The sequence below is a fragment of the Achromobacter sp. LC458 genome (assembly GCF_001005835.2).
GTDB classification, from domain to species: domain Bacteria; phylum Pseudomonadota; class Gammaproteobacteria; order Burkholderiales; family Burkholderiaceae_B; genus Achromobacter; species Achromobacter spanius_B.
Map to the genome: position 1 here is coordinate 113,248 of NZ_LBHW02000003.1, position 55,919 is coordinate 169,166.

Consider the following 55,919-nt stretch of genomic DNA (forward strand, 5'->3'; position numbering starts at 1 on the left):
CGGGCACGCGGTGGAATTTAGCGGCCAAGCTATCGAGGCGCTGTCCGCCGAGGCCCGCATGACCTTGTGCAACATGACGGTGGAGGCCGGCGCGCGCGCCGCGCTGATCGCCCCGGACGCCACCACCGACGCCTACGTGACCGCGCACGCGCCGCAACTGCATGGCGACCTGCTGATGCAGGCGCGTGCGTACTGGGCCACCTTGCGCAGCGACTCGGATGCGGCTTTTGATGTGGAACACGCGTTCAACGCCGCCGACATCGCGCCGTTTGTCACGTGGGGCACCAGCCCCGACCAGGCGCTGCCGATCACGGGCCACGTGCCTGACCCGCAAGCCGAACCCGATCAGCTGGCACGGCTGGCGCTGGAAAAGGCGATGGACTACATCGGCCTGGCAGCGGGGGCGCCGATTGCGGGCGTGCCGGTGGACCGCGTGTTCATCGGGTCCTGCACCAACGGGCGCATCGAAGACCTGCGTGTCGTGGCCGACCTGGCGCGCGGCAGAAAAGTGGCCGATGGCGTGCGCGCCATGGTCGTGCCGGGCTCGGGCGCGGTGCGCGCGCAGGCCGAGGCCGAAGGACTCGCGGCGGTGCTGATCGAAGCGGGCTTCGAATGGCGGCAACCCGGCTGTTCGATGTGCCTGGCCATGAACGACGACGTGCTGCGGCCCGGCGAGCGCTGCGCGTCCACCACCAACCGTAATTTCGAAGGCCGCCAGGGGCGGGCAGGGCGCACGCACCTGATGAGCCCCGCCATGGCCGCCGCCGCCGCGCTGGCCGGCCGCATTGTCGATGTCCGTGAATGGAGCCTTGCCAAATGAACCCGTTGATCGAAGGCGTGGCCGCGCCGCTGCCGTTTTCCAATCTGGACACCGACCAGATCATGCCCAAGCAGTTTTTGCGCATCATCGACAAGGCGGGGCTGGACCGTGGCCTGCTGTACGACCTGCGCTTTGACGAGCATGGTGCACCGCGCGCGGACTTTGTGCTGAACCAGGACGCCTACGCGGGCACGTCGGTGCTGGTGGCCGGACCCAACTTTGGCTGTGGCTCCAGCCGCGAACACGCGGTGTGGGGCTTGCAGCAATTTGGCATCCGCGCCGTGATCGCGCCCAGCTTTGGCGAGATCTTCTACTTCAACGCGGTCAACAACGGCTTGTTGCTGGTCAGCCTGCCCGCCTTGGAAGTCGACGCCTTGCTCGCGCGGGTGTCCAATACGCAGGAATCGGGCGGCAACCGCGTGACCATCGACGTCATGGCGGGGCAGGTGCGCGCGGCGGATGGCTGGACGGCAGGCTTTGCGCTGCCCGAACGCCATCGCCGCATGTACGCGCAAGGCCAGGACATGGTGGGCGCGTCGCTGCTGCAATTGCCCGATGTTGAACGGTTCGAGGCGGCCCATTGGGCGCGGCATCCGTGGATGAAGGATGTGGCGCGCACCGTGCGCGACCGCCTGGATTGGGCAGCACGATAAATCCACAAGGAGGCAGTATCCATGACCGCATTCTTCGACTTGCCGGTGCGCCGTATCCAGACCAATGGCGTTGACATCGCCGCGCGCATCGACGGGGCGGGCCCGCCGTTGCTGCTGCTGCACGGCCACCCGCAAACGAGCGCCATCTGGCACCGCGTGTGGCCGGCGTTGACGCGGCATCGCACCTGCGTGGCGGCCGATTTGCGGGGTTATGGCGCCAGCACCAAGCCTGCGGCCTCGCCCGGCCACATTGCGCATTCAAAGCGCGAGATGGCGGCCGACATGGTTGGGCTGATGCAAGCGCTGGGCCATGCGCGCTTCGACGTGCTGGCGCACGACCGCGGCGCGCGCGTGGCGCACCGGATGGGCCTGGACCATGCCGAGGCCGTGTCGCGCATGATGCTGCTGGATATCGCGCCGACGCTGGACATGTACGAGGGCACGACGCGCGCGTTCGCCCAGGCGTACTTCCATTGGTTCTGGCTGATTCAGCCCGCGCCCGGGCCGGAGACGATGATCGAGCATGATCCGGTGTTCTATCTGCGGTCGGTGATGGGCGGCCGGCCCGGCGGGCTGGCGCATTTTTCCGCCGAGGCGATGGCCGAATACGAACGCGCGGCGCGCCTGCCGGGCTGGGCCACCGGTCTTTGCGAAGACTATCGCGCATCCGCCACGGTGGACCTGGACCATGACCGCGCCGGCCGCGCCAACGGCGAAAGGCTGCGCATGCCCGTGCGGGCGCTGTGGGGCGAACGCGGCGCGGTGGGCAAGAATTTTGACGTGCTGGCGCTATGGCGTGCCATCGCCGATGACGTGTCGGGCGGCCCCTTGGCGGGGGCGCATTACCTGGCCGAAGAGTGCCCCGACGCGCTGCTGCAAGAGGCCGGCGCCTTCTTCGGATGGCGATAGGTGGCAGGCGTCAACCAAGCCTTGGCGGGCGATAGGGCTATCCAAAAAGGGACACAACCCTGGTGGTAACCTTCGCCCCATGAATCGCCACTTCGCCAACCTTTCCGAACTACCCGACCCCGACGACGCGCAACGCGTCTTCAAGGCAACCGACTCCCCCTGCGTAGCCGTGTGCTCGACGCTGTTCGACGACATCTGCCGGGGTTGCGGCCGCACGGCCATGGAAGTGGCCAACTGGGTCTTCATGACGGAAGAGGAAAAGCGCGACGTCTGGGTGCGCATCAAGGCGCAGGGGTATCCCCGGCGCAATAACTGAAAGGCGCATTGCGGCGCGGGTGACCGCGCCCGGCGGCCGATCATCGCCGCCGTCTTGGTCATGTCACATGAAGCGGGCTAAATCGCGGTATCGCCCACTTCCGGCCTTATCATGCGCATCGTCCTGGTCACGGATGCCTGGCATCCGCAAGTCAACGGCGTCGTCCGCACTTGGACGACCATGCGGCAGATCCTGCAGGAATGGGGTCACGAACTGATCGTGGTCAGCCCGGAAGGCAGCCGCACCGTGCCGGCGCCATCCGAGCCCGATCTGCGGCTTTGCCTGCAACCCGGGCGGCAACTGCGCCGCATCCTGGGCGACACCATCCCCGACGCCCTGCACATCGCCACCGAAGGCCCGCTGGGGCTGGCGGCGCGACGCATGGCCCTGTCGCGCGGCTGGGCGTTCACCACGTCGTTCCACACCATGTTCCCCGACTACCTGCAAGCGCGCATGGGCATACCCGCCGCCTTGCCGTGGCGGTATCTGCGCTGGTTTCACCGGCCGTCGCGGTGCGTGCTGGTGCCCACGCCCACGGTGCGCGATGTGCTGGTGCGGCGCGGCTTGAGCAACTTGCGCATCTGGTCGCGCGGCGTGGACCCGCGCAAATTCCAACCCAGCGCCAGCCAGGCTTTCGCCCATCTGCCCCGCCCTGTTTTTCTGAGCGTGGGCCGCGTCGCGCGGGAAAAGAACCTGGACGCGTTCCTGGCGCTGGACCTGCCGGGCAGCAAGGTCGTGGTGGGCGCCGGCCCGGATGAGGCTCGGCTGAAAAAACGCTTTCCCGGTGCGGTATTCCTGGGGATGCAACAGGACGATGCGCTGCCTTCGTTGTATGGCGCCGCCGACGTGTTCGTCTTTCCCAGTTTGACCGATACGTTTGGCCTGGTGATGCTGGAAGCGATGGCTTGCGGCACGCCCGTGGCGGCCTTTCGCAGCGAGGCGCCGCTGGCGGTGGTGACGCCCGGGGTGACCGGCTGCCTGGACGACGACCTGGCGCATGCTTGCCGCGCCGCCTTGCCGCTGGACCGCCACGCCGTGCGCGCGCACGCGTTGACCCGCAGCTGGGATGCCGTGGCGACCTCGTTGCTGGATGCCCTGGTGCCATTGAAGCCGCTGCCGCCGGAATCGACCTCCCGGCCCACGCCCGCGCAGGCGGGATGACGCGCGTTTTTTTTCAGGGACGGGTTTCCGCACCCCCGGCCAAACCGGTACAATCCCCGGCAATCCTGAGGAGCGTTGCGACGACCCCGTGGTTACCGCCTTGCACGGCACATCGTGCACATCTACGCGGAACCCGGCTCGCCAGGCTCAGGAATCCTTGTTCAAGCGCCGCGCCTTGCGCGTCGCTACAGCAACGGCGCTCACCTTTGTCGCATATGGCGGGAAAGGCGAGCACTCGACTGTCGTGGTGTATTCGCGTTGTCCGGCCATATCGTGCGCCGTTCGAAATTCACGTGGAGCCTACACACCATGAACGCTGTAACTGATAAATCCTTCTCCGATTACCTGGTTGCCGACCTGTCGCTGGCAGGCTGGGGCCGTCGTGAACTGGCCATCGCCGAAACCGAAATGCCCGGCCTGATGGCCATCCGCGAAGAGTTCGCCGCCGCGCAGCCGCTCAAGGGCGCGCGCATCGCGGGCAGCCTGCACATGACCATCCAGACCGGCGTGCTGATCGAAACGCTGGTGGCCCTGGGCGCCGAAGTGCGCTGGGCCTCGTGCAACATCTTCTCCACGCAAGACCACGCCGCCGCCGCCATCGCCGCGTCGGGCACGCCGGTCTTCGCCGTCAAGGGCGAAACGCTGGAAGAGTACTGGCAGTACACCCACAAGATCTTCGAATGGCCCAATGGCCAGCACGCCAACATGATCCTGGACGATGGCGGCGACGCCACGTTGATGCTGCACCTTGGCACCAAGGCCGAGAAAGACCTGTCGGTGCTGGCCAACCCGGGCAGCGACGAAGAACGCATCCTGTTTGCCGCCATCAAGGAAACGCTCAAGCGTGATCCGAAGTGGTATTCCACCCGCCTGGCGCAGATCAAGGGCGTGACTGAGGAAACGACCACGGGCGTGCATCGCCTGTACCAGATGTCGCAAAAGGGCGAGCTGGCCTTTGCCGCCATCAACGTCAACGACTCGGTCACCAAGTCCAAGTTCGACAACCTGTATGGCTGCCGCGAATCGCTGGTTGACGGCATCAAGCGCGCCACCGACGTGATGGTTGCCGGCAAGATCGCCGTCGTGGCCGGCTACGGCGACGTAGGCAAGGGCTGCGCCCAGGCGCTGGTCGCGCTGCGCGCGCAGGTCTGGGTCACCGAAATCGACCCGATCTGCGCCCTGCAAGCCGCGATGGAAGGCTTCAAGGTCGTGACGATGGACGAGGCCGCCGCGCATGGCGACATCTTTGTCACCGCCACCGGCAACTACCACGTCATCACGCGTGAGCACATGAACGCCATGAAGGACCAGGCGATCGTCTGCAACATCGGCCACTTCGATAACGAAATCGACGTTGCCGGCCTGGCCGATTGCCAGTGGGAAGAGATCAAGCCGCAAGTCGATCACGTGATCTTCCCGGACGGCAAGCGCATCATCCTGCTGGCCCAGGGCCGCCTGGTGAACCTGGGTTGCGCCACCGGCCACCCGTCGTTCGTGATGTCGTCTTCGTTCGCAAACCAGACCATCGCCCAGATCGAACTGTTCACGCGCAACGAAGCCTACAAGTCGGGCGAAGTCTATGTACTGCCCAAGCACCTGGACGAAAAGGTTGCCCGCCTGCACCTGAAGAAGCTGGGTGTGAAGCTGACGACGCTGCGCAAGGATCAGGCCGACTACATCAACGTGCCGGTCGAAGGCCCCTTCAAGCCCGAGCACTACCGTTATTGATGGGTTGAAAGCACAATAGGAAAGACCCGCGCCATGTTGGCGCGGGTTTTCCGAACCGCGGATTTCCCTGTTTTTGTCTGTCGAAGCCAGGGCCGCGGAGCGTCAATACAGGAGTTCGAACATGGTGACATTGATACTCGTCTGGATTCTGAACGCGGTGGCCCTGCTGGCTGTTGCTTACCTCTTGCCCGGCATTGCCGTGGCCAGTTTCGGGTCTGCGCTGATCGCCGCGCTGGTGCTGGGTCTGGTGAACATGCTGGTCAAGCCGGTGCTGGTGCTGCTGACGCTGCCCATCACGATCGTCACCCTTGGGCTCTTCCTTATCGTCATCAACGCCTTGTTGTTCTGGTTCGTCGGCTCCGTGCTGAAGGGCTTCCAGGTCAACGGGTTCTGGTGGGCCGTGGGCGGTGCCATTCTGTACAGCATCATCTCTGGCCTGCTTACCAAACTGATCCCCTAATGTCTGACTCGACTTCCCCTGCTTTCAGCCTGGAGTTCTTTCCGCCGCGTGACCTGGCTGGTCAGGAACGGCTGGTTCGCGCGGCCAAGCAGATGCTGGCCATCCAGCCCAAGTACGTCAGCGTGACCTTCGGCGCGGGTGGTTCCACGCGCGCCGGCACGGCCGACGCCGTGCGCACGCTGCGTAACCTGGGCTGCGATGCCGCGCCCCACCTGTCTTGCGTGGGCGCCACGCGGCAGGATCTGCGCGACATTCTGCAAACCTACAAGAACGAAGGCGTGCGGCGCGTGGTGGCGCTGCGTGGCGACCTGCCTTCGGGCATGGGCGGCGATGCGGGTGAACTGCGCTACGCCAACGAACTGGTGTCGTTCATCCGCGAGGAAACGGGCGACTGGTTCCACATTGAAGTCGCGGCCTATCCCGAAATGCACCCGCAGGCCGCCAACCCGTCGCTTGACCTGGACCATTTCGTGGCCAAGGTAAACGCGGGCGCGGATGCGGCCATCACGCAGTACTTCTTCAACGCCGACGCCTATTTCGACTTTGTCGACCGGGCCCAGGCCAAGGGCGTGAAGGTGCCGATCGTGCCGGGCATCATGCCCATCACGAACCACACCCAGCTGCTGCGTTTCTCTGAAATGTGCGGCGCCGAAGTGCCGCGCTGGATCCGCCTGCGCCTGGCCGAGTTTGGCGACGACAAGGCATCCATCCGCGCTTTTGGCGTGGATGTGGTGACCGAGTTGTGCCAGACCCTGCTGGACAACGGCGCGCCCGGACTGCACTTCTACACCTTGAACCACGCGGAAGCCCCGCTGGCGGTGTGGAAGGAACTGGCGCTGTAAGCGGTAAACGGTAAAACGGTAAACGCTAAGCGCTAAGCGGTATCCGGCAAGCAGAAGGGGGGCAGAAATGCCCCCCTTTTTTTAATCCGCGTACACCCCTACCTTGCGGATGACGGTGCCCCACTTGTCCACCTCGGCTTGCAGCCAGGTTTGCAGGCCTTCGGGTGTCTGCTTGGATTCCGGCACGATCTCGGCGCCCAGCTCTGCCATCTTTTGCGAGAACGCCGGGTCCTTCAGCGCCGCGCGCAACGCCGCGTTGAACTTGTCGATGGCTTCTGGCGGCGTGCCCTTGGGCGCATAGACGCCATGCCACACCTTCACCTCAAAGCCCTTCAAACCGCCTTCCTGTAGCGTCGGCGCGTCCGGCAGCGTCTTGATGCGGTCCAGTGTGGTGACACCGAACAGCTTGACGCGGTCGGCCTTGATCTGCGGGATGGTCTGTGTGGTCTGGTCGCACAGCACGTCTACCTGGCCGCCCAGCAGCGCCGTCATCGCGGGCGCCGTGCCGGCATAGGGCACGGTGGTGAACTGCACGCCCAGCGATTCCTGCAACAGCATGCCGCACAGCTGCGACACCGCACCCAGGCCCGCGTTGGCCAGGTTGATCTTGTTGCCGTTTTCACGCGCGTACTTGATAAAGCCCGCCATGCCGTCGGCCGGCAAGTCCTTGCGGCCCAGCAGCGTCATGGGCACGTCCGCCACCTGGCCGACGTAAGCGAAGTCGGTCAGCGGGTTGAACGGCAGCTTGCGATACAGGGCCGGGGCAGTCGCCATGCCGTTGTGGTGGATCAGGAACGTGTAGCCGTCCGGCGCCGCGCGCGCCACATGCTGCGAGGCCAGCGTGCCGCCCGCGCCGGTGCGGTTTTCGATGATGACGCTTTGCCCAAGCGTCTTGGCCATGGACGCGCCCAGGCTGCGCGCCACGACGTCCGTCGGCCCGCCGGCGGCGAACGGCACGACCAGCGAAATGGGGTGGTTGGGGTAAGCGCCTTGCGCACTGGCGGAGCCCCAGGCAAGGCTGGACAGGGCCAGTGCCGGCCAGGCGGCGCGAATAGAGGCGCGAATAGAGGCGCGAATGGTCGCGCGAAGGGAGGCGCGAAGGGAGGCGCGAACGGCCACGCGCGCGAAATGATGGGGCATGTCTCGCTCCTTGTGGTTTTTTGATGGACCCCAGTGTGGCCCGTCGGAACAAGGATGAGAATTCGCCGTTTTTCAAGCCAGGTTTCAGCGGGCGGAAAGGCGGGTTAACGCGGATTGCCGCTCGGCTGGCGCGGATTGCGGGTGATGTAACGGGGATTGCCGCTTGCCGCTTGCCGCCTAACTGGCCTGATCCTTGCCCGGGTCCTCGGCCAGCACTTGCGGCGCGGGATAGCTGCTGGCCGGGGGCGCATTGACGGGTTCAACACGCAGCGGCTGGTGCACGCGGCTGGGTGGCACCAGCGAACCGGGGTCGTTGGGGTTGGTCCACAGCGGGTCCGGGATTTCGGCAAAGACCTGGCGCAGGCGCTCGCCCCAGGTGCCCCGGATCATGCGGAAATACTCGTTGCGTTCGTCGATGCTGGCAAAGTGGGTCACGCGCAGCGTGTCGGTGTCGTAGACCAGCAGGTCCAGCGGCAGGCCCACCGAGATGTTTGACCGCAAGGTCGAGTCCATGGAGATCAGCGCACACTTGGCGGCCTCGTCCAGCGACGTGTCCGGGCGCAGCACGCGGTCCAGGATGGGCTTGCCGTACTTGGCTTCGCCGATCTGGAAGTACGGGCATTCCTGGCTGGCTTCGATGAAGTTGCCGGCCGCGTAGACCTGGAACAGCCGGCAGCCTTCCGTGCCGATCTGTCCCCCGAAAATCAGGCTGACGTTGAACTCCACGCCCTGTTCCTGCAACGCGGGCGCCTCGCGGCGGTAGACCTCGCGTACCGCCGCGCCCACGCAGCGGGTGGCCTCGAACAGGTCGGGCGCGTTCCAGATGGTGTCGCCGCCTTCGTCGTGCTGGCGCGCCAGCGCATGCAGCACCGCCTGGCTGACGGCCAGGTTGCCCGAGCTCATCAGCACCATGACGCGCTCGCCCGGGCGCTCGAAGACGGTCATTTTTCGGAAGACGCTGATCTGGTCGACGCCGGCGTTCGTGCGGGAGTCAGAAAGGAAAACCAGGCCGGCATCAAGGCGGGCGGCTACGCAATAGGTCATGATCGATCATTCAAAGAAACCACGCCGCATTGTATTGCGGCGTGGGCGCGGCAGTTATTGCTGGCCGGACGTCTGCACCTGCACGCTGATCTCCATGGATTCTTCACCCCCGCCGCTGCGCACGCCGCGCACGGGCGAGGCGGAATCGTAATCCCTCGCCACGGCCAGGCGGCAATGGCTGTCGGACGCGAATTGGCGGTTGGTGACGTCGATACTGGTCCAGCCGATGTCGGGCAAAAACACGTCGGCCCAGGCGTGGCTGGCCGAGTGTTCGGTGGTGGTGTGCACGTAGCCGCTGACGTAGCGCGCGGGCACGCCCAACCCGCGCACGCAGGCCAGGAACAGGTGGGCGTGGTCCTGGCAGACGCCGTGGCCCATCGCCAGCACCTGGTTGGCGGCCGTGGTCACGTCGGTGGTGCCGGGTTCGTACGCCACGCGGTCGCTGATGGCGTTGGCCAGCGCCAGGATGTCGTCCTGGGTGCCCAGGCCATTGGGCAGCACGCCGCGCACAAAGGCCAGAATGGTGTCGTCCGCCTGGGTCAACGGCGTCTGCACGCAATAGGCGTGCACGGGCAGGCGGCTGTCTTCGCTACCTAAAAGGCCACGCGTCAGCGGCGCCACCTGCACCTGCCCGACCACACGCAGTTCGATATCGGTGTGCGGGCGGTTCAAGGTCAGCGTGTGGGTGATGTTGCCGTACGCGTCCACCTGCTTTTCCAACGCGCCGGGCGCTTCAATGTGCCACCGCAGCACGCGCTGGTGTTCGTCGTCGCGCGGGGTCATGCGCAGCGTCTGGATGCTGTAGGTAACCGGCGCCGTGTAGCGGTAGTGCGTGACGTGCGTGATGAACTGTTTCATGGGGCTGTCTCCGTGTTATGCCGACAGCGGGACCAGGAAGTCCTGGCTGATCCGGTTGCCCAAATCGTTGATGCGGTCCAGGAAATGGTCCAGGTATTGGTGCAGGCCGCTATCCAGAATGTCCTCGACGCGGCCAAATTGCAGCTCGGCGCACAGCATGCCCGCGCGGCGCTGGGTCTCGGTTGAGCGTTGGTTCGAAACGCGCGCCAGGTCTTCGGACACGGCACGCATCGACGACAGCAGCGAGCGCGGCATGTCGGGGTGCAGGATCAGCAGCTCGGCCACGCGGTCCGGCGTGATGACGTCGCGGTACACCTTGCGGTAGATCTCCAGCCCGGACACTGAACTGAGTAGTGCCGACCAACGATAGAACTCGCTTTGCAGCGCCGCGGTGCCTGAGCCTTCGCCACGCGCTTCCGTCGTGGCCTGGCTGCCGCGTTCGTGGAATTTCACGTCCAGCATCCGGGCGGTATTGTCCGCGCGTTCCAGGTGCATGCCGATGCGCAGGAAATACAGCGCCTCGTCTTCCAGCATCGTGCCGATCGTGACGCCCCGCGCCAGATGCGAGCGGAACTTCACCCATTCAAAAAACTCACCGGGATTGCGTTCCAGCAGGCCGGTATGCAGATGCTTAAGCAATTCCAGCCAGGTGGTGTTGTAGGTTTCCCAGACCTCGGTGGTCAGGCTGCCGCGCACGGCGCGGGCGTTTTCTCGGGCCGCGCGCATGCAGGAATAGATCGACGATGCGTTCTCCGGATCACGCACCATGTACTGCAACACGTCGTTGGGCGAGATGGACGCGTACTTGGTTTGATACAGCCCTTGCAGCTCGGAGATGCGCAGCACGCCCAGCCACGACCCTTCGCGCGTTTGCGGGTCTTGCGGCAGCAGCGACATTTGCAGGTTCACGTCCAGCATGCGCGCCGTGTTTTCGGCGCGTTCAATGTAGCGGCACATCCAGAACAGGTTGTCGGCGGTTCGGCTCAGCATGTTCAGTCCTCCAGAACCCAGGTGTCTTTGGTGCCGCCGCCCTGGCTGCTGTTGACCACCAGCGAGCCTTCGGTCAGCGCCACGCGGCACAGGCCGCCGGGCACCGTGCGGATGTCCTTGCCGCACAGCACGTACGGGCGCAGGTCGATGTGGCGCGGCGCGACGCCGGATTCCACATAGGTTGGCACGGTGGACAGCGCCAGCGTGGGCTGCGCGATGTAGTTGGCCGGGTTGGCGCGCACGCGTTCCTTGAAGGCCTCGACCTCGGCGCGGCTGGCGGACGGGCCCACCAGCATGCCGTAGCCCCCGGCGCCATGCACTTCCTTGACCACCAGGTCGTGCATGTTGGCCAGCACGTGTGACAGTTCATCAGGCCGCCCGCAACGCCAGGTTGGCACGTTGGACAGGATGGGCTCTTCGCTGAGATAGAACCGGATCATGTCCGGCACGTAGAGATAGGTGGATTTGTCGTCGGCGATGCCGGTGCCGATGGCGTTGGCCAGCGTGACGCGGCCCGCGCGGTAAACGGACAGCAGGCCGGGCACGCCCAGCGCCGAATCGGCCCGGAACGACAGCGGGTCCAGAAAATCGTCGTCCAGCCGGCGGTAGATAACGTCCACCTTGCGCGGGCCTTGCGTGGTGCGCATGTAGACGGTGTTCTGTTCCACGAACAGGTCTTGCCCTTCGACCAGTTCCACGCCCATCTGCTGGGCCAGGAACGCGTGTTCGAAGTAGGCCGAGTTGTACATCCCGGGCGTCAACACCACCACGGTGGGATCGTCGCCGCCATGCGGGGCCACTTCGCGCAGGTTGTCCAGCAGCAGGTCGGGATAGTGCGCCACCGGTTCGACCTTGATGCGGCTGAACGCGTCGGGCATCAGCCGCATCGACATCTTGCGGTTTTCAAGCATGTACGACACGCCCGAGGGCACGCGCAGGTTGTCTTCCAGCACATAGAATTCACCCGCGCCGGCCCGCACGATATCCACGCCGGCGATGTGGCAGTAGATGTCCTCGGCCACGTCCACGTCCTGCATTTCGGGGCGGTACTGGGCGTTCAGGAATACCTGTTCGGCCGGCACGATGCCCGCGCGCACGATGTCGTGGCCGTGGTAGATGTCGTGGATGAACATGTTCAGCGCGCGCACGCGCTGCTTCAGGCCGGCTTCCAGGTGGCGCCATTCGTCGGCGGGAATGATGCGCGGGATCAGGTCGAACGGGATCAGGCGTTCGGTGCCGGCGGCGTCGCCGGCGACGGAAAACGTGATGCCGACCCGGCGAAAGCTAAGGTCGGCTTCCAGCCGGCGCACGGCCATGGCCTCGGCCGACTGCTCTTGGTGCCAGCGTTCGAACGCCTGGTATTGGGAGCGTATGCCGCCTGCGCTGTCGCGCATTTCGTCATAAGCGGCGGGACGGGATGGTCTGTCCTTCATGGCTCCTCCGATGCTGTGCCTGCTGCCGGCTTGTGGTGGCCGGCTTGCACGCGGTCAACCCGGCCGATGATTGGCCGGTCACAAACAATAAGCAACCTGCATGCCAGCTTTCGGGGACACAGGGCCCGTGGGCACAATATCCTCTGAAGGACGCAAAAACGCCATCCCCGCTGCGACCGATGGCACCGCTTTGGTGCGCGCCGCCGGGCGCATCTGGTGCGTCAGTTCATGCGGAACGTATGCAAGGTGGTGCCGCCGGGGCCGCCTTGGGACAGCGGCGCCTCGGGCACCCAGCCGTCTTGCGTCAGCACGGCGTCCAGCGGGAAGTCGTGGGGAGCGGCCTGGTAGTCGGCATCCAGCTCGCCGCAGCTCCAGGCGATGCCGATGGTGATGAAAGGATGTCCGCGCTCGCGCAGCGAGGCCAGGGTGCGGTCGTAGTAGCCGCCGCCGTAGCCCAGGCGGTCGCCGTGTTCCGTGTAACCCAGGGTGGGCACCAGCACCACGTCGGGCAGCACGTCCGGGCCGGCAACGGGTTCCTGGATGCCGTAGGGGCCGGCGCGCAGCTCGGCGTCGGGCGTCCAGGACAGGAAGGAAAGCGGCGCATTGCGCTCGCGCACCACGGGCAGCGCCACGCCGACGCCGTTTTCGACCCACTGCGTCAGCAGGGGGCGCAGGTCGGGCTCGTCGTCCATGGGCCAGAACGCGGCGACCGTGGCGGGGGCGGGGCGGCCGGCGCGCACAGCTTCGTCGCGGGCCACATTCAGCCAGGTGAACAGGCGCGCGCGCATCAACAAACCGCCGCGGCTGCGCTGGTCTTCAGGCATTTCGGCACGCAGTTTCCGCAATCGCGTGCGGTGCTGGACTGCGGTATCCTTTGGAGTATTTTGCGTAGTCATGCAGTGGCTGTAATGGGGGTGGACAATGAAGGCGAACGTGCTGGAATCGGGCATGCGGAATAGAGGCATGTGTACGGATATGTACACGAACATGCACGTGGACATGCACGTGGACATGCACGTGGACATGCCATCGGCCATGCTGCCGTCGGGCAATGTCGTGCAGCTGTGCGGCAAGGCCTTCGTATGACGGCAAATCAGGGACGCGGCATGACACGTGCGCAGCAATCTGGACGGTATCAGAAAATCCATCGGAAATCCCCGCAAGCCAGGGACAAGCCTGACACGCCCGACACCCGCCTGGCCCTGCGCCGCTGGCTGCCGTTGCTGGCGCTGTTCACCGCCGCCTGTGCGCCGGTGGATGCGCAACAGCGCAGCGCCGCCATCAACACGCAGCCCCAGCCGCCCGTGCAGTCGGCGCAATCGGCGGCACAACCGCTGATTGCCGTACCGCCCGCCGTGCTGGCCGGCCTGCCCCCAACCGCCGACACGCCCGCCCTGGCCGCCGTCGTGGCCGCGCGCGAAGCCATGAACCGCAAGCAGTGGTCCATCCTGGGCGCGTTGGTGCCGCAAGCCAAGTCCGACACGCTGGGCATGTACCCCGAATACTGGCTGCTGCGCTATCAGCTCTGGACGCCGCCGGCCACCGGCCGCCCCACGGCCGACCTGCAACGCTTCATCAGCAGCAATGGCGACGCCTACCTGGCCGACCGGCTGCGGGGCGACTGGCTGCTGGCCGCCGCCCGCAGTGGCGATTTCGAAACCGTGCGCAAGCTGGCGCCAGTCAAGAACAGCAACGCCCAGATCGAATGCGCCATTCTTGACGCCAAGCACATGACCGGCCAGCGCGCGACCGCCGCGCAAGCCATGTCCGCCTTCGCGCCCGGCAGCGCCTGCTGGGCCTTGTACGACCAATTGGTGGCCGACGGCATCCTGGGCTGGGAACAGCTGGAACCGCAGCTGCGCGACGCCATCGAGTCCGACAAGACGACGGACGCGCGCAAGCTGGTGCAGTACATGTTCGAGCCGCGCGACCTGAAAACGTACGACGTCCTGATGAAGGACCCGATGAAATGGCTGACCCGTCAAGACCGCATGCCGGTGGGCCGCAACGAAAAAGAACTGGTCACCATCGCCTTGGCGCGCCTGGCGCGATCGGATGTCAGCGTGGCCGATTCCTACCTGCGCCGCGAATGGGCCAAGTCCATGTCCAAGCCCAACCTGGCCTGGGTGCGCGGGCAATACGCCCTGATGGCCGCGCTGAAGCTCGATAGCCGCGCCGACGACTGGTATCACGAAGCCGGCCACATCCGCATGACGGAATACAACGCCGGCTGGAAGGTGCGCGCCGCATTGCGCCAACCCAAGATCGACTGGAAGTGGGTGATCGAATCCATCGACGAGATGCCGCCCGCGCAGCGCAACGACACGTCTTGGGTGTACTGGAAGGCGCGCGGCCTGGCGGCCACTGGCCGCAAGGATCAGGCCAACGCCTTGTACGCCAGCATCGCCGACCGCTTCGATTTCTACGGCCAGCTGTCGGCCGAAGAGTTGGGCCGCCGCATCAATGTGCCGCCGCGCCCGGCGCCCATCAACGACCGCGAAATCGCCGAGGCCCGCGCCAACCCCGGCTTGCAGCGCGCCGTGCAGTTGTTCCGCCTGGGCTGGCGTGCCGAAGCGGTGCCGGAATGGAACTTCACGCTGCGCGGCATGAGCGACCGCCAATTGATGGCGGCCGCCGAATTGGCCCGTGCCGAAAACATCTACGACCGCGTGGTCAACACGTCGGATCGCACCGAAAAAGAGTTCGACTTCAGCCAGCGTTTCATCGCGCCGTTTGAAGGCCGTGTCACCGCCAAGGCCAACGCCATCGCGCTGGACCCGGCATGGGTCTACGGTTTGATCCGCCAGGAATCGCGCTTCATCATGGATGCGCGTTCGCACGTGGGCGCCTCGGGTCTGATGCAACTGATGCCGGCCACGGCCAAGTGGGTGGCGGGCAAGATCGGCATGACCGATTTCACGCCCGCCAGCGTGAATGATTTCGACACCAATACCGAACTGGGCACCAACTACCTGAACATGGTGCTGCGCGACCTGGACGGGTCGCAGATGCTGGCCAGCGCGGGCTATAACGCCGGGCCGCGGCGTCCGCACAATTGGCGCTCGACGTTCTCGCATCCCGTCGAAGGCGCAATCTTTGCCGAGACCATCCCGTTCAACGAAACGCGCAATTACGTGAAGAACGTGATGTCCAACTCGGTGTATTACGCGGCAATGTTCACCGGCCAGCCGCAGTCCTTGAAAGAGCGCCTGGGCAACATCGTGCCGCTGGGCGCCGAAAGTACCTCGGTGCGATGACGCTGGACCCCGCCATCAACGGCTTGCAGGTGTATATCGTGGGCGGCGCGGTGCGTGACGCGCTGCTGGGCTTGAAGCCGGGTGACCACGATTGGGTGGTGGTGGGCGCAACGCCCGAAGACATGGTGCGCCGGGGTTTCATCCCCGTCGGCGGGGATTTCCCCGTGTTCCTGCACCCGCGCACCAAAGAGGAATACGCCCTGGCGCGCACCGAGCGCAAGTCGGGCCGTGGCTACAAGGGCTTTACTTTCTACACCGGCGCCGACGTGACGCTGGAAGAAGACTTGCGGCGTCGCGACCTGACGGTCAACGCCATCGCCCAGACCCAGGACGGCACGCTTGTAGACCCGTTGGGCGGCGTGGCCGACGTGCACGCGCGCGTGTTTCGCCACGTGGGCGAAGCCTTCCAGGAAGACCCGGTTCGCATCCTGCGGCTGGGCCGCTTCGCCGCCCGCTTTGATGATTTTTCCGTGGCGCCCGAGACGATGGCGCTTTGCCGCGCGATGGTTGACGCGGGCGAGGCCGACGCGTTGGTCGCCGAACGGGTGTGGAAGGAATTGTCGCGCGGGCTGATGGCTAAAAAGCCGTCGCGCATGCTGGATGTGCTGCAAGATTCTGGCGCATTGGCGCGTGTGATGCCCGAATTGCAAGGCGTTGCCGACGTGGGCGCCGACGTGGATCGCGCGGCCGGGCTGGGGGTGTCGATGGCCGGCCGATACGCGTTGCTGTGCCGCCTGACGCCCGAGCGCGAGGCGCTGGGCCGACGCATGCGCGTGCCCACCGAATGCAACGACTATGCGCGCTTGTTGCCCGAGGTATTGCTGGGCCTGGACGCGGCTGAACAAGCCGCCAACAGCAGCGACGCCACCGAGGCGCAGCTGGCGCTGATGGAACGCGCCGACGCGCTGCGCAAGCCCGAGCGCTTTTTCGACCTGCTGAAAACCGCCGCCATCCTGCGCCCGGTGGACATGGGCGCCTGGCAGGCAAGAGTGGATGCGGTGCGCGGTGTGGACGCAGGCGCCATTGCGAAAGCGTGCGCGGGCGACCCGGCGCGCATCAAGGACAGTGTCCGGCAAGCAAGGCTGGACCGGCTGCGAGCCGGATAGGCCGGCGTGCCAGCGGGACGGCTTGGCCCGCCGCCACAACTTTGCCCGCCGCTATAGCATGGCCCGCCGCTACAGCTTGCCCAAACGGTCGCCGCGTGAAAAACCTGTCAGCGGTTCCGTGATGCCACGGCCCACGGCCAGCACCTTGAACAGTTCGCCCATTTCGGCCTCGGACAGCAGCTTTTGCACCGGCGCCACAGCCTGCGCGTATTGCTGCACATCCGACGGGTCCAACTGGCCCAGCAAATCCATCAACCCGGCGTTCATCAAGAAGCGCGCCTGCGACGTGTAGCCCAGCACTTGCAGGCCGGCTTCGAGCGCCGCATCGGCCATGGCGGTGAAATCCACGTGCGCGGTAATGTCCTGCAAGCCCGGCGCGGTGAAGGGATCGCCGTGCGCGTGATGACGCAAATGGCACATCAGCGTGCCGCCCGCGCGTTGCGGGTGGTAGAACTCGCTGCGCGGAAATCCGTAGTCCACCAGCAGCGCCGCGCCGCGCTCCAGCCAACTGCCCATCGCGGCAATCCAGGCTTCGCCTTGCAGATTGATTTCGGACACGTAGCCGGGCAACGCCGGCATGCGCGCGGCGACGGCTTCGGCCAAGGCAGGCGATGCGGGGCGGTCGCTCCAGACGAAGTGCTGCTGCGCATCCAGCGCCACGCCGCGCTCCATCACGGCGCCGTCCTGGCTCCAGCAAAACAGCGATACGGGCATCGCGTCCAGCACCTCGTTGGCCAGCACGCAGCCGGCGAAGGCGTTGGGCAAGGCGTCCAACCATTGCACGCGGTCCCCGAAAGCGGCCAGGCGTTCGGCTTGGCGCGCGCGCAAGTCGGCAGACACTTCCAGGATCAGGTATTGCGTCTGGTCCAGGCCCTGCGCATCCAGCTCGCGCAGCACGCCTTCGGCCAGCGCGCCCGTGCCCGCGCCAAATTCCAGTACGGCGTGTGTCTGCGTCTGCCGCAGCACCTGCGCAACCTGACGGGCAACGGTGCGGGCAAACAGCGGGGTCAGTTGCGGCGCGGTGACGAAGTCGCCCGCTGGCGCCTTGGCGTCGTCGTTGCCATCGGCCAACTTGACGTTGCCGGCCGCGTAATAGCCCAACCCCGGCGCATACAACGCCTGCGCCATCCAGTGGTCAAACGGCAACCAGCCGCCATTGGCCGTAATGGCGGCGCGCAGCTGTGCGGCGGCGGCGTCGCTGTGCGCCTGGGCGGCGGGTGACAACGGGGGCAGGTTGGCGGGGGCAGGGCGTTGCATGGCGGGTTCGGGCGTAGGCATGACGGCATTTTCCCAAAAAAAGGCGTAGCCGTCCGGCTGCGGGCGGGTGTTGGCGACGGTAATGCACAATGAACAAAAAAAAACCCCGCGACGAACGCGGGGTTTTTTACTGCGGGCTTAGCGGGGCGATTTAGCCGCGACGGTCAGCCGGCTTGGCAAAGCGCTTGGCGGGGCCGCCGGGGCGCTTGTCGAACGCGGGCTTGGCGCGGAAGCCGCCTTCCGGACGGTCGCCGCCACGGAAACCGCCTTCACGGGCAGGACGATCGCCAAAGCTGGGGCGGGCGTCACGGTCAGCGCCGCGGAAGCCGCCTTCGCGGGGAGCACGCTCGCTGAACGGGCGGGCATCGCGCTGGGGGCGGTCACCAAAGCTGGGACGGTCGCCGCCGAAGCTGGGGCGGGCGTCGCGGTCACCACCACGGAAGCCGCCTTCACGCGGGGGGCGGTCGCCGAACGGGCGATTGCCCTGGTAGCCGCCTTCGCGCTGGGGACGATCACCGAAGCTGGGACGATCGCTGAACGAACGGGCCGGGCGGTCGCCGAAGGGGCGATTGCCTTGGTAGCCGCCTTCGCGCGGGGCGCTGTCGCGGTTGCCTTGGTAACCACCTTCACGCGGCTTGAATTCGCCACGGGGTGCGCCGCCTTCACGCGGGCCGCCAAACGAACGGCCTTCGCGGTTGCCTTGGTAGCCGCCGCCTTCATGGCGCGAACCACCAAAACCGCCAGGACGCTTGCCGAACGGCTTGCCGCCACGCGGGGCGCCGCTGCCGCCGGCCGACGGACGCGGCGTGCGCTTGGGTTCCAGACCGGCGATGGTTTCCGGCGTAATCGTTTGGCCGATGTAGTGCTCGATACGGCGAACCTTGTGGCGCTCGGAGTGCGTAGCCAGCGTGAACGCCAGGCCGCTGCGACCGGCGCGGCCGGTACGGCCGATACGGTGCACGTAGTCTTCGGCTTGCATCGGCAGGTCGAAGTTAACGGCGTGGCTGATGCCTTGCACGTCGATGCCGCGGGCGGCAACGTCGGTGGCAACCAGAATACGCAGCTGGCCGCGTTGCAGTTGCGACAGCGTACGGGTGCGCTGGCGCTGGTTCATGTCGCCGTGCAGGGCAGCGGCGGCAAAGCCTTGGTCGGCCAGGCGATCGGCCAGATCGTCAGCGCCACGCTTGGTGGACGTGAAGACGATGGCTTGATCCAGCTTGGCGTCGCGCAGCACGTGATCCAGCAATTGCATCTTGTGGCTGGCGTCGTCCGCGTACAGCAGGCTTTGCGTGATGTTGGTGTGCTTTTCCTTGGCGCCGGCCATCTCGATACGCTGCGGGTCGCGCATCATCTTCGCAGCCAGCTTGGCGATCGTGCCGTCCAGCGTGGCCGAGAACAGCAGCGTCTGACGATCTTCCGGCAGGCGGCTGACGATGGTTTCGATGTCTTCGATGAAGCCCATGTCCAGCATGCGGTCGGCTTCGTCCAGCACCAGCGTGTGCACGGTGTTCAGCTTGACGCGACCCGATTGCAGGTGATCGATCAGGCGGCCCGGCGTGGCGACCAGCACGTCAACGCGACGCGACAGGGCCTTCAGTTGGGCGCCGTAGGGCATGCCGCCCACGACGGTGGCGGTGCGCAGGTCAGCCAGCTTGCGGCCGTAGGTGGCCGTGGCTTCGGTGACTTGCAGAGCCAGTTCGCGGGTGGGGGTCAGCACCAGCACTTGCACGCCGACGCCCTTGTTGGCGGGCATCTGGGCAATACGGTGCAGGGCCGGCAGCATGAAGGCGGCGGTCTTGCCGCTGCCCGTCTGCGAGGAAACCATCAGGTCGTGACCGGCCAGCGCTTGCGGAATGGCAGCGGCTTGGACGGAGGTGGGGGTATTGAAGCCAGCTTCTTGAACGGCCGACAACAGAGCGGGTGCAAGACCCAGAGTTTCGAAAGACATTACTTTCCCTTGCCGCAGACAATGCGACGCAGTGCTTGGTCGGGCCAGGGGAGTAGGCGGCCGGATCCAGGCGACGGTTGATGGAGCATCGTGCCGACCGAATCAACCGTGCGCGTGGCGCGTTCTCTTATACAGATTGGAACGCAGGGCGAAAGGAAAGGAGGTCAGGAATCGATGATAGTTCGGCATGGGGGCCAGGCTAGCTTGCCTGGCAGACTGCAAAAAATTCCGCTAAATCAAAGCGGTAAATGCCGAACTCGTTTTGTGCAGTGCGGCGATCATAACCCGATTTCGCCTTGCAAGGGAATTATTTTTTTGTCCAGTCCCCAATCAATAGGGTTTTTCCCTTGGTTCACCAGCCACGCGTTGGTCATCTGAAAGTGCCCACAACCCAGGAACGGGACGGGCGGCCTGCGGGCGGACAGCGGGGAGGGGTGGTTCGCCATCAGCACCAGATGGCCGTTGTTGTCCGGCAGCAACAAGCGCTTGGCCTGCGCATGGGCGCCCCACAGCATGAACACCTTGGGCGAGGGGTCTTGCGCGACCAGTGCGATCAGCGCATCCGTCACCGTTTCCCAGCCGCGCTTGGCGTGGGAGGCGGGCTGGCCGTCCTCCACCGTCAGGCAGGTGTTCAGCAGCAATACACCCTGTTCCGCCCACGGGCTCAGGTCATTGCCGGCGGGGATAGGGGTACCTGGGTATTCCTGGGCGATTTCGTTGAAGATGTTGCGCAGGCTGGGTGGGCGCTTGCAGTCGTCGGGCACCGAAAACGCCAGGCCTTGAGCCTGGCCGGGGCCGTGGTACGGGTCTTGCCCCAGGATCACGACGCGCACATCCGAGGGCGCCATGCCGTGCAGCGCGCGCAGCGGCGTGGCGGGATAGACGACGGCGCCTTCGACCAGGCGCTTTTCAACATGGGCGGTGGCCCGCGCCAGGGCACCGGCCACGGCGGGGTCTTTGAAGGCCGCCGCCCAGGCGGCGGGCAGCGCGGCCGTGTGGGCGGCGAGGGCGTTGGGAGTCAGGCGGTTATCAATCGGCATGGGCGCGATTTTGGCATAGGGCCGGCCGCCGCGCCGCGCGTTTCCCTACTGCATCACCCAGCCATGGCTGACCAGGAACGACTGGCCGGTCAGGGCCGCGCTGGGGAAGGTGCACAGGAACAGCGCCGTCTGGGCGACGTCTTCGACCGTGGTGAAAACGCCATCCACCGTGTTGCCCAGCATGACTTTCTTGACCACGTCTTCTTCGCTGATGCCCAGTTCCTTGGCCTGCTCGGGGATCTGCTTTTCGACCAGCGGCGTGCGCACGAACCCCGGGCAGATGACATGCGAGCGCACGTTGTGCGCGGCGCCTTCCTTGGCCAGCACGCGCGCCAGACCCAGCAGCGCATGCTTGGCGGCGACATAGGCCGATTTCAGCGGCGAGGCCTCGTGCGAGTGCACCGACCCCATGTAGATCACCACCCCGCCGCGATCGTCCTTGTACATGTGCTTGAGCGCCGCCTTGGTGGTCAGGAAGGCGCCGTCCACGTGAATGGCCTGCATCTTTTTCCAGTCGGAAAAAGCGAAGTTCTCGATGGGATTGACGATCTGGATGCCGGCGTTCGAGATCAGGATGTCGATGCTGCCGTAGGCGGCCGCCACCTTGTCGATGCCCTGGTTCACGGCGTCTTCGCTGGTGACGTCCATGGCGACACCCATCGCCTTGCCGCCGGCCTGCTCGATTTCTTTCGCGACCGCGTCCGCGCCGGCCTGGTTCAAATCGGCAATGGCGATGGTGGCGCCCGCGCGCGCCAGGGTCAGCGCAATTTCTTTGCCGATGCCGCTGGCCGCGCCTGTGACGACGGCCACTTTTCCATTCAACTGGGACATGCTGCTACCTCCGGACAAGGATTGCCGGCCGGTGTATGCGCCCAGGGCGCGACGGCCGGCGACAGACGGCCTTGCGAATCGCCGGCCGGTGCCGCGCTGGTGATCCGCAAGGAATTGATCCGATGGTAGTCCTTCAGCTTGAGCGCCGGCTGAACGCCCGGCGCCCGCGGACTCATCCCTGGCGCACCGGGGCGGGAGCGCCCTCGGTAGCCGGGGCGCCGCCCGAGCGCAGCAGCAGGAAACCGACCACGGCGGAAGCCAGCGATCCGGTCAGCACTCCAATCTTGGTGGCGTCGACCGTGGCCGCGTCGGTGAAAGCCAGCGCGCCGATGAACAAGCTCATGGTGAAGCCAATGCCGCACAACATTGCCACGCCGTACAGCTGCTTGAACGTGGCATGGCGCGGCAGGCTGGCCATGCCGGTCTTGATCGCCAGCCAGGCAAAGCCGAACACGCCCAGCTGTTTACCCAGGAACAGGCCCAGCGCCACCCCCAGCGGCACGGGTTGTGCCAGGCTGGCCAGACCCATGCCCGCGAAGGACACGCCCGCATTGGCAAAGCCGAAGATCGGAACGATCAGCAGCGCGACGGGCTTATGCAGCGCATGTTCCAGGTCGTGCAGGGGCGAATGGGCTTCGGGCTTGCCCTGGTTGCGCGGACGCAGCGGGATGGTCAGCGCCAGGGCGACACCGGCCAGCGTGGCGTGCACGCCGGACTTCAGCACGAAGTACCACAGCAGGGCGCCCAGCAGCAGATAGGGCGTCAGGCGCAGCACGCCGGCGCGGTTCAGCAGGAACAGGCAGACCAGCAGCGCGCCCGCCATGGCCAGCGCAAACACCTGCAATTGGGACGTATAGAACAGCGCGATGATGACAATGGCGCCCAGGTCGTCAAGGATGGCCAGCGCAGTCAGGAAGATCTTCAGCGACGTCGGCACGCGGCTGCCCAGCAGCGCCAGGATGCCCAGCGCGAAGGCGATGTCGGTGGCGGCGGGAATGGCCCAGCCGCGCAAGGTCTCAGGCGTGCCCAGGTTAAGCGCCACGTAGATCAGGGCCGGCATCACCATGCCGCCCACCGCCGCCACGCCCGGCAGCACGATGCGGGATACCCCGCGCAACTGGCCGTCCAGGACCTCGCGCTTGATTTCCAGGCCGACCAGCAGGAAGAACACGGCCATCAGCCCGTCGTTGATCCAGTGCAGCACCGTTTCCTTGAGCACGACGGGCCCCGCCGTGAAGCCCAGCTTGGTGCCCAGCACGTCGAAGTAGACCGGTGCGGCGGGGCTGTTGGCGATGATCAAGGCGACCAGCGCGGCGGCCATCAGCACATAGCCACCCAGCGCTTCCGAGCGCAGGAATGCCTGGAGAAAAGAGGCGGGGCGATGGGGCGTGGCCGGCTGAGTCAAAGAGCGTCCTTGAGTGAGGGTGGGTCGAAATAATTGCTGAATTTTACCTGAACAGGCGAGGCGATGCCGTGCGGTGAAGTCGATGCTGCACCGGCAAAGTGAGGCAACTGTAGTTCAACGTCGGCCAAATTCCACGCATTCTCAGTAATTCTTGAAAAGTGCCTGGGCAGGCATTCGGTCGGATTCGTCCTATATATCGGCCCTGCAAGAGGGGCACCCGGAAAGTAAGAATTTTCTGGGGTATTTCGCGTGCGTTCCTGGCTAGCATCGCCGGGCTTAATCCTTGCCTGTGCCCTATGCGTCTTATGCCATTTCAGCCCCCCCAGCCCCCGCAGCCTCTCCATCAGCTTTCCGTGCTGACCTACCAGCCCGCCCGCCCCGGCGCGGCTCCCCGGTTGGTCGATATCGGCAGCGCCGTCAGCGCACCCCCGTCGTCAGATGCCCATGGTCGATATCAGGTAATGCACCTGGCCCCCAGCATGCGCCTGTTGGCGTGGCACGGTGAGGGCGCCCGCTTTGACATGTCTTGCCACGGCAGCATCCAGGTGTGGGCGGGCTCCCGTCTGGCTGCCTCTGAATGCCCGCATGAATGCCGCGAGCCCGGCGTCCTGGCGCTGGCTCCGGAAGACGTGGCGTACCTGGAAGCCTATCTGCTGGTTCTAGGTCAAGCCTGGCACCGCGCCGAGTCCAAGGCCGGGTCGAACGCCGGGTCGAACGGCGATACGAACGCCGATACCCACGACGCCCGCCTGCCTCAATGACTTCCGCACCCGTTGCTACCCCGGCCGCGGATGCCGGTGGCCGACTGCGCATCTTGCATACCGAAGCCGCCACCTCATTTGGCGGGCAGGAATTCTGCGTTTACAAGGAAATGGTTGCGATGCGCGACCGGGGCCATCACCTGGAACTGCTGTGCCAGCCCGGTGCGGAACTGGGCGACCGGGCAAGCGAGGCCGGGTTCACGGTGCACCGCATCGTCATGGACGGCCCGGGCAATTTTCTGCGCGGCGTGTTCTTTGTGCGCCGGCTGCTGCGGGGCGGGCGCTTTGACGTGGTCAACACGCACAGCCGCCGCGACACCGTATTGGCCGCGTGGGGCGCCAGGCTTGCCGGCGCGCCGCTGATCGTGCGCACGCGGCATCTGGCCAAGCCCATCGGTTCGCTCTATGCCTACACCTGGCTGGCGCATCGCGTCATTGCCGTCAGCCGGTATGTGCAGCAGCAGTTGCTGGATGGCGGCGCGCGGCCCGGCTCGGTTGCCACCATCCATTCGCCCATCGTGCTGCCGCAAGCCGCGCAACATGCCTGCGTACGGCGCGAGCTTGGCCTGCCAGCCGACGCGTTGGTGGTTGGGTGCGTGGCGGTGATGCGCGTTGAAAAAGGCCATGCCGACCTGATCGACGCCTTCGGGCGTATTGCTTCCCGCTTTCCCGACGCGCATCTGGTGCTGGTTGGCGACGGCATGCCGCTGATGCCGCAGTTGCAAGACAAGGTGGCGGCGATGGGGTTGGACGCGCGCGTGCATTTCACGGGCAGGCGCCACGATATCGGCAACGTGTTGATGGCTTTGGACGTTTTCGCGTTGGCCACGCACCGCGAAGCGCTGGGCACCGTCTTCATCGAGGCCGCCGCCATGGGCGTGCCGGTGATCGGTACGAACGTGGGGGGCGTACCTGAAACCATGCAGGCAGGCGTGACCGGCCTGCTGGTGCCGCCTCGTGACCCGGCCGCGTTGGCCGCGGCGTTGGCCACGTTATTGGCCGACCCCGCCTTGCGCCGCCGCATGGGCCGGGCGGGCCAGACGCGGATCCGGGACCAAGGTTTGTTCTGCGCCGATCGCGCCGCCCAGCAGGTGGAAACCGTGTATGGGTCCTGGCTGGCGGAACGGGGGCGCGGCGCCCGAGCGGGGTAGCCCGGTGCCGCGTGCATCAACGGCGCATCAATCCATCAACGGCGCATCAATCCATCAACGGCGCATCAATCCATCAACGGCGCATCAATCCATCAACGCCGCATCAATGCATCAACAGCGCATTCATGGCTTCGACGACGCGGTTCCGATAGCGCGGCAGCAGCGCCTGCGTGCGCGCCTGGCGGTCCGCCCATTGCGCCGGTTCCGCGCCGGCGGCAATGCGCGGCGCGGCCCAGATCGGGTCCGGAAAATGGCGGTCGCCGCGCCACCGGGGGATCACGTGCCAATGCAGGTGGGGCACCATGTTGCCCAGCGACGCCAGGTTGATCTTGTCAGGCGCCAGCACGGCCTGCTGTGCTTCTTCCACGGCGTACACGGCGCGCATCAACAGGTCGCGCCCGTGCGTGGACAGGCTGGTCATCTCGGCCAGATGGCCGTTCCAGACCACCCGGGTGAAGCCGGGGTAGTCGGCATCGTCAACCTCGATCACGCGCAGATGCGGCCCGCGCCACAGCACCGTGCCGCCATCTTCCTGGCACAAGGGGCAGTTCGGGTCGCGCGCGCTCATGTCAGCACCTTGCGGTACTGAATGAAGCCCGAGCGGTCCGCGATGCGGTCGTACAGCTGCATGGCGGGGGCGTTGGTTTCGTGCGTCAGCCAGTACACCCGGGCGGCGTTGGCGGCGGTGGCTTCGGCGTAGACGTGTTCGATCAGCTTGCGGCCCGCGCCGGTGCCGCGCACGTCCGCGTCCACGTACAGGTCTTGCAGGTAGCAGTAGTCGCCCGCCGTCCAGGTGGAGCGATGGAAGATCCAGTGCACCATGCCGATGGCGCGGCCGCCGTCGAACGCCAGCGCGGCGTGCATCGGTTCGGCGGGGTCCAGCAGGCGCGCCCAGGTGTTGCGCGTCACGGCGTCATCGATACTGACGCGGTAAAACGCCTGATAGCCCTTCCACAGAGGCAGCCAGATGTCGAAGTCGGCGGCGCCGATGGGGCGGATTTCAGCGGTACTCATGGCGCGGGGCCTCCTACACAGATTGAATTCAGAGTTGCTCTTCCAGGGCCTGGACGATGTGTCGCAGCACCTGCACGCGAGCGTAACGCTTGTCGTTGGCCGACACCAGATGCCACGGCGCATGGGCCACGTCCGTGCGGGCCAGCATTTCGTTGGCGGCCGCCGCGTAGTCTTTCCATTTTTCCCGGTTGCGCCAGTCGTCCGGCGTAATCTTGAAATTCTTGAAGGGCGATTTCTCGCGTTCCTTGAAGCGTTCCAGCTGCACGTCTTCCGTCACCGCCAACCAGAACTTCAGCACCAGCGCGCCGCTGGCCACCAGTTGCTCTTCGAAGTCATTGATTTCGCCGTAGGCACGCCGCCATTGCGCGGGGGCGGTCAGTTTTTCCACGCGCTCGACCAGCACGCGGCCGTACCAGGAGCGGTCAAAGATGGCCACGCGGCCGTGCCGGGGCAGGTGCCGCCAGAAGCGCCACAGGTACGGGCGCGACATCTCGTAGCTGGATGGCGCGGCAACCGGTGTGATGTCGAACTGACGGGCGTCCAGTGCGTGCGTGACGCGTCGGATGGCGCCGCCCTTGCCGGCGGCATCCTGGCCTTCAAAGACCAGGATCAGCGAACGATCCAGGAATTTCCGGGAACGCGCCGCGCGTGCCAGCCGGCCCTGCAACAAGCCCAGTTCGGACTCGTAATCGTCTTTGTCGATCTTGGCGTCGTAGTCCAGTTCGCCCAGGCGGTCGACAACGCGGGTCGGGCGCGCATGCGCGTGAAACGATGCCGGTATGCGCGGCACGCCGCGTTGGCGCATCGCGGCCAGCACGGCCTCGGCTGTGCGCGCCGCGCGCATGTTTTCGTCGGCGCTGGGAATGACGATCCACGGCGCGTGCCCGCTGTCGGTATGGTTCAGCACGATCTGCGCGCCATGGCGAATGCGGTCGAACCGCTTGGCGACTTTCAAGTCCACCGGGCTGACCTGCCAGGAGGTCTCGGGGCTGGCCAGCAAGCGCTGGGCGCGGTCCGTCTGCGCCTTGGCCGACAGGTGGAACCACAGCTTGACGATTTGCACGCCCTCGGCGGCCAGCATGGCTTCAAAGCGCAGGATGGCGGCCGAGTGCGCCGCGATGTATTCCTGGTTGGGCTTCTTGCTGGCGGCCTCGATGATCAGGGGCGCGTACCAAGAGCCGAACACGATGCCTGTCTTGCCCTTGGGCGGCAGGTCTTTCCAATACCGCCAGAACGGCGGGCGATCCAGCTCTTCGCCTTCAGGGGGGCCATACGCCAGCGTCTTGATGTGGCGCGGGTCCATCCATTCGTTCAACTGGTTGATGGTGGCGCCCTTGCCCGCGCCGTCAATGCCGGCCACCACCACCAGCAAGGTTTTTTCGGCCTGTTCCAGGCGCCGGTACTGGGCGTTGAGCAGGGCGACGCGCAAGCGGGCTTCCAGCGGTTTGAACTCGTCCTTGGACAGGCTGGGGTCGGCTTCGGCTTCTGCGAACATGGGGTTCCGTCTGGTCGGCTATCGGTAAGTCCGCCGATCTTGCGGGATTCGCCCGTGCCGCGCAAGTACGGCAGGCGCGATTGAAGTCGCCACCTACAGCCCGTTGACCGGAATCTTCAGGTAGCGCACGCCGTTGTCTTCGGGCGGCGGGAAGTGCCCCGCGCGGATGTTGACCTGGATGGCGGGCAGGATCAGCGTCGGCATGCCCAGCGTGGCGTCGCGCCGGGTGCGCATGGCGACGAATTCATCCTCGCTGATGCCGTCGCGCACGTGGATGTTGGACGCCCGTTGTTCGGCCACCGACGTTTGCCAGTGGGCGTCGCGGCCGGCGGGCGGGTAGTCATGGCACATGAACAGGCGCGTGCCCCCGGGCAATGCCAGCAGGCGCTGGATGGACCGGTACAGCTCGTGCGCGTCGCCACCCGGGAAATCGCAACGTGCCGTGCCCACGTCCGGCATGAACATCGTATCGCCCACGAACGCCGCGTCGCCGATCAAATAGGCCATGTCGGCCGGCGTGTGGCCCGGCACGTGGATGGCGGTGGCCGTCAGTTTGCCGATCGAAAAGGTCTCGCCATCGGCGAACAGGCGGCCGAATTGCGAGCCGTCCAGCTGGAATTCGGGTTCCAGGTTGAACACCTGCTTGAAGACGCCTTGCACGGTACGGATGCTTTGCCCGATGGCGATCACGCCGCCCAGCTGCCGCTGCAAATAGGGGGCGGCGGACAGGTGGTCGGCGTGTGCGTGGGTTTCCAGCAGCCATTGCGTTTGCAAGCCTTGCTGGCGCACGTACTCCACGACGCGGTCCGCGCCGGCCGTGCTGGTGCGTCCCGATTTTGGGTCGTAGTCCAGCACCGAATCGATGATGGCGCAGGCGCTGCCATCGTGCACGACGTACGTGACGGTGGCGGTGACGGAGTCGAAGAACGCTTGGATGTGTGGATTCATGGCCGGCCGTGGAGACAACGCATAGACAACGTAGAACAATCTATATTTTCAAATAATATTGTTCGATAGTTTATACATAAATATAATGACTGCCTGCCTCCTTTGTCACCCCCTAGCCCATGAACTCCCCTTTGACCGACTGCGAACTCGCCGCCTTGCGCGCCTCTGCCGCCAAGGCCTGCACGCTGCTCAAGGCATTGGCCAATGAAGACCGGCTACTGTTGCTGTGCCAGCTGGTGCAAGGTGAACGCAACGTGGGCGAACTGGAATCGCTGACGGGCATCCGCCAGCCGACGCTGTCGCAGCAGCTGGGCGTGCTGCGCGACGAAGGCCTGGTGGCGACGCGCCGCGATGGCAAGTACGTCTACTACCAGATGGCCAGCCCCGAGGTCAGCCAAGTCATGAAAACGCTATCCAGTTTGTACTGCGGCCGCGCGATGGAGTCACTCACATGAACCCGGACTGGTCTGTCTTTACTCCCGTGCCGGCCACGCTGGGCGGCCTGCTGATCGGCGCCGCTGCCATCCTGTTGATGGCGGGTGCCGGCCGAATCGCCGGCATCAGCGGCATCGTGGGCGGCTTGCTAGGGCCGCAACGCGACCGAAGCTGGCGGCTGGCGTTCCTGCTCGGCCTGTGCGCGGCGCCGTGGTTGTACCGGCTGGGCGGCGCCTTGCCGGAAATTGTGGTCCAAGCCGGGACAACGCGCTTGATCGTGGCGGGCCTGCTGGTGGGCATCGGCACGCGCTACGCGTCGGGATGCACCAGCGGCCACGGCGTGTGCGGCCTGTCGCGCGGGTCTGTGCGGTCGCTGGTGGCCACCGCGTTGTTCATGGCGGCCGGGTTTGCGGTCGTCTATGTCGTGCGGCATGGGGTGGGGGGCTGACATGGTCGCGCTGATCGCTTTCGCGTCGGGGCTGGTCTTTGGATTGGGCTTGATCGTGTCCGGCATGGCCAACCCGGCCAAGGTGCTGGGCTTTCTGGATATTGCCGGTGACTGGGATCCGTCGCTGGCGTTCGTGATGGGCGGCGCGGTGTTGGTGACGGCGGCGGGGTTCGCGCTGCTGCGCCGGAAAAGCGCCAGCTTGTCGGGCGAGCCGCTGCGTTGGCCGACGGCCACGCGGGTGGACGCGCGGCTGGCGCTAGGCAGCCTGGCTTTTGGCGCGGGCTGGGGCCTGGCGGGTTTTTGTCCCGGCCCCGCGTTGGTGGCCGCCGCCGCGGGCGTGCCGGACGCGCTGATCTTCGTGGCCGCGATGATCGCGGGCATGGCGATCTTCTCGGTGATCGAAAAGATCCGACAGCGCTAGGCCGGCACGGCCCCGTGTCACTCGTACGTACGCACGTCGTCGATGACCTTGCCGTCGTTGGGCAGGCTGTCGGCATCCGCCCATTCCACGTCGGCACGTAGCTTGGTCACATCGCGCACGGATTCCGCGATGCGCTTGGACAGGTCTTCGCCGCGCACGCGCGATTCCACTTTCAACACCATCCGGTCCGACCCCGTGCTGCCGCTGATGACCAGCCGCGCGCGCAGGATCTCGGGATGGCGACGCGCCACGTCCGCCACTTGTGAAGGGTGTACGAACATGCCGCGCACCTTGGTCGTCTGATCGGCCCGGCCCATCCAGCCCTTGATGCGCGTGTTGGTGCGCCCGCAAGGCGAAATGCCCGGCATGACCGCCGACAGGTCGCCGGTGCCGAAGCGCACCAGCGGATAGTCCGGGTTCAAGGTGGTGACGACGACTTCGCCCACTTCGCCGTCCGGCACCGGTTCGCCGGTGCCCGGGCGCACGATTTCCACGATGATGTCTTCGCCCAGCACCAGCCCCTGGCGCGCGGGCGTTTCAAACGCAATCATGCCCAGGTCGGCGCTGCCGTACGCCTGATAACCGTCAATGCCGCGCGCCGCCAGCCAATCTCGCAGCGACGGCGGAAACGCTTCGCCTGACACCAGCGCACGCCGCAGCGAGCCCAGCTTCACCCCCAGCTCGTCCGACTTTTCCAAGATGATTTTCAGAAAGCTGGGCGTGCCCGTGTAGCCGCTGGGCGCCAGGTCCTGAATGGCGCGCACCTGTTGTTCGGTCTGGCCGGTGCCGCCCGGAAACACGGTGCAGCCCACGGCGTGCGCCGCCGTTTCCATCATGGAGCCGGCCGGCGTGAAGTGATAGGAAAAACAGTTGTAGGCCAGTTCGCCGGCGCGAAAGCCCGCTGCGTACAGCGCCCGGGCAAAACGCCAGTAGTCGGCGCGCGCGCTTTCCGGTTCGTAGATAGGGCCGGGCGACGCAAACACGCGCATCGCCTCGCCCCAGCCAATGGCCGAGAAGCCGCCGAACGCCTTGCCGGGGCTGGCGGGCGTGGCGTCGTCGTCGCGGCTGTGCTGCTGGCGTTCCAGCAGTTCGTGCTTGCGCAGCACCGGCAGCCGGGCAAGCGCCGCGCGCGACGTGATGGTGGCCGGGTCAACGCCGCGCAGCTGCTCGGCGATTGCCGGCGCGCGCGCAATGGCTCGCGAAATCGCGTCGGGCAAGGCGGCCATCAGCTCGCGCTCGCGTTGCTCGGGCGCACGGGTTTCCAATACATCGAAAAACTCGGACATGGGATCGCACCCTCTCTTCAGGCCAGCCAGCGTTTGCGGCGGCGATAGAACTTGTTGTCGCGAAAGCTCTTGCGTTCTCCGCTGGAGATGCCCAGGTAGAACTCCTTCACGTCCTCGTTCTGGGCCAGATCCAGCGCGGCCCCGTCCATCATTACGCGCCCGTTCTCCAGGATGTAGCCGTAGTCGGCATAACGCAGCGCGATGTTGGTGTTCTGTTCCGCCAGCAGGAAGCTCACGCGTTCACGCTGGTTCAGATCGCGCACGATTTCAAAGATCTCTTCCACGATTTGCGGCGCCAGCCCCATCGAGGGCTCGTCCAGCAGGATCATGTTGGGGTTGGCCATCAGCGCGCGGCCAATGGCGGTCATCTGCTGTTCGCCGCCCGACGTGTAGCCCGACTGGCTGGCGCGGCGTTGCTTCAAGCGCGGGAAATACTGGTAGACGCGTTCCAGCGCGGCGGCGGTATCGGCACGGCTCATGCTGCGGGTGTAGGCGCCCGTCAGCAGGTTTTCCTCGATGGTCAGGTGCGCGAAGCAGTGGCGGCCTTCCATCACCTGCACGACGCCGCGCTTGACCAGCTCGGCCGGCGACAGGCGTTCGATACGCTGGCCCCGGTATTGGATATGGCCCTTGGTGACGTCGCCGCGTTCGCCCTTGAGCAGGTTCGAAATCGCGCGCAGCGTCGTGGTCTTGCCCGCGCCGTTGGCGCCCAGCAAGGCCACGATCTTGCCTTCCGGCACTTGCAGGGACACGCCCTTGAGCACCAGGATCACGTGGTTGTAGATCACCTCGATGCCGTTGACGTCCAGCAGCACGGAGGGCGCGGCAGCGGGGGCGGCAACCGGGGTTGCAGCGGAAGGTGCAGCAGTAGATGCAATGGAAGATGCAGCGGTCATGACGATTCCTGCGGCGTGGTGGCGGCCGGCATCCACAAGGACGCCGGCCGCCGGTTCACATCAGTTCTCGCAAGTGCGGGGCGTGATGTTCTTTTCCTTGGCGTACTTGGCCGCGGCGTCCTTGACCATCGGGTCCAGAATGGTCTTGTCGGCCTGGTACCAGTCGGACACCACCTTGAACTTGGCGCCGTCCCACTGCACGATGCGGGCCCAGTCGTCACCCTTGTGGTTGCTGCACGAGGTCTTGACGGGGCGCATGATCTGGCCGAAGCCCAGCTTGTCCAGCTTGTCCTGCGTCAGGTTCAGGTTTTCAAAACCCCAGCGCACCTGCTCGGGCGTCAACGCCTTGCCCTTGCCGTACTTTTCCTGCGCCGTGCGGATCGCTTCCACTTGCAGCATCGAAATCATCATGCCGCGCGTGTGGGCGATGGTGCCCAGCGTGGTCTTGCCGGTCTTGTCCGCGCCCTGGCCCTTGTCGTAGACGAACTTTTTCAGGTCGTCGTAGACCTTGTCGTGCTCGGCGCCGCTGTTGTGCACGGTGATGGCGTTGTAGCCCTTGGCCACATCGCCCAGGTCTTTGACGTCGCCTTCAGAGCCGGCCCACCAGATGGCGTACATCTTGTCGCGCGGATAGCCGCTGGCCTGCGCTTCGCGGATGGCGGTGGGCGTCATGATGCCCGCGCTCCACAGCAGCACGTAGTTCGGGCGGGCCTGGCGGATCTGCAACCAGGTGGATTTCTGCTCCACGCCGGGGGCAGTCACGGGGTACAGCACCAGCTCGAAGCCTTCCTTGGCCGCGCGCTTTTGCAGCAGCGGGATCGGTTCCTTGCCGTAGGGCGAGTCGTGATAGACCAGGGCAATCTTCTTGCCCTTGAGCTTGTCCATGCCGCCTTCTTTCTTGGCGATGTCCTGGATCATCACGTCGGCGGCGGTCCAGTAGGTGCCCAGCAGCGGGAAGTTCCACTCGAACACGCTGCCGTCCACCGACTGCGACAGGCCGTAGCCCATCGTTTCAACCGGCACCTTGTCGACCATGGCCTTGTCGCTGACGGCAAACGTGATGCCGGTGGACTGGGTGTCAAAGCCCGACGCGCCGGTGCCCTTGCCCTTCAGGCGTTCATAGCATTCCACGCCGCGGTCGGTGGCATAGGCGGTTTCACATTCTTCGTACGTGATCTTGACGCCGTTGACGCCGCCATCACGTTCGTTGACCAGCTTCAGGTAGTCCAGCTTGCCATCGGCCCAGGGAATGCCAAGCGGCGCGAACGACCCGGTGCGATACACCAGCAACGGAACGAACTGCTCTTCGGCCGCCATTGCCGGCGTGGCCACGGCGCCGATGGCGCCGGCTGCGGCCACCAGGGCTGCCGCCAACTTCAGGTTAAGACGCTTCATCTCCATTTACCTCCTGCGTGGTGCTTGGGTCAGTAAACCCTGGGACACCGGGATTGGCCCGGTCTTGAGCCGGGTATTCAGGATGTGGATCACGGCACTTTTGCCGCCGCAGTCCGCAGAAATCAATGCGAAATCAAATTGTCGTCAATGCGGGAACGGCCAGATGCGCAGCTTTTCCTTGCCGATGCTCCACAAGCGCGCCAGCCCGTGCGGTTCGGCAATCAGGAAGAACACGATCAGCGCGCCGAACACCATGTGTTCGATGTGCGCGGCGGTGTCCACCGACAGCGGGATGCCCAGCGCATGCGGGATGTTCGACAGCGCCACCGGCACCAGCACGATGAACGCCGCGCCGAAGAAGCTGCCGATGATCGAGCCCAGCCCGCCGATGATGACCATGAACAGCAGCTGGAACGAACGCGTCAGATCAAAGGCCAGCGGTTCCCAGGAACCCAGGTGGATGTAGCCCCACAGCGCGCCCGCCACGCCCACGATGAACGAGCTGACCGCGAACGCCGTCAGCTTGGCGTACATGGGGCGGATGCCGATGACCGACGCCGCCACGTCCATGTCGCGTATCGCCATCCATTGGCGGCCGATCGCGCCGCGCACCAGGTTCTTGGCCAGCAGGCTGAAGACCACTACCAGGATCAGCACGAACAGGTACTTTTCCATGGCCGATTGCACCGGCAGGCCGAACGCGGTCAGCGGCGGCACCGACACGTTGCCCGACGATGAATAGTTGGTGAAGAACGGGATGCGCAGGAACGCCCAGTCCACGAAGAACTGCGCGGCCAGGGTCGCCACCGCCAGGTACAGCCCGCGAATCCGCAAGCTGGGGATGCCGAAGATCACGCCCACCAGCGTGGCGAAGCAGCCGCCCAGCAGAATCTGGATGATCAGCGGCATGCCCGGAAAGCGCACGCCGAAGTTCCAGGCGGCATAGGCGCCCACCGCCATGAACGCGCCCGTGCCCAGCGATATCTGCCCGCAATAGCCGACCAGAATATTCAGCCCGACCGCCGCCAGGGACAGGATCAGAAACGGAATCAGGATGGCGCGCAGCAGGTAGTCGGACGACAGCGCCGGCACGGCGATGAACGCCACCGCCAGCAGCAGCCAGATGAAGATGCGGTCCTGACGGATCGGGAAGATCTGCTGATCCGCCCGGTACGTGGTCTTGAACTGGCCGTTTTCGCGATAGAACATGTTTTTATCCCAGTGGCCTGTGGTTTACACGCGGTCGATGATCTTCTCGCCGAACAGCCCTTGCGGACGGAACAGCAGGAACACCAGCGCCAGCACATAGGCGAACCAGATTTCGATACCGCCGCCCACGAGCGACCCCAGGTAAACCTCGGACAGCTTTTCCCCCACGCCGATGATCAGGCCGCCCAGAATGGCGCCAGGCACCGACGTCAAGCCGCCCAGGATCACCACCGGCAATGCGCGCAGCGCCGCGGTGGACAGCGTGAACTGCACGCCGAACTTCGACCCCCAGATAATCCCCGCCACCAGCGCCACCAGGCCCGCCACGCACCACACGATCACCCAGATGCGATTCAACGGAATGCCGATGGACTGCGCGGCCTGGTGGTCGTCGGCCACCGCGCGCAGGGCGCGGCCGGTGGACGTGTACTGAAAGAACAGCGCCAGCGTGGCCACCAGCAGCGCCGCGATGACGGCTGCGGTCAAATCTTCAAGGTTGATCAGCAACCCGCCTTCAAAGACCGTGTCCAAGATCATCAGCGGATCTTTCGGCATGCCCACATTGATGGAATACACCGAGCTGCCAAACGTGATCTGGCCCAGCCCGTCCAGGAAGTAGCTGATGCCCAGCGTTGCCATCAACAGCGTGGTGGCTTCCTGGTTGACCAGGTGGCGCAGCACAAAGCGCTCAATCGCAACGGCCAGCAGGAACATCACCATGGCACTGACGATGAAAGCCAGCACGTTGGCCAGGATCATGTTGTCAAAGCCCAGCCAGCGCGGTATCCATTCCGAGAAGCGCGCCATCGACAAGGCGGCCACCAGCACCATCGCGCCTTGCGCGAAGTTGAAGACGCCGGACGCCTTGAAGATCAGCACGAAGCCCAGGCCGATCAGCGCATACATCATGCCGCTCATCAAGCCGCCGAATAAGGTCTCTAGAAAAAATCCCATGTCTGTCCGCCTTAGTGCGACACGCCGAGATAGGCGCGGATGACGTCTTCATTCGCACGGACTTCGTCCGGGCGGCCATCGCCGATCTTCTTGCCGTAGTCCAGCACCACCACGCGGTCGGAAATGTCCATGACCACGCCCATGTCGTGCTCGATCAGCACGATGGTGGTGCCGAATTCATCATTCACATCCAGGATGAAGCGGCTCATGTCCTGCTTTTCCTCGATGTTCATGCCGGCCATGGGTTCGTCCAGCAACAACAGGCGCGGCTCCATCGCCAGCGCGCGACCCAGGTCCACGCGCTTTTGCAGGCCGTAGGGCAGGCGGCCCACCGGCGTCTTGCGATACGCCTGGATCTCCAGGAAGTCGACGATGTTCTCGACGAATTCACGGTGCTGGGTTTCTTCGCGTTCGGCCGGGCCCAGGCGGAAGGCTTGCGACAGCAGCCCGCATTTCATGCGCAGGTTGCGACCCGTCATGATGTTGTCCAGCACGCTCATGCCCTTGAACAGCGCCAGGTTCTGGAATGTGCGCGCGATGCCCATTTCAGCGGCGCGGCGCGGGTTCATCTTCGAGAAACTCTCGCCACGGAATGCAATGCCGCCTTTCTGCGGCGTGTAGACGCCGTTGATGACGTTCAGCATCGAACTCTTGCCCGCGCCGTTGGGGCCGATGATGGCGCGGATCTCGTGCTCGCGCACGTTGAAGGAAATGTCCGTCAGCGCTTTCACGCCGCCGAAGGACAAGGAGATGTTCTGCATGTCCAGCATGACGTCGCCGATACGCTGGTCGCGGTCGTTGTTGCTCATGATCTCTACGCGGCTCGGGCTGTGATGGCGGGAAACGTCTTGACGGGCCAGATCTTCAGGTCGGCTGAGATCTTGCCGGTGCGTCCGTCTTCGAACTTCACTTCGGTTTCAATGAACTGCGATGGCTTGCCGCCGAACAGGGCATCGATCAGCACGCCGTATTTCTGCGCGATGAACGCGCGGCGCACCTTGCGCGTGCGGGTCAGCTCGTCGTCGTCCGGGTCCAGTTCCTTGTGCAGGATCAAAAAGCGGCTGACTTGCGACGCGCACAGTTTCGGGTCGGTGGCCAGATCGGCGTTCACTTGCTCAACGCATTCGGCGATCAGCTGGTAGACCTCTTCCTTGGCGGCCAGGTCGGTGTAGCCCGCATACGGCAGGCCCCGGCGCTCGGCCCAGTTGCCCACGGCTTCCAGATCGATGTTGATGAAGGCGCAAACGTCGTCGCGGTTGGCGCCAAAGGCCACGGCTTCCTTGATGTGCTGGAAGAACTTGAGCTTGTTCTCGATGTATTTGGGCGCGAACAGGCTGCCGTTGGCCAGCTTGCCCACGTCCTTGGCGCGGTCGATGATCTTCAACTGGCCGTCGGTGTCCAGGTAGCCCGCGTCGCCCGTGTGGAACCAGCCGTCGGCGCTGCGCGCTTCCGCCGTGGCGTCCGGGTTGCGGTAGTACTCCTTGAACAGGCCCGGGCTCTTGACCAGGATTTCGCCGTTGTCCGCCACGCGGATTTCAACGCCGGCCACCGGCGGGCCGACGGTGTCGTCGCGCACCTTGCCGTCGGGCTGCACGCAAACGAACACGGACGTTTCCGTCGAGCCGTACAACTGCTTCAGGTTGATGCCGATGGACCGGTAGAACACGAACAGGTCCGGGCCGATGGCCTCGCCCGCCGTGTAGGCCACGCGCACGCGGCTCATGCCCAGCGCGTTGCGCAAGGGGCCGTAGATCAGCGCATTGCCCAGCGCATAGCGCAGGCGATCCCAGGCGTTGACGGATTCGCCATCCAGGATCTTGGTGCCCACCCGGCGCGCCAGCTTCATGCAGGCGCCGAACAGCTGGCGCTTGATATAGCCCGCGTCTTCCATGCGGATCATGACGTGCGTCAGCAGGCCCTCCAGCACGCGCGGCGGCGCGAAGTAATAGGTGGGGCCGATGTCGCGCATGTCGATCGACACGGTGTCCGGCGATTCGGGGTGGTTGACCGTGAAGCCCGTGACCAGCAACTGCGTATACGAAAACATGTTCTGCCCGATCCAGGCGGGCGGTAGATACGCCAGCACGTCTTCCTGATCGGTCAGGTTTTCCATGTCGGACACGGCGCGCGCGCGGTCGATCAGCGCATGGTGCGTCAGCACCACGCCCTTGGGCTTGCCGGTGGTGCCCGACGTATAGAACATGGCGGCCGGGTCGTGCGGTTGCACGGCGGCGATGGCGCGGTCAAGAAAGTCGGGATGCTGCGCCGCGTAGTCCTGGCCCAGCTTCTCCAGCTGTTCATACGACTGCAACATGGAATCGGAGTAATGGCGCAGGCCGCGCGGGTCATCAAACACCACGTGCTGCAAGGCCGGACATTGCTCGCGCACTTCCAGCATCTTGTCGACCTGTTCCTGGTCTTCCACCACCGCCACGCTGATCTCGGCGTCTTGCAGCACGTAGACCATTTCCTGCGCGACAGCGTCTTGATAAAGCGGCACCGGAATGGCGCCCAGCGATTGCGCGGCCATCATCGCCATGTACAGGCGCGGCCGGTTCTCGCCGATGACGGCCACATGCATGCCGGGCCGGATGCCCAGCGCCGCCAGGCCGTTGGCCACATGGCGTACATGCTCGGCCACCTGGGACCACGTCAGGGTTTGCCAGATGCCCAGGTCTTTCTCTCGGATCGCGGGCCGCGACCCACGAACATTGGCATGCGCGAACAGCAGCGCTGGAAAGGTGTCCAGCGCCGCCGGCACCTGTGCGGATGCGGGCGATGAATGTGCCACGTTGTCTCCTCCGGTTTGGGCACACCGCGCCAGCGCGCCGCAGATGCGGCATTGGCGAGTAGGGGCTTGACCAGTTGGTTTTAGATTTACGGCAGGACTTAAGGTATAAGGTTGGGTTGCTACCAACTGTCACCATCGCGACATTCAAGGAACTTTTAGGGTATTCCCGATGCAGCTATCCGACTCCCTTCAACTTGCCGCGGCGTGGTTTCGCGTGCTCAACGCCGAGCAGCAATCGCGCGTCGAGCGGGACCTGTCCGTGCAGCAAGTCGTTGCCGGATCGATCATAGAGCGCAAAGGGGAACTCGCACAGGCTTGGATCGGTGTCTTGGCCGGCTTGGTGAAAGTGTCGGTGGGCAACGCGGAAGGCAAGGTCGCCTCGTTAACGGGCGTGCCCGCCGGCGGCTGGATCGGCGAAGGCTCGCTCTTGAAGCGCGAAGTCCGCAAATATGACATCGTCGCGCTGCGCGATTCCGTCGTGGCGCGGCTGCCGGCGGCAACGTTCGACTGGCTGCTGGACACCAGCATTCCGTTCAACCGTTATCTGCTGCATCAGCTGAACGAGCGCGTGGCGCAGTTCATCGGCAAGGCCGAATACGACCGGCTGCTGGACCCCGATGCGCGTGTGGCCCGCTGTCTGGCTGAACTGTTCAACCCTTTGCTGTATCCCGGCATGGGGATGCGGCTGACGATTACGCAAGAAGAAGTCGGCTATCTGGCCAGGGTGTCGCGCCAGCGTGCGAATCAGGCGCTGCGCAAGCTGGAAGAGGCGGGTCTGTTGAACGTGGAATACGGCGCGGTGCGTGTGCTGGATCTGGACGGCCTGAAACAATACGGGTCGGACCGCAGCACGGTGGAAGGCGAACACGCGACCTGAAGGCAAGGGCGGTGCGATGCTCCGAAGCCCCGCAGTCCCGCAGCCCGGCAGCACAGCAAAAAAATATTCCAAAAAATCCTTGACGTTAAATAGTGCGCTATTTAATATTGCGCAATGAAATCCAAAGCGAAAGCGCCCACCAAACCCAAAAGCGCGTTCAACCCGCTGCTGCTGGACAGCCAACTGTGCTTCGCCTTGTACTCGACCTCGCTGGCGATGAACAAGGTGTACCGCAAGCTGCTGCGCGGGCTGGACCTGACGTATCCGCAGTACCTGGTGATGCTGGTGCTGTGGGAAGGTGAGGACATCACGGTGACCGATATCGGCGCCCGGCTGTTCCTGGATTCGGCCACGCTGACGCCGCTGCTCAAGCGTCTGGAAGCCGCCGGTCTGGTAACCCGCAAGCGCGCGGTGGACGACGAGCGCCAGGTGATCGTGGGGCTGACCAAGCAAGGCCGCGATCTGCGCGAGCAGGCCGAAGCCGTGCCGCATGCCGTGGCCGCCGCTGCCCAGTGCACGCTGGACGAAGCGCAAGGCATGATGAAGGCGCTGCACGCATTGCGGGAAAAGCTGGTCGACAGTATTTGAAGTGTGGGGTGATGCCTGTCATTATCCGGTCAAATAAGTAGTGCGCTATATAGTTGTGTGCGATTTAAATGAATGTGAAGCATAGGTTTGCAGCACGTTTGCAGCAGGTTTGCAGTGGGATAGCAGTCCTTCAGTTTCAGTAAGCGCCGACGCGGGAAGGCCCGTCCGGCCCAGGCAGTTCAACTTTCATCCTACAAAGGAAACGCATCATGTCTATCGAAAAAGTCCTCTACCGCGCCAATGCAACCGCCACCGGTGGCCGTGAAGGCCGTGGCGTCAGCGATGACGGCAACCTGGACGTCAAGCTGACCACGCCGCGTGAACTGGGCGGGGCGGGCGCGGCCGGCACCAACCCCGAGCAATTGTTTGCCGTGGGCTATTCCGCCTGCTTCCTGGGCGCGATGAAGTTCGTTGGCGGCCGCGACAAGATCGCCATTCCCGCCGACGTGTCGGTGAACGGCATTGTGGGTATCGGCGCCATCCCGACCGGCTTCGGCATAGAAGTCGAATTGAAGATTTCCCTGCCGGGCATGGACCGCGAACAGGCCGAAAAGCTGATGGCGGCAGCGCACATCGTTTGCCCGTACTCGAACGCCACGCGCGGCAACATCGACGTGACGTTGACCATCGTCTAAGCGTCATTGCACGCACCCCGGCGCGCCTGGGCGCCAGCCGCCCGAACGCCGCCGGGCGGTAACAAGCGCGACGGTTCCGTGTTGAACACACGGCCCGTCGCGCTTTGCGTTGCCGGGACTAGTGCCCGCCGCCCAGGTATGCCGCCACCACCGCCGGGTCGTCCCGCAATTTGTCCGCGCTGCCGTGCACCGAGATCCTGCCGTTCTCCAGCACGTAGCCGTAGTCGGCCACCTGCAACGCGGCTGCGGCAAATTGCTCAACCAGCAGCATCGTCACGCCTTCATCCTTCAAGCGCGCGATGATGCGGAACACCTCTTCCACCAGGATCGGCGCCAGCCCCATCGAGGGTTCGTCCAGCAGCACGAGCTCCGGATTCAGCATCACGGCGCGCGCCATGGCCAGCATCTGCTGTTCGCCGCCCGACAAGGTGCCGGCCAGTTGATCGCGCCGTTCCTTCAGGCGCGGAAACAGATCCATGGCGCGGCCCAGGTCGGCTTGCACATCGCCCTTGGGACGGCTGCCCGTCAGGCGCGGAAACGCGCCCAACAGCAGGTTGTCGGTAACCGACAGCGTGGGAAACACGCGCCTGCCTTCCGGCGAATGCGCCAGGCCCAGCCGCGCGATGCGGTGCGATTCCAGGCCATCGATGCGCTTGCCGCTCAGCGTGACCTCGCCCGCCGTGGGTCGGATCATGCCCGACAGCGCCCGCATCGTCGTGGTCTTGCCGGCGCCGTTTGAGCCGATCAGCGTCACCACCTTGGCCTTGGGCACCTCCATGCTGATGCCGTGCAGCACCTTGACCTTGCCGTAACCCGCTTCCAGATTCTTGATCGATAGCATCTTGTTGTCCTCTTGGCGTCAGGCGGGCGCACCGCCCAGATACGCCTCGATAACCTTGGCGTTGCTTTGCACTTCGTTCGGCAGGCCTTCGGCAATTTTCTGGCCGAAGTCCAGCACCGATACGGTGTCGCACACCCCCATCACCACATCCATATGGTGTTCGATGAGGATCAACGTGATGCCGTGGTCGCGCACCTTGCGGATGATGGCCAGCAGTTCGATGATGTCGGGCGCGGTAAGCCCGGCGGCGGGTTCGTCCAGCAGCAGCAGCTGCGGGTCCAGCGCCAGCGCGCGCGCGATTTCCAGCAGGCGCTGCTTGCCGTAGGGCAGGTTGCGCGCCTCTTCGCTTGCCAGGGATTCCAGCCCCACGAATTCCAGCAGCGCCATGGCGCGGGCGCGGGCGCCTTGCTCTTCGCCCTTCCATTTCGGCGTGCGCAGCGCAATGCCGGCCAGGCCGGTGGTGAAGGTGTGGTGCAAGCCGACCAGCACGTTTTCCAGGGCCGTCATTTCGCCGAACAGCTGCACGTTCTGGAATGTGCGCGCGATGCCGGTGGCGGCGATATCGGCCGGTGGCAGACCCACCAGCGACTTGCCCGAGAATTCCACCGCGCCGGCGGTCGGCACATAGATGCCGGTCAGCACGTTCATCATCGTGCTCTTGCCCGACCCGTTCGGGCCGATCAGGCCGTGGATGGTGCCGCGCTTGATCGTCAGGTCCACTTCGTTCAGCGCCTTCAGGCCGCCAAACTGCATCAGCACGCGCTTGGCGGACAGCAGTGTCTCGCCCTTGCCCGCCACCACGGCGTCCGGCACCGCGTCCTGTTCATTGACCAGGTCTTTTTTCACCGACAGCGCGGCGCGGCGGTTCGAGAAGAACAGGTTGCGCACAAAGCCCACGATGCCGTCGGGCAGGTAATACACCACGAACAGGATCATGGCGCCGAAGATGGTCAGGCGCCAATCGGTCACGGCTTCCAGCCAGTACGAGAAAATGGCCAGCACGAGGGTGCCCACCACCGGCACGACCACGCGGCGCGGCTCGGCCCGGCCCTTGGACACGGCCACGATGCTGCCCACCGTGACCAACACGGCCACGGCCAGCGCGATCAGGCGGAAGGTGCTGATGTCGTCCAGCATCTTGGGCAGCAGGACGATGATGGATGCGCCGAGCAGCGCGCCCGTGCGGCTTTTGCGCCCGCCCATGATGATGGCCAGGAGGAACAGGATGGTGAGCTCGAAGTTGTACGTGTTGGGCGAGATGTACTGTTCGGAATACGAGTACAGCGCGCCCGCCAGCCCGGCAAAGCCGGCGCTGATCACAAACGCGAACACCTTGTGCCGGTAGACCGAAACGCCCATGCAGTCGGATGCAATCGGGCTGTCGCGCAGCGCTTCGAACGAGCGGCCCAGGTGCGACTTCAGGATGCGGTGCACCACGATCAGCGACAGCACCAGCAGCGCGCCCACCAGCCAGAAGTATTCGCTTTTGGTCAGGATGTGCCCGCCGATGGACGGCTTGGGGATCTTGATGCCCAACGGGCCTTCAGTCATGAAGGTCATCTCGTTGATCAGGATCTGGATGATGGTGCCGAATGCCAGCGTGACCATCGCCAGGTAAGGTCCCGTCACGCGTAGCGCCGGCAGCGCCAGCACCGCGCCGAAGGCCGCCGCGATGAGGATGGCGGCGGGCAAAATCACCCAGATGGGCATTTGCAGATGAAAGAACAGTACGCCGGCGACATACGAGCCAATGCCGAACAGGCCGGCATGGCCCAGCGACACCTGGCCGGTGTAGCCCACCACGATATCGAGCCCGAACAGCAGGATCGAATAGATCATGATCGTTTCGATCAGGTGCAGGTAGTACGTATTGGTCACGCCCAGGGGCACGGCGGCCAGGCAGGCCACGGCCACGACGGACAGCAAGAGGTGCAGGGGTTTCATCGCTTACACCTTCTTGATCGCGGTCTTGCCGAACAGGCCGGCGGGCTTGAAGGTCAGCACTAGCAGCAGCAATACCAATCCCGGCACGTCCTTGTACCCCGTCGACAGATAAAAACCGGTGGTCGTCTCCGCAATGCCCAGGATCAGCCCGCCCACGACCACGCCCATGCCGCTGGACAGTCCGCCGATGATCGCCACGGCAAACGCCTTCAAGCCCAGCACCGCGCCCATCGTGGCGCCGGTCAGCGTCAACGGGGCCACCAGCACGCCGGCAAACGCGGCGGTCAGCGACGACAGCGCATACGAAAACGTGATCACCATGCCGGTATTGATACCCATCAGACCAGCGGCGTCGCGGTCATTCGAGGTGGCCACGAAGGCTTTGCCGTAGATGGATTTACGGTTGAAGATTTCCACCAGGATCATCATGCCCAGCGCGCCGAACACCACCAGCAGTTCCATCGGCAGCACGTTGGCGCCCAGCACCTGGATGGGCGCTTCGGGCAGCGGTGACGGAAAGCGCAGGTCGTCGCGGCCCCAGATGTTCTCGGCCACGTTCTTGAAGATGATGCCCAGCGCGATGGTGGCCATGATCCAGCCAAATTCCGATCGCGTCTTGATGGCCGGCCGCACGCCGACCCGCTCAACCAGCGCGCCCTGCGCGAAGCCGAAAATGCAGACGATGGGAATCATGACCCAGTAGTTCACGCCCAGGCCGACCAGCGTCAGCCCGACCAGCGCGCCCAGCATCAGGGCTTCACCCTGGCCGAAGTTCAGCGTGCCGGATGTGGCGAAGGTGAGCTGGTATCCGAACGCAATCACGGCATAGATCATGCCTAGCGCGATACCGCTGTAGATAAGCTGTAGAAGAATCATGGTGTGTGTCTTGATGCGCTGTGTTCCGTCCCAACCCCCTTGGGCAGAACGCTGTTTTCAGGCGGCTGCATGCCCCGCGCCCGATGCGCCGGGCGCGGGCGGCGGCGGCCGGTCAGCCGCCGCCTTCCTGCTTGTTTCACACTTAGTTGGCCTTGACGACGCGGCCGCCCTTGACCTCGCCGATAACCACTTCCTTGGCCGTGATGGCGTCGTGGTTGTCGTGGGTGAACGGCTTGTTGTAGGTCATCACCACGCCTTCTACCGGCGTTTGCAGGTTTTCCAGCGCTTCGCGCACCTTGGCGCCGTCGGTGGAATTGGCCTGCTTGATGGCGGCCGCCAACAGGAAGACCGAGTCATAGCCCTGCGCCGCCGACACCGGGGAATCGATGCGGTTGTTCTTGGGCTTGAACTTGGCCAGGTAGGCGTCGATGAACGCCTTGCGCTTGGGCGAGTCGGGGTCCTGGATGAAGGTTTGCGGCATGCGCGCGCCTTCGCCATTGGCGCCGGAGTTGTCGATGTAGTTGGCCATGGACAAGGTCCAGCTGCCGATGATCGGCACCTTCCAGCCCAGCTTGGTCATGCCGTTGGCGATCTGGGCCAGTTCGGGCCCGATGCCATAGGTCAGCACGGCTTCGGCGCCGGCGGCCTTGGCTTTCAACAGCTGGGCCGTCATGTCGACGTCCTTGATGTTGAACTTCTCAACCGCCACGGCCTTGATGCCCTTGGCGTTCAGGGCCTTTTCCAGATCCTCGCGACCCAGCTGCCCGTAGTTGGTGGAATCCGCCAGGATGGCGACTTTCTTGAAGCCACGGCGGGTGATCGCTTCTTCAACGATCATCGGGGCCTGGATGCTGTCATGCGCCGCATTGCGGAACACGTAGTTGTCGGGGTATTCCGGCGCCTTGAACTGGTGCGTGATCACGCTGCCCGTGGCCACGTTGTTGAAGACGGGGATCTTGGCGTCCTGGTAGAAGCGCTGCGAGGCCAGGGCCACGCCGGTGTTGATGTAGCCGACGGTGGCGGCCACTTGTTCCTTGTTGATCAATTCCTGGGCGATCTGCACGCCGCGCTCGTTCTTGGCTTCGTCGTCGCGTTCGACGGCAACCAGCTGGCGCCCCAGCACACCGCCGTTCTTGTTGATCTCTTCAATGGCCAGGCGCACGCCATCGCGCATGCTGACGCCCATGGAGGACGAACCCCCGGTGTACGGGCCGGCCACTCCGATCTTGATGGGGTCGGCGGCGTACGACGCGGCCGATGCAGCAAATGCAAGGGTTCCTGCTAGCAGCTTCAAACGAAAATCCATGGATGTCTCCGTTGTAGTAATTAGTGAACTGCGTGGAAAACCGTGTGCCGGCGCTGATCGGCGTGTTGCGTGATGCGGCGCTCTCCTGTGTTGCGTGTTGTGACTGTCTGCTTAATCGCTTACGCGAATCTGACCGCGCGGGGCTTTTCCGCGTAAATACCTAGTACGTATCTAGTGCGGCCGCACGGGGGCGGCGGGCTGCCGGGGCGCTGCGGCGCGCGCGGCTTGTCGTGGGTGGGCAGGCAGACAGCGGTGCTGGCGGCATCCTAGCCAGCGGGGAATGAAGGCGTGCGGAAATTCATTCCGCTCGGGGCTGGAAATTTATTCCTGTCCGGGCGGCACGCCGCGTGGTTCCTGGGCTGCCAGTTTGCAGACCTCTTGCAGCCATAGGGAAAACGCTTGCACCACGCTGCGCGGTGCACGCGAGGCCTCGGTGCAAAGGTAGTACTGCGATTCGCCGGGGATATCGATGTGGGTGACGCGCACGAGTTTGCCTTCGTCCAGCCATTCGGCTGCCAGGCTGCGGCGCGTCAGCGCCACGCCCTGGCCCGCGCGAGCAGCGGCCAGCATCATGCCCAGGTCCACCAGCCAGACGCCCCGCGACGGCTCGGGCCAGTCCAGGCCGGCTGCATCCAGCCACGGCCGCCAGGGCTCCATCGGGCAGCGCAACAGCTCGGCACGAGCCAGGTCTTCAGGGCGGTTGAACGGCCCGCGCGAGGCCAGGTAGGCGGGGGAGCACACGGCGAAGACCGGGTCGTCGGTGAGTTGGCGCGCGTGCAGCCCGGGGTACTTGCCGCTGCCGAACCGCACCCAGGCGTCCGCGTTGGGCGGCATGATGTCCAGGTACGGGATGGACAGCAGGATTTCCAATTCCACATCGGGATGCGCAGCGGTAAAGCCGGGCAGATAGGGAATCAGTACCTGACGGGCAAACGTGGGCGTGGACACGACGCGCAGCGGTTCGGGCTTGGGTTCGCCGCGCTGATGCAGCGACGCGTCGGACAGCAGGTCCAAAGCGGTGCGGACCTGGCTGAGGTAGTCGCGCCCGGCTGCGCTGAGGGTGGCGCCCCGGCTGCTGCGGATGAACAGCGACACGTCCAGCATGGCTTCCAGGGCAGCGATGCGCTTGCCGATGGCGCTGGCGGTGACAAAAAGTTCTTCGCTGGCGCGTTCAAAAGAGCCCAGCCGCGCTGCGGCTTCAAACGCCTGGATGGCGGCCAAGGGGGGCAGCCGCACATCTTTGGAAGGGGAAGGTCCGCGCATGATCGTCTGGCGGGCCGGCCGTGCGCCCGACGAAAGAGTGGCAACGGCGCATTATAAAAGTGAAGCGCGATCGCCGCCCTTGAAGTGAAGCGCGGTCGCGGTCCCTGAAGCGAAGCGGAGTCGTCGCCTCCGCGACCCCGCTCCGTTCAGATGCCCTTGATCGCCAGGCTTGCCGCCAGACCCGCCATGACCACGGCGATGACGCCATCCAGCACGCGCCAGGCCGATGCGTTGGCGAAGAAGCGCGCGAACACGCGCGAGCCGATGCCCAGCACGGCCAGCCACAGCAGGCTGGCGGTGAAGGCGCCTGCCGCGAATGCCATGCGCGCGTCGTCAAAGCCATGCGCCAGCGAACCCACCACCACCATGTCCAGCCAGAAATGCGGGTTCAACAGCGAAAACCCCAGCGCGCCCAGCATCGCGGCGCGGCGCGACGGCACCACGTCGCGCGCGGCGGCAAGGCCACCTGTGGCGGTCCATGCGCGGCGTGCGGACTGCACCGCGTACCAAGACAGGAAGGCCACCCCGAACCAGAGCACGGCGGTGGTCAGCCAGGGGAACCAGGCGGTCAGCGCTTGTAGCCCGGAGACGCTGGCAAAGATGAACACCGCGTCGATCAACGCGCAAATGGCGACCACGCTGAGCAGGTGCGCGCGCATCAGCCCCTGTCGCAGGATGAACGCGCTTTGCGCGCCCACAACGGCGAACAGACCCAGCCCGGTGGCCGTTCCGCTGGCCCAGGCAGTAAGAAAGAGGGGGGATGACAACGTGGCGAACATGATGCAAATACCTGTGACTGCTACGCCTGTGGCGGCGCTTTATTAAGGGTGCTAACTGAAGAATGCCGAACGCATTGCGCAGTTTGGCAATCACGTATTTTCCCTTGTCATACCGATGAAATACAGCTAATTTTCCTTCACTAAATTAAGGATAGCTAATCCATGAAAATCGACCATGGCAACCTGCGGGCGCTGGCCGCGGTGGTGCGCGAAGGCAGTTTCGAGCGGGCCGCGCTGTCGCTTAGCGTGACGCCCTCGGCAGTCTCGCAGCGCATCAAGGCACTGGAAGACCGCATGGGCCGCCTGCTGGTCCAGCGCACCGTGCCGGCCGCCGCTACCGCCGACGGCCAGGTGCTGGTGCAACTGGCCGAGCAGACGGCGCTGCTGGAACACGATGCGCTGAACCGGCTGGGCGTGTCGGACGACGACGTGCCGCACGCCAGCATCCCCATCGCCGTCAACCACGACAGCCTGGAAACCTGGTTTGTCGACGCTGCCTTGCAGTTCTCGCAGCGCACGCGGGCCACGCTGGACATGCTGTCTGAAGACCAGGACCACACCGCCGCGTTATTGCGTAACGGTTCGGTGCTGGGCGCCGTGACGACGCTGGCCGATCCCGTGCAAGGTTGCCGCATCCATTCGCTGGGCAGCATGCGGTATGTGGCGACCTGCACGCCGGACTTCCACAAGCGCTATTTTGGCCAGGGCGTCAACGCGCAGACGCTGGCGCAGGCGCCGGTGCTGGTCTTTAACCGCAAGGACGCGTTGCAGGCGCGCTTTGCGCACAAGATATCGGACCCGGCGCCGTGGCAGCCGCCGGTGTGGTGGGTGCCGTCCACCCGCGCGTTCGTGCAGGCCACGCTGGGCGGACTGGGGTGGACGATGAATCCACTGCCGCTTGTGCAGGAACACCTTGATGCCGGTCATCTGATGATGCTTCGCAGCCGCGCCTGGGAGGATGTGCCGCTGTATTGGCAACATTGGCGGGTAAACTCCGAGGCGATGCAAGCCTTGACCGATTCGGTTCTGTCAGCCGCCCGCAGCTTGGTCCGGCGGCGTTAACCCACCAGGAGGACACCTCTATGAACATCCGCAAGTTCGCACTCATTGCCGCCATTGGCCTGTGCACGGCCGGCTCGGCGTGGGCCAAGGACTACAAGGTTGGCCAGATCGAGGTCGACGACCTTTGGGTGCGCGCCTCGGCGCCGGGCCAGTCGAATGGGGCGGGCTATATGGACATCGACAACGATGCCAAGTCCGAGGACCGCCTGCTGTCGGTGACGTCCGACGCCGCCGAACGGGTCGAGCTGCATACCGTGCAGACCGAGAACGGCGTGTCGAAGATGCGTCAGGTGGAAGGCGGTATCGCGCTGCCCGCCGATACCGAGGTCAAACTCAGCCCGGGGGGTTATCACGTCATGTTCATCAAGCTGCGCGCGCCCTTCAAGGACGGCGCCACCGTGCCCGCCACGCTGAAGTTTGAAAAGGCCGGGGAAGTCGCCGTGCAATTCAAGGTCAAGCCGGCGTCGCATAACCCCGGCATGAGCCACGATCACGGTGCGATGAAGCACTAAGCACGACGCCGGCCCCGCGCCCAGGTCAGTACAGGCCTTGCTGGCGCATGGCGTCGGCAACCTTGACGAAGCCGGCAATGTTGGCGCCGTCCAGGTAGTTGACGTATTCGCGTTCGCTATGGCCGTGGCGCACGCAGTTCTCGTGGATGTCGCGCATGATGGCGTGCAAGCGCGCATCCACTTCTTCGCGCGTCCATGCCAGCCGCGCGGAGTTCTGCGCCATTTCCAGGCCCGACACCGCGACGCCGCCCGCATTGGTGGCCTTGCCCGGCGCGTACAGCACGCGCGCGGCGATGAAGGCCTTGGCGGCATCCAGCGTGGCCGGCATGTTGGCGCCTTCCGCCACGCACAGCACGCCATTCTTGATCAGCGTTTGCGCATCGGCCAGTTCCAGCTCGTTCTGGGTGGCGCAGGGCAGCGCCACGTCGACGGGGACGTGCCACGGGCGCTTGCCGGCTTCGTATTTCAGCCCGAATTGCTGGGCATAGGTGTCCAGGCGGCCGCGCAGGTCGTTCTTGATGTGCATCAGCGCGACCAGCTTTTCGTGCGTGAAACCGGCGTCATCGACCACGGTGCCGTTCGAATCCGACACGGTCACGACCTTGGCGCCCAGCGACATGGCTTTTTCGATGGCGTATTGCGCCACGTTGCCCGAGCCCGAGACCGACACGCGCAGGCCGTCGAACGACTTGCCGACGCGCTTGAGCATTTCCTCGGCGAAGTACACGGTGCCGTAGCCGGTGGCTTCCGGGCGGATCAGGCTGCCGCCAAAGGTCAGGCCCTTGCCGGTGAAGACGCTGGCGGTCGAGTTCGACAGCTTTTTCATCATGCCGGCCATGAAGCCGACTTCGCGTGCGCCCACGCCGATATCGCCGGCCGGCACGTCGGTGTCAGGACCCAGGTGGCGATACAGCTCAATCATCAGCGCCTGGCAGAAACGCATGACTTCGGCGTCGGACTTGCCCTTGGGGTCGAAGTCCGAGCCGCCCTTGCCGCCGCCCATGGGCAGGGTGGTCAGCGAATTCTTCAGCGTTTGCTCAAACGCCAGGAACTTCAGGATGGACAGGTTCACCGACGGGTGAAAGCGCATACCGCCCTTGAAGGGGCCGATGGCCGAGCTGTGCTGGATGCGGAAAGCGCGGTTGACCTGGGCCTGGCCACGGTCATCGGTCCAGCACACGCGGAACTGGATCACGCGTTCCGGCTCGACCAGGCGCTCAAGCAGGGCGTGCTCGGCGTAGTGAGGGTGCTTTTCGATGAAAGGCCACAGGCTCAGCATCACCTCTTGGACGGCTTGCATGAACTCGGGCTGCTGCGGGTCGCGCGCGGCGACGCCACGCAGGAAGTCGTCCAGACTCTGCACTTTCAACTTGATCTCCTCGGGGGTGCTACGAATGGGTGCGTCTTGCGCCATTGTGGGGCGCGGTTTGCTTGTTCTGGTGCATCGACTGCACCGTCATGGTGCGCAAGTGTATGGGAAATTTGTTGCCCTGCGCAAAGGGCCGGGGCCGCGGTAGGGCGTTGAAAAGAAAGCGCTTTTTTCTGTGTATAAACAGGGACGCATAGGCGGGCGATATCGCGTTTTCGCGGCGAAATACGCGTTAAGGATCGCCCAAGTGTTGATTTCGTAGGGGATTTATATATGTCCCCGTTTTATATCGTGGTGTTGGCCGGGGCAGAAACATCGCCAAGCCCTGCAAACAAAGGGGTTTGGGGCGCGGCGGTGGGATACCGACCGCCGTCCGGCGGGACTATGCGCCCCTAATTAATTTTTTCGTAAGGGACGCCGAAAGACCGCGGGTAGGGTCAAGCCGGCAGGGCGGGCACGCTTGGCACGGCCCGCCCCAACGTATTACAGCGTGGCGTCGTAATCGATCGTCAGCGGTGCGTGGTCCGAGAAACGCTCGTCCTTGTAGATCGCCACGTTGCGCGCGCGGGCGGCAATGCCCGGGGTGGCGATCTGATAGTCGATGCGCCACCCGACGTTCTTGGCCCAGGCCTGGCCGCGGTTGCTCCACCAGGTGTACTGGTCGGGCCGGTCGTCGATGGTGCGGAACACGTCCACGAAACCGCGCTTGTCGAACACGTCGGTCAGCCAGGCGCGCTCTTCGGGCAGGAAGCCCGAGTTCTTCATATTGCCCTTCCAGTTCTTCAGGTCGATTTCCTTGTGCGCGATGTTCCAGTCGCCACAGATGACGAACTCGCGGCCCGTGGCCTTGTGTTCGTGCATCAGGGCGTCGATCCAGGGGCCGAAGCGATCCAGGAACCGGTATTTGGCCTGCTGGCGTTCGTCGCCGCTGGAGCCCGAGGGCAGGTAGGCGCTGATGACGGACAGGTTCTTCCAGTCGGCGCGGATGATGCGGCCTTCGGGGTCGAATTCTTCGCAGCCCAGGCCGATGTTCACGCGTTCGGCGGCATCGCGCAGGTAGATGCCCACGCCGCTGTAGCCTTTCTTGACGGCATGGTGGAAGTGGCCGGTGTAGCCGGGCGGGTGACGCAGATCTTCGGTCAGGTCCGCGTCGGCGATCTTGATTTCCTGAAGGCAAAGCACGTCAGCGGCGTGCTTTTCCATCCACGGTTGCAGGCCCTTGCGAAAGGCGGACCGGATGCCGTTGAGATTGATCGACGTGATGCGAAGCAAAGCAAAACTCCTGTAGAGCGGCCGCCAGGGCCCGGAACAATGCCAGGAATTTAACCGACTGCGCGGCAGGGGCAGGGAATAGCCCCGACAACGGATAAAATGCCGGGGTTTGCCATCCACCGGACTCACTCGCATGCCCGCCGCCGCTTCCTCCTCCCCGTCTCGCCCCACTTCCCTGGAATTTGTTCGCTTCGCGCTCGACGAAGGCGTGCTGCGCTTTGGCAGCTTCAAGGTCAAGTCGGGCCGGATCAGCCCCTATTTCTTCAATGCCGGCCTGTTCAACAGTGGCCGCGCGGTGGGCAAGCTGGCGCAGTTCTATGCGCAGGCGCTGCTGGATTCCGGCGTGCAGTTCGACATGCTGTTCGGCCCCGCGTACAAGGGCATTCCGTTGGCCACCGCAACGGCGGTGGCGCTGGCGGGCCACCCGGCGATGGGCGGGCGTAACGACGTACCGTTCGCCTACAACCGCAAGGAAGCCAAGGACCACGGCGAAGGCGGCACGCTGGTCGGCGCGCCGCTTCAGGGCAAGGTCGTCATCATTGACGATGTGATCACGGCCGGCACTTCGGTGCGCGAATCGGTGGAGATCATCCGCAACGCGGGCGCCGAGCCGGCCGCCGTGCTGATTGCCATGGACCGCATGGAACGCGCGGGCCCCGACGACGCGCTGTCCCCGCATTCCGCCGTGCAGGACGTGGCCAAGACCTACGGCATTCCGGTGGTGGCGATTGCATCGCTGTCGGACATCATGGCCTTGCTGCAAGACGATGCCGCCTTCGCGGAAAACCGCGATGCCGTGCAGGCATATCGCACGAAGTACGGGGTGAAGTAACGCTGCTGGGATGGATGGCCGGCCGCGGCAATGCGCCGCGGCCTTTGGTAGGACTGATCCCCGTATGGGCTATCAGATCAGCCGCCCAGCTTTTCCTTGAGCAGGTCGTTCACTTGCTGGGGGTTGGCCTTGCCGCGCGCGGCCTTCATGATCTGGCCCACCAGCGAGTTGAACGCCTTTTGCTTGCCCGCCCGGTACTCTTCCACGATGGCCGGGTTGGCGGCCAGCACCTCGTCGATCATGGCGCCGATGGCGCCCGTGTCGCTGATCTGCTTCAGGCCGCGCGCGTCGATGATGGCATCCGCGTCGCCGCCGTTCTCGCCGGCCCACATGGCGCCGAATACTTCGCGGGCGATCTTGTTGGAGATCGTGCCGTCGATGATGCGGCTGATCAACGCAGCCAGCGCGGGCGCTTGCACCGGCGATTCGGCGATGGTCTTTTCGTCCTTGTTCAAGGCGGCGGACACTTCACCCATGACCCAGTTCGCGGCCAGCTTGGCCTGGCCGGCCGGCAGGGCGTTGGCCACTGCCTGGAAGTAGGCGGCCAGATCGCGGCTGACGGTCAGTTGGGCGGCGTCGTAGGCGGGCAGGCCGTATTCCGATTCGAAGCGGGCGCGCTGGGCTGCCGGCAGTTCGGGCATGGCGGCGCGCACCTCGTCGACCCAGGCGCTGGAGATCACCAGCGTGGGCAGGTCGGGGTCGGGGAAGTAGCGGTAGTCGTGCGCGTCTTCCTTGCTGCGCATGCTGCGCGTTTCGTCGCGGTCGGCGTCGTACAGGCGCGTTTCCTGCACCACCGTGCCACCGTCCTCGATCAGTTCGATCTGGCGGCGCGCTTCGTAGACGATGGCGCGTTCCAGGAAGCGGAACGAGTTGACGTTCTTGATCTCGGTGCGGGTGCCGAATTCTTTTTGGCCGACGGGGCGCACGGACACGTTGGCGTCGCAGCGGAACGAGCCTTCCTGCATGTTGCCGTCGCAAATGCCCAGCCACACAACCAGGCTGTGCAGCGCGCGCGCGTAGGCCACGGCCTCGGCCGCCGAGCGCATTTCGGGCTCGGTCACGATTTCCAGCAGCGGGGTGCCGGCACGGTTCAGGTCGATGCCGCTGGCGGGCGACCCATTGGCCAGCGTGAAGTCGTCGTGCAGCGATTTGCCGGCGTCTTCTTCCAGGTGGGCACGCGTCAGGTTGATAGTTTTTTCTTCTTCGCCGACGAAGAACGACAGCGAGCCACCCACCACGACGGGCAGTTCGTACTGGCTGATCTGATAGCCCTTGGGCAAGTCGGGGTAGAAGTAGTTCTTGCGCGCAAAGACCGAGCGCGGCGCGATGGTCGCGCCCACCGCCAGGCCGAAGCGGATGGCGCGTTCAGCCGCGCCCCGGTTCATGACCGGCAGGCTGCCCGGCAACGCCAGGTCGACCTCGTTGGCATGCGTGTTGGGCGCCGCGCCGAATTGCGTGCTGCTGCCCGAAAAAATCTTGGAGTCGGTGGAAAGCTGGGTGTGCGTTTCCAGGCCGATGACGATTTCCCAGTTCATTATCTGTAGTTCCAATCAGTAGAGCCGCGGCTGCGATGCCAGCGGCGCCGGGCCGCCCGAAACGCCGGCGGTCCCCTGGGGGGAGCGCGAACGTTGGGGGCGTGTGGGCATCATCACAGCGGGGACCGCTTGTGCCAGTCCGTCACTTGTTGGTAGCGGTCGGCGATGGCCAGCAGCCTGCCTTCGTCGAAGTAATTGCCGATGATCTGCAAGCCGACGGGCCGCTTGCCGTTGTCGCCGCCAAAGCCGCACGGGATCGACATGGCGGGCAAGCCGGCCAGGCTCACGCCCAGCGTGTAGACGTCGGCCAGCCAGTCGGCGGTGGGGTCGTCGCGGTTGTCGCCGATGTTCTTGGCGACCGACGGCGTGACGGGGCCCATGATGACGTCGCACTGGCCGGCGTAGGCGCGCTGGAAATCCTGCGCGATCAGGCGGCGCAGGCGTTGCGCTTGCAGGTAGTAGGCGTCGTAGTAACCGTGGGACAGCACGTACGTGCCGATCAGGATGCGGCGCTTGACCTCGTCGCCGAAGCCTTCGGCGCGCGAGCGGCTGATCATCTCGTTCAGGTCGCCGTACTGCTCGGTGCGGTGGCCGTAACGCACGCCGTCGTAGCGCGCCAGGTTGCTGGACGCTTCCGCCGGGGCGATGACGTAGTAGGCGGGGATGGCCAGTTCCGTGCGCGGCAGCGACACGGGCACGCGCACGGCGCCCAGCGCTTCGAACTGCGCCAGCGCGGCTTCCACCGCGGCGGCCACGTCGGCCGCGAGGCCCGCGCCGAAATACTCTTCGGGCACGCCGATGCGCAAGCCCTTCAGGGGCTGGCTGCCGGCGCCGTCGAACGTGGCTTGCGCGGCGTCGAAGTCGCGGCGCACGCGGCCGGGTTCGTTGACGGCGCCATCGCATTTTTCAAGGCTGGTGGCATCGCGCGGATCGAAGCCGCTGATGACGTCCAGCAGCTCAAGCAGGTCGCGGCTGCTTTGCGCCAGCGGGCCGGCCTGATCCAGGCTGGAGCCGAACGCCACCATGCCGTAGCGCGACACGGTGCCATACGTGGGCTTGATGCCGCTGACGCCGCACAGCGCGGCGGGCTGGCGCACCGAACCGCCGGTGTCGGTGCCGGTGGTGGCCGCCACCAGTCGGGCGGCGACCGCGGCGGCCGAACCGCCGGACGAACCGCCCGGCACGGCCGCGTGGTCCCAGGGGTTTTTCACCACGCCGTAGGCCGAGTTCTCGTTGCCGGAACCCATCGCGAATTCGTCGCAGTTGAGCTTGCCGATGGACACGGCGCCCGCCGTACCCAGGCGTTCGACCACGGTGGCGTCAAACGGGCTGACGTAGCCGTCCAGCATCTTGCTGCCGGCGGTGGTGCGCCAGCCACGGGTCACGAACGCGTCTTTGTGGGCGATGGGCACGCCGGCCAAGGGGCCGGCCGAACCGGCGGCCAATGCGGCGTCGGCGGCGCGCGCCTGGGCCAGCGTCAATTCAGCGTCAATATGTAAAAAGCAATTCAGGCCGCTGGCCGCATCGGCGGCCGCCAAGGCGCTTTGCGCCAGTTCGACGGCGCTGACCTGGCGTTGGGCGAGGGCCGCGCGCAAGGCGGCGATCCCCTCGAATTGGGTATGCAAGGCGGGTTTTGTCATGGCTTAATCGAGGACTTTGGGGACCAGGAACAAGCCTTCCTGGGCGTCGGGGGCGTTGGCCAGCAGCGCCTCGCGGCGTGTTTCCGAGCTGGCCTCGGTCACGGCGTCTTCACGCAGGCGCAGCACGATGTCCTCATGGGCGGACAGGGGGTGGGCCAGCGGTTCGACGCCTTGGGTGTCGACGGA

The 55,919-nt window shown here is 65.1% G+C and carries 55 protein-coding genes and 1 riboswitch (2 of these 56 only partly in view); of the genes, 22 read left to right on the forward strand and 33 right to left on the reverse strand.

The features are described from left to right. From leuC to metF, 8 genes are all read left to right on the forward strand, one after another. A protein-coding gene (gene leuC, locus YH64_RS03950) for a 3-isopropylmalate dehydratase large subunit (protein ID WP_046803015.1) crosses the window boundary here: on the forward strand, positions 1-820 show its 3' portion. Its footprint begins 602 nt before the window's first position; the window shows 820 of its 1,422 coding nt (coding positions 603-1,422); the start codon falls outside the window, past its left edge; its stop codon occupies positions 818-820. Beyond that, positions 817-1,473: a 3-isopropylmalate dehydratase small subunit gene (gene leuD / locus YH64_RS03955; RefSeq protein WP_143215243.1), complete on the forward strand. Its 657-nt coding sequence runs from the start codon at positions 817-819 to the stop codon at positions 1,471-1,473. The genes leuC and leuD overlap by 4 nt, the downstream gene beginning before the upstream one ends. Positions 1,474-1,494: 21 nt before the next feature. Beyond that, the gene (locus tag YH64_RS03960; RefSeq protein ID WP_046803017.1) at positions 1,495-2,382 is read left to right on the forward strand and encodes an alpha/beta fold hydrolase; all 888 of its coding nucleotides are present in this window, start codon (positions 1,495-1,497) and stop codon (positions 2,380-2,382) included. A gap of 79 nt (positions 2,383-2,461) precedes the next feature. Next, a complete protein-coding gene (locus YH64_RS03965) occupies positions 2,462-2,698 on the forward strand; it encodes a DUF1289 domain-containing protein (protein WP_046803018.1) in 237 nt (78 codons plus the stop codon). A 111-nt stretch (positions 2,699-2,809) separates the two neighbouring features. Continuing rightward, positions 2,810-3,859, forward strand: coding sequence for a glycosyltransferase family 1 protein (locus YH64_RS03970; protein ID WP_046803019.1), 1,050 nt, complete (start codon positions 2,810-2,812; stop codon positions 3,857-3,859). Positions 3,860-3,920: 61 nt separating this feature from the next. After that, positions 3,921-4,068, forward strand: a riboswitch (S-adenosyl-L-homocysteine riboswitch). Positions 4,069-4,168: 100 nt separating this feature from the next. Beyond that, positions 4,169-5,587, forward strand: a complete 1,419-nt coding sequence (gene ahcY / locus YH64_RS03975) for an adenosylhomocysteinase (protein ID WP_046803020.1) — start codon at positions 4,169-4,171, stop codon at positions 5,585-5,587. 124 nt (positions 5,588-5,711) lie between these two features. Further along, a complete protein-coding gene (locus YH64_RS03980) occupies positions 5,712-6,047 on the forward strand; it encodes a phage holin family protein (protein ID WP_006224804.1) in 336 nt (111 codons plus the stop codon). Then, a complete protein-coding gene (gene metF, locus YH64_RS03985; protein WP_046803021.1) occupies positions 6,047-6,889 on the forward strand; it encodes a methylenetetrahydrofolate reductase [NAD(P)H] in 843 nt (280 codons plus the stop codon). Before YH64_RS03980 ends, metF begins: the two co-directional genes overlap by 1 nt. Before the next feature lie 81 nt (positions 6,890-6,970). Here metF and YH64_RS03990 read toward each other — a convergent pair whose 3' ends face one another. The 6 genes from YH64_RS03990 to YH64_RS04015 form a co-directional block, all read right to left on the reverse strand. Further along, the gene (locus tag YH64_RS03990) at positions 6,971-8,029 is read right to left on the reverse strand and encodes a tripartite tricarboxylate transporter substrate-binding protein (protein WP_255444118.1); all 1,059 of its coding nucleotides are present in this window, start codon (positions 8,027-8,029) and stop codon (positions 6,971-6,973) included. A gap of 177 nt (positions 8,030-8,206) precedes the next feature. Beyond that, complete coding sequence (locus YH64_RS03995; RefSeq protein ID WP_046803022.1) at positions 8,207-9,073, reverse strand: proteasome-type protease; 867 nt, start codon at positions 9,071-9,073, stop codon at positions 8,207-8,209. Between the two features lie 54 nt (positions 9,074-9,127). Beyond that, positions 9,128-9,931, reverse strand: coding sequence for a transglutaminase family protein (locus tag YH64_RS04000; RefSeq protein ID WP_046803023.1), 804 nt, complete (start codon positions 9,929-9,931; stop codon positions 9,128-9,130). Positions 9,932-9,946: 15 nt separating this feature from the next. After that, entirely contained in the window at positions 9,947-10,921 is a 975-nt protein-coding gene (locus tag YH64_RS04005; RefSeq protein ID WP_046803024.1) for an alpha-E domain-containing protein, read from the reverse strand. A 2-nt stretch (positions 10,922-10,923) separates the two neighbouring features. Beyond that, complete coding sequence (locus YH64_RS04010; RefSeq protein ID WP_046803025.1) at positions 10,924-12,354, reverse strand: circularly permuted type 2 ATP-grasp protein; 1,431 nt, start codon at positions 12,352-12,354, stop codon at positions 10,924-10,926. 221 nt (positions 12,355-12,575) lie between these two features. After that, entirely contained in the window at positions 12,576-13,250 is a 675-nt protein-coding gene (locus tag YH64_RS04015; protein ID WP_046803139.1) for a 5-formyltetrahydrofolate cyclo-ligase, read from the reverse strand. Between the two features lie 67 nt (positions 13,251-13,317). Between YH64_RS04015 and YH64_RS30450 the strand changes: the two genes are divergently transcribed. Genes YH64_RS30450 through YH64_RS04025 form a run of 3 tightly spaced genes read left to right on the forward strand, consistent with a single transcriptional unit; the run spans position 13,318 to position 16,717 of the window. Beyond that, positions 13,318-13,440 carry a hypothetical protein gene (locus tag YH64_RS30450; protein ID WP_255444119.1) on the forward strand — a complete coding sequence of 41 codons (123 nt, stop codon included), beginning with the start codon at positions 13,318-13,320 and terminating at the stop codon, positions 13,438-13,440. 20 nt (positions 13,441-13,460) lie between these two features. Beyond that, positions 13,461-15,611: a lytic transglycosylase domain-containing protein gene (locus YH64_RS04020; RefSeq protein ID WP_046803140.1), complete on the forward strand. Its 2,151-nt coding sequence runs from the start codon at positions 13,461-13,463 to the stop codon at positions 15,609-15,611. Then, positions 15,608-16,717 carry a tRNA CCA-pyrophosphorylase gene (locus YH64_RS04025; RefSeq protein ID WP_046803026.1) on the forward strand — a complete coding sequence of 370 codons (1,110 nt, stop codon included), beginning with the start codon at positions 15,608-15,610 and terminating at the stop codon, positions 16,715-16,717. The genes YH64_RS04020 and YH64_RS04025 overlap by 4 nt, the downstream gene beginning before the upstream one ends. Before the next feature lie 69 nt (positions 16,718-16,786). On the opposite strand, the gene YH64_RS04030 is transcribed toward YH64_RS04025, so the two are convergent. The 5 genes from YH64_RS04030 to nhaA form a co-directional block, all read right to left on the reverse strand. Continuing rightward, entirely contained in the window at positions 16,787-17,974 is a 1,188-nt protein-coding gene (locus YH64_RS04030) for a class I SAM-dependent methyltransferase (protein WP_046803141.1), read from the reverse strand. 151 nt (positions 17,975-18,125) lie between these two features. Further along, entirely contained in the window at positions 18,126-19,922 is a 1,797-nt protein-coding gene (locus YH64_RS04035; protein WP_046803027.1) for a DEAD/DEAH box helicase, read from the reverse strand. Between the two features lie 278 nt (positions 19,923-20,200). Next, positions 20,201-20,962 (reverse strand): uracil-DNA glycosylase, encoded by a 762-nt coding sequence (locus tag YH64_RS04040; protein WP_046803028.1) that lies wholly within the window; start codon positions 20,960-20,962, stop codon positions 20,201-20,203. 45 nt (positions 20,963-21,007) lie between these two features. Then, a complete protein-coding gene (locus tag YH64_RS04045) occupies positions 21,008-21,793 on the reverse strand; it encodes a 3-hydroxybutyrate dehydrogenase (protein ID WP_046803029.1) in 786 nt (261 codons plus the stop codon). 172 nt (positions 21,794-21,965) lie between these two features. Further along, positions 21,966-23,198 (reverse strand): Na+/H+ antiporter NhaA, encoded by a 1,233-nt coding sequence (gene nhaA / locus YH64_RS04050; protein ID WP_046803030.1) that lies wholly within the window; start codon positions 23,196-23,198, stop codon positions 21,966-21,968. Between the two features lie 353 nt (positions 23,199-23,551). On the opposite strand from nhaA, the gene YH64_RS04055 reads away from it, so the two are divergent. Then, complete coding sequence (locus tag YH64_RS04055; protein WP_185975330.1) at positions 23,552-23,959, forward strand: hydrogenase; 408 nt, start codon at positions 23,552-23,554, stop codon at positions 23,957-23,959. After that, positions 23,956-25,110 carry a glycosyltransferase gene (locus YH64_RS04060; RefSeq protein WP_046803032.1) on the forward strand — a complete coding sequence of 385 codons (1,155 nt, stop codon included), beginning with the start codon at positions 23,956-23,958 and terminating at the stop codon, positions 25,108-25,110. Before YH64_RS04055 ends, YH64_RS04060 begins: the two co-directional genes overlap by 4 nt. A gap of 103 nt (positions 25,111-25,213) precedes the next feature. Here YH64_RS04060 and YH64_RS04065 read toward each other — a convergent pair whose 3' ends face one another. From YH64_RS04065 to YH64_RS04080, 4 genes are all read right to left on the reverse strand, one after another. Beyond that, positions 25,214-25,678, reverse strand: a complete 465-nt coding sequence (locus tag YH64_RS04065; protein ID WP_046803033.1) for an HIT family protein — start codon at positions 25,676-25,678, stop codon at positions 25,214-25,216. After that, positions 25,675-26,124, reverse strand: a complete 450-nt coding sequence (locus YH64_RS04070; protein WP_046803034.1) for a GNAT family N-acetyltransferase — start codon at positions 26,122-26,124, stop codon at positions 25,675-25,677. Before YH64_RS04070 ends, YH64_RS04065 begins: the two co-directional genes overlap by 4 nt. Positions 26,125-26,152: 28 nt before the next feature. After that, entirely contained in the window at positions 26,153-27,619 is a 1,467-nt protein-coding gene (pap, locus tag YH64_RS04075; protein ID WP_046803035.1) for a polyphosphate:AMP phosphotransferase, read from the reverse strand. A 93-nt stretch (positions 27,620-27,712) separates the two neighbouring features. Beyond that, positions 27,713-28,567, reverse strand: a complete 855-nt coding sequence (locus YH64_RS04080; RefSeq protein WP_046803142.1) for an MBL fold metallo-hydrolase — start codon at positions 28,565-28,567, stop codon at positions 27,713-27,715. 119 nt (positions 28,568-28,686) lie between these two features. On the opposite strand from YH64_RS04080, the gene YH64_RS04085 reads away from it, so the two are divergent. Genes YH64_RS04085 through YH64_RS04095 form a run of 3 tightly spaced genes read left to right on the forward strand, consistent with a single transcriptional unit; the run spans position 28,687 to position 29,871 of the window. Next, entirely contained in the window at positions 28,687-29,022 is a 336-nt protein-coding gene (locus YH64_RS04085) for a helix-turn-helix transcriptional regulator (RefSeq protein WP_046803036.1), read from the forward strand. Continuing rightward, on the forward strand, positions 29,019-29,450 hold the full coding sequence (locus YH64_RS04090; RefSeq protein WP_046803037.1) for a YeeE/YedE family protein: 432 nt from the start codon (positions 29,019-29,021) through the stop codon (positions 29,448-29,450). The genes YH64_RS04085 and YH64_RS04090 overlap by 4 nt, the downstream gene beginning before the upstream one ends. Position 29,451: 1 nt before the next feature. Continuing rightward, the gene (locus tag YH64_RS04095; protein ID WP_046803038.1) at positions 29,452-29,871 is read left to right on the forward strand and encodes a YeeE/YedE family protein; all 420 of its coding nucleotides are present in this window, start codon (positions 29,452-29,454) and stop codon (positions 29,869-29,871) included. Between the two features lie 17 nt (positions 29,872-29,888). On the opposite strand, the gene YH64_RS04100 is transcribed toward YH64_RS04095, so the two are convergent. From YH64_RS04100 to YH64_RS04130, 7 genes are all read right to left on the reverse strand, one after another. Next, entirely contained in the window at positions 29,889-31,157 is a 1,269-nt protein-coding gene (locus tag YH64_RS04100; RefSeq protein WP_046803039.1) for a phenylacetate--CoA ligase family protein, read from the reverse strand. 17 nt (positions 31,158-31,174) lie between these two features. Further along, complete coding sequence (locus tag YH64_RS04105) at positions 31,175-32,053, reverse strand: ABC transporter ATP-binding protein (RefSeq protein ID WP_046803040.1); 879 nt, start codon at positions 32,051-32,053, stop codon at positions 31,175-31,177. Positions 32,054-32,113: 60 nt separating this feature from the next. After that, positions 32,114-33,454, reverse strand: a complete 1,341-nt coding sequence (locus YH64_RS04110; protein WP_082134340.1) for an ABC transporter substrate-binding protein — start codon at positions 33,452-33,454, stop codon at positions 32,114-32,116. Positions 33,455-33,592: 138 nt separating this feature from the next. Continuing rightward, positions 33,593-34,657, reverse strand: coding sequence for a branched-chain amino acid ABC transporter permease (locus tag YH64_RS04115; protein WP_046803041.1), 1,065 nt, complete (start codon positions 34,655-34,657; stop codon positions 33,593-33,595). Between the two features lie 24 nt (positions 34,658-34,681). Continuing rightward, positions 34,682-35,611, reverse strand: a complete 930-nt coding sequence (locus tag YH64_RS04120; protein WP_046803042.1) for a branched-chain amino acid ABC transporter permease — start codon at positions 35,609-35,611, stop codon at positions 34,682-34,684. Positions 35,612-35,622: 11 nt separating this feature from the next. Then, positions 35,623-36,420, reverse strand: a complete 798-nt coding sequence (locus YH64_RS04125) for an ABC transporter ATP-binding protein (RefSeq protein WP_046803043.1) — start codon at positions 36,418-36,420, stop codon at positions 35,623-35,625. Between the two features lie 5 nt (positions 36,421-36,425). After that, positions 36,426-38,402, reverse strand: a complete 1,977-nt coding sequence (locus YH64_RS04130; protein ID WP_046803044.1) for a long-chain fatty acid--CoA ligase — start codon at positions 38,400-38,402, stop codon at positions 36,426-36,428. A 169-nt stretch (positions 38,403-38,571) separates the two neighbouring features. Here YH64_RS04130 and YH64_RS04135 point away from each other — a divergent pair, with 169 nt between their 5' ends. From YH64_RS04135 to YH64_RS04145, 3 genes are all read left to right on the forward strand, one after another. Then, on the forward strand, positions 38,572-39,279 hold the full coding sequence (locus YH64_RS04135) for a Crp/Fnr family transcriptional regulator (protein ID WP_046803045.1): 708 nt from the start codon (positions 38,572-38,574) through the stop codon (positions 39,277-39,279). Between the two features lie 114 nt (positions 39,280-39,393). Next, entirely contained in the window at positions 39,394-39,867 is a 474-nt protein-coding gene (locus YH64_RS04140; protein WP_046803046.1) for a MarR family winged helix-turn-helix transcriptional regulator, read from the forward strand. A 209-nt stretch (positions 39,868-40,076) separates the two neighbouring features. Next, complete coding sequence (locus YH64_RS04145) at positions 40,077-40,502, forward strand: organic hydroperoxide resistance protein (RefSeq protein WP_046803047.1); 426 nt, start codon at positions 40,077-40,079, stop codon at positions 40,500-40,502. A 118-nt stretch (positions 40,503-40,620) separates the two neighbouring features. Here the strand turns inward: YH64_RS04145 and YH64_RS04150 are convergent, their stop codons facing one another. The 6 genes from YH64_RS04150 to YH64_RS04175 form a co-directional block, all read right to left on the reverse strand. After that, positions 40,621-41,343: an ABC transporter ATP-binding protein gene (locus YH64_RS04150; RefSeq protein ID WP_046803048.1), complete on the reverse strand. Its 723-nt coding sequence runs from the start codon at positions 41,341-41,343 to the stop codon at positions 40,621-40,623. Positions 41,344-41,361: 18 nt separating this feature from the next. Next, the gene (locus tag YH64_RS04155; RefSeq protein ID WP_046803049.1) at positions 41,362-43,287 is read right to left on the reverse strand and encodes an ATP-binding cassette domain-containing protein; all 1,926 of its coding nucleotides are present in this window, start codon (positions 43,285-43,287) and stop codon (positions 41,362-41,364) included. A 3-nt stretch (positions 43,288-43,290) separates the two neighbouring features. After that, positions 43,291-44,163: a branched-chain amino acid ABC transporter permease gene (locus YH64_RS04160; RefSeq protein ID WP_006216335.1), complete on the reverse strand. Its 873-nt coding sequence runs from the start codon at positions 44,161-44,163 to the stop codon at positions 43,291-43,293. A 142-nt stretch (positions 44,164-44,305) separates the two neighbouring features. Beyond that, entirely contained in the window at positions 44,306-45,469 is a 1,164-nt protein-coding gene (locus YH64_RS04165; protein ID WP_046803050.1) for an ABC transporter substrate-binding protein, read from the reverse strand. A gap of 321 nt (positions 45,470-45,790) precedes the next feature. Then, positions 45,791-46,732 (reverse strand): LysR substrate-binding domain-containing protein, encoded by a 942-nt coding sequence (locus YH64_RS04170; protein WP_185975331.1) that lies wholly within the window; start codon positions 46,730-46,732, stop codon positions 45,791-45,793. A 146-nt stretch (positions 46,733-46,878) separates the two neighbouring features. Further along, positions 46,879-47,511: a LysE/ArgO family amino acid transporter gene (locus tag YH64_RS04175; RefSeq protein ID WP_046803052.1), complete on the reverse strand. Its 633-nt coding sequence runs from the start codon at positions 47,509-47,511 to the stop codon at positions 46,879-46,881. A gap of 162 nt (positions 47,512-47,673) precedes the next feature. Here YH64_RS04175 and YH64_RS04180 point away from each other — a divergent pair, with 162 nt between their 5' ends. Both YH64_RS04180 and YH64_RS04185 read left to right on the forward strand, forming a co-directional pair. After that, positions 47,674-48,573 carry a LysR family transcriptional regulator ArgP gene (locus YH64_RS04180; RefSeq protein ID WP_046803053.1) on the forward strand — a complete coding sequence of 300 codons (900 nt, stop codon included), beginning with the start codon at positions 47,674-47,676 and terminating at the stop codon, positions 48,571-48,573. 20 nt (positions 48,574-48,593) lie between these two features. After that, positions 48,594-49,085, forward strand: a complete 492-nt coding sequence (locus YH64_RS04185) for a copper chaperone PCu(A)C (protein WP_046803054.1) — start codon at positions 48,594-48,596, stop codon at positions 49,083-49,085. Between the two features lie 25 nt (positions 49,086-49,110). Here YH64_RS04185 and gdhA read toward each other — a convergent pair whose 3' ends face one another. Continuing rightward, positions 49,111-50,454, reverse strand: a complete 1,344-nt coding sequence (gene gdhA, locus YH64_RS04190) for an NADP-specific glutamate dehydrogenase (protein WP_205571594.1) — start codon at positions 50,452-50,454, stop codon at positions 49,111-49,113. Positions 50,455-50,937: 483 nt separating this feature from the next. After that, positions 50,938-51,726, reverse strand: coding sequence for an exodeoxyribonuclease III (locus YH64_RS04195; RefSeq protein WP_046803056.1), 789 nt, complete (start codon positions 51,724-51,726; stop codon positions 50,938-50,940). Between the two features lie 133 nt (positions 51,727-51,859). Between YH64_RS04195 and pyrE the strand changes: the two genes are divergently transcribed. Continuing rightward, the gene (pyrE, locus tag YH64_RS04200) at positions 51,860-52,558 is read left to right on the forward strand and encodes an orotate phosphoribosyltransferase (RefSeq protein ID WP_046803057.1); all 699 of its coding nucleotides are present in this window, start codon (positions 51,860-51,862) and stop codon (positions 52,556-52,558) included. A gap of 77 nt (positions 52,559-52,635) precedes the next feature. Here the strand turns inward: pyrE and gatB are convergent, their stop codons facing one another. From gatB to gatC, 3 genes are all read right to left on the reverse strand, one after another. Then, complete coding sequence (gene gatB, locus YH64_RS04205; RefSeq protein WP_046803058.1) at positions 52,636-54,093, reverse strand: Asp-tRNA(Asn)/Glu-tRNA(Gln) amidotransferase subunit GatB; 1,458 nt, start codon at positions 54,091-54,093, stop codon at positions 52,636-52,638. A 113-nt stretch (positions 54,094-54,206) separates the two neighbouring features. Continuing rightward, positions 54,207-55,733 (reverse strand): Asp-tRNA(Asn)/Glu-tRNA(Gln) amidotransferase subunit GatA, encoded by a 1,527-nt coding sequence (gene gatA, locus YH64_RS04210; RefSeq protein WP_046803059.1) that lies wholly within the window; start codon positions 55,731-55,733, stop codon positions 54,207-54,209. Positions 55,734-55,736: 3 nt separating this feature from the next. Beyond that, positions 55,737-55,919 carry the 3' portion of an Asp-tRNA(Asn)/Glu-tRNA(Gln) amidotransferase subunit GatC gene (gene gatC, locus YH64_RS04215; RefSeq protein ID WP_046803060.1) on the reverse strand. Its footprint extends 126 nt past the window's final position, so 183 of the gene's 309 nt are visible here — the last part of the coding sequence; the start codon falls outside the window, past its right edge; its stop codon occupies positions 55,737-55,739.

Coding starts and splice junctions, on each gene's coding strand:
- YH64_RS04125 (WP_046803043.1), bottom strand. CDS start 36,420: ATGAGCAACAACGACCGCGACCAGCGTATCGGCGACGTCATGCTGGAC.
- YH64_RS04120 (WP_046803042.1), bottom strand. CDS start 35,611: ATGGGATTTTTTCTAGAGACCTTATTCGGCGGCTTGATGAGCGGCATG.
- YH64_RS04185 (WP_046803054.1), top strand. CDS start 48,594: ATGAACATCCGCAAGTTCGCACTCATTGCCGCCATTGGCCTGTGCACG.
- YH64_RS03970 (WP_046803019.1), top strand. CDS start 2,810: ATGCGCATCGTCCTGGTCACGGATGCCTGGCATCCGCAAGTCAACGGC.
- YH64_RS04040 (WP_046803028.1), bottom strand. CDS start 20,962: ATGCCGATTGATAACCGCCTGACTCCCAACGCCCTCGCCGCCCACACG.
- YH64_RS04150 (WP_046803048.1), bottom strand. CDS start 41,343: ATGCTATCGATCAAGAATCTGGAAGCGGGTTACGGCAAGGTCAAGGTG.
- YH64_RS04045 (WP_046803029.1), bottom strand. CDS start 21,793: ATGTCCCAGTTGAATGGAAAAGTGGCCGTCGTCACAGGCGCGGCCAGC.
- gatB (WP_046803058.1), bottom strand. CDS start 54,093: ATGAACTGGGAAATCGTCATCGGCCTGGAAACGCACACCCAGCTTTCC.
- YH64_RS04100 (WP_046803039.1), bottom strand. CDS start 31,157: ATGTCCGAGTTTTTCGATGTATTGGAAACCCGTGCGCCCGAGCAACGC.
- YH64_RS04070 (WP_046803034.1), bottom strand. CDS start 26,124: ATGAGTACCGCTGAAATCCGCCCCATCGGCGCCGCCGACTTCGACATC.
- YH64_RS03995 (WP_046803022.1), bottom strand. CDS start 9,073: ATGACCTATTGCGTAGCCGCCCGCCTTGATGCCGGCCTGGTTTTCCTT.
- YH64_RS04135 (WP_046803045.1), top strand. CDS start 38,572: ATGCAGCTATCCGACTCCCTTCAACTTGCCGCGGCGTGGTTTCGCGTG.
- YH64_RS04015 (WP_046803139.1), bottom strand. CDS start 13,250: ATGACTACGCAAAATACTCCAAAGGATACCGCAGTCCAGCACCGCACG.
- leuD (WP_143215243.1), top strand. CDS start 817: ATGAACCCGTTGATCGAAGGCGTGGCCGCGCCGCTGCCGTTTTCCAAT.
- YH64_RS04155 (WP_046803049.1), bottom strand. CDS start 43,287: ATGAAACCCCTGCACCTCTTGCTGTCCGTCGTGGCCGTGGCCTGCCTG.
- YH64_RS04060 (WP_046803032.1), top strand. CDS start 23,956: ATGACTTCCGCACCCGTTGCTACCCCGGCCGCGGATGCCGGTGGCCGA.
- YH64_RS04160 (WP_006216335.1), bottom strand. CDS start 44,163: ATGATTCTTCTACAGCTTATCTACAGCGGTATCGCGCTAGGCATGATC.
- YH64_RS04065 (WP_046803033.1), bottom strand. CDS start 25,678: ATGAGCGCGCGCGACCCGAACTGCCCCTTGTGCCAGGAAGATGGCGGC.
- YH64_RS04090 (WP_046803037.1), top strand. CDS start 29,019: ATGAACCCGGACTGGTCTGTCTTTACTCCCGTGCCGGCCACGCTGGGC.
- YH64_RS04175 (WP_046803052.1), bottom strand. CDS start 47,511: ATGTTCGCCACGTTGTCATCCCCCCTCTTTCTTACTGCCTGGGCCAGC.
- YH64_RS04095 (WP_046803038.1), top strand. CDS start 29,452: ATGGTCGCGCTGATCGCTTTCGCGTCGGGGCTGGTCTTTGGATTGGGC.
- YH64_RS04140 (WP_046803046.1), top strand. CDS start 39,394: ATGAAATCCAAAGCGAAAGCGCCCACCAAACCCAAAAGCGCGTTCAAC.
- YH64_RS04020 (WP_046803140.1), top strand. CDS start 13,461: ATGACACGTGCGCAGCAATCTGGACGGTATCAGAAAATCCATCGGAAA.
- gatA (WP_046803059.1), bottom strand. CDS start 55,733: ATGACAAAACCCGCCTTGCATACCCAATTCGAGGGGATCGCCGCCTTG.
- YH64_RS04170 (WP_185975331.1), bottom strand. CDS start 46,732: ATGCGCGGACCTTCCCCTTCCAAAGATGTGCGGCTGCCCCCCTTGGCC.
- metF (WP_046803021.1), top strand. CDS start 6,047: ATGTCTGACTCGACTTCCCCTGCTTTCAGCCTGGAGTTCTTTCCGCCG.
- YH64_RS04000 (WP_046803023.1), bottom strand. CDS start 9,931: ATGAAACAGTTCATCACGCACGTCACGCACTACCGCTACACGGCGCCG.
- YH64_RS04035 (WP_046803027.1), bottom strand. CDS start 19,922: ATGTCTTTCGAAACTCTGGGTCTTGCACCCGCTCTGTTGTCGGCCGTT.
- YH64_RS04180 (WP_046803053.1), top strand. CDS start 47,674: ATGAAAATCGACCATGGCAACCTGCGGGCGCTGGCCGCGGTGGTGCGC.
- YH64_RS04105 (WP_046803040.1), bottom strand. CDS start 32,053: ATGACCGCTGCATCTTCCATTGCATCTACTGCTGCACCTTCCGCTGCA.
- YH64_RS04145 (WP_046803047.1), top strand. CDS start 40,077: ATGTCTATCGAAAAAGTCCTCTACCGCGCCAATGCAACCGCCACCGGT.
- YH64_RS04005 (WP_046803024.1), bottom strand. CDS start 10,921: ATGCTGAGCCGAACCGCCGACAACCTGTTCTGGATGTGCCGCTACATT.
- pap (WP_046803035.1), bottom strand. CDS start 27,619: ATGTTCGCAGAAGCCGAAGCCGACCCCAGCCTGTCCAAGGACGAGTTC.
- YH64_RS04110 (WP_082134340.1), bottom strand. CDS start 33,454: ATGGAGATGAAGCGTCTTAACCTGAAGTTGGCGGCAGCCCTGGTGGCC.
- pyrE (WP_046803057.1), top strand. CDS start 51,860: ATGCCCGCCGCCGCTTCCTCCTCCCCGTCTCGCCCCACTTCCCTGGAA.
- ahcY (WP_046803020.1), top strand. CDS start 4,169: ATGAACGCTGTAACTGATAAATCCTTCTCCGATTACCTGGTTGCCGAC.
- YH64_RS04115 (WP_046803041.1), bottom strand. CDS start 34,657: ATGTTCTATCGCGAAAACGGCCAGTTCAAGACCACGTACCGGGCGGAT.
- YH64_RS03960 (WP_046803017.1), top strand. CDS start 1,495: ATGACCGCATTCTTCGACTTGCCGGTGCGCCGTATCCAGACCAATGGC.
- YH64_RS03965 (WP_046803018.1), top strand. CDS start 2,462: ATGAATCGCCACTTCGCCAACCTTTCCGAACTACCCGACCCCGACGAC.
- YH64_RS04030 (WP_046803141.1), bottom strand. CDS start 17,974: ATGCAACGCCCTGCCCCCGCCAACCTGCCCCCGTTGTCACCCGCCGCC.
- YH64_RS30450 (WP_255444119.1), top strand. CDS start 13,318: ATGTGTACGGATATGTACACGAACATGCACGTGGACATGCACGTGGAC.
- YH64_RS03990 (WP_255444118.1), bottom strand. CDS start 8,029: ATGCCCCATCATTTCGCGCGCGTGGCCGTTCGCGCCTCCCTTCGCGCC.
- YH64_RS04010 (WP_046803025.1), bottom strand. CDS start 12,354: ATGAAGGACAGACCATCCCGTCCCGCCGCTTATGACGAAATGCGCGAC.
- YH64_RS04165 (WP_046803050.1), bottom strand. CDS start 45,469: ATGGATTTTCGTTTGAAGCTGCTAGCAGGAACCCTTGCATTTGCTGCA.
- YH64_RS04025 (WP_046803026.1), top strand. CDS start 15,608: ATGACGCTGGACCCCGCCATCAACGGCTTGCAGGTGTATATCGTGGGC.
- YH64_RS04085 (WP_046803036.1), top strand. CDS start 28,687: ATGAACTCCCCTTTGACCGACTGCGAACTCGCCGCCTTGCGCGCCTCT.
- YH64_RS04080 (WP_046803142.1), bottom strand. CDS start 28,567: ATGAATCCACACATCCAAGCGTTCTTCGACTCCGTCACCGCCACCGTC.